This window comes from Trabulsiella guamensis ATCC 49490, assembly GCF_000734965.1.
Taxonomy (GTDB): domain Bacteria; phylum Pseudomonadota; class Gammaproteobacteria; order Enterobacterales; family Enterobacteriaceae; genus Trabulsiella; species Trabulsiella guamensis.
Genome location: NZ_JMTB01000103.1, coordinates 1 through 49,791 on the forward strand (window position 1 = coordinate 1; position 49,791 = coordinate 49,791).

The 49,791-nt window shown below is 55.5% G+C and carries 47 protein-coding genes, 2 pseudogenes and 1 riboswitch; of the genes and pseudogenes, 23 read left to right on the forward strand and 26 right to left on the reverse strand.

Annotated features, from left to right (window positions below; genetic code table 11):
* The 3 genes from hutU to GTGU_RS17135 form a co-directional block, all read left to right on the forward strand.
* The coding region (hutU, locus tag GTGU_RS17125; RefSeq protein WP_038159787.1) for a urocanate hydratase at positions 1-725 on the forward strand (725 nt) is incomplete at its 5' end.
* Positions 726-727: 2 nt separating this feature from the next.
* Positions 728-2,260, forward strand: coding sequence for a histidine ammonia-lyase (gene hutH, locus GTGU_RS17130; protein WP_038159789.1), 1,533 nt, complete (start codon positions 728-730; stop codon positions 2,258-2,260).
* 98 nt (positions 2,261-2,358) lie between these two features.
* Positions 2,359-3,741, forward strand: a complete 1,383-nt coding sequence (locus GTGU_RS17135; protein ID WP_038159791.1) for an amino acid permease — start codon at positions 2,359-2,361, stop codon at positions 3,739-3,741.
* A 29-nt stretch (positions 3,742-3,770) separates the two neighbouring features.
* Here the strand turns inward: GTGU_RS17135 and GTGU_RS17140 are convergent, their stop codons facing one another.
* Both GTGU_RS17140 and bioA read right to left on the reverse strand, forming a co-directional pair.
* Positions 3,771-4,247, reverse strand: a complete 477-nt coding sequence (locus GTGU_RS17140) for a kinase inhibitor (RefSeq protein ID WP_038159795.1) — start codon at positions 4,245-4,247, stop codon at positions 3,771-3,773.
* A 38-nt stretch (positions 4,248-4,285) separates the two neighbouring features.
* Positions 4,286-5,575 carry an adenosylmethionine--8-amino-7-oxononanoate transaminase gene (bioA, locus tag GTGU_RS17145; RefSeq protein ID WP_038159798.1) on the reverse strand — a complete coding sequence of 430 codons (1,290 nt, stop codon included), beginning with the start codon at positions 5,573-5,575 and terminating at the stop codon, positions 4,286-4,288.
* A gap of 86 nt (positions 5,576-5,661) precedes the next feature.
* Here bioA and bioB point away from each other — a divergent pair, with 86 nt between their 5' ends.
* The 5 genes from bioB to uvrB all read left to right on the forward strand — a co-directional run bounded on the left by bioB (position 5,662) and on the right by uvrB (position 11,853).
* Positions 5,662-6,702 (forward strand): biotin synthase BioB, encoded by a 1,041-nt coding sequence (gene bioB / locus GTGU_RS17150; RefSeq protein ID WP_038159801.1) that lies wholly within the window; start codon positions 5,662-5,664, stop codon positions 6,700-6,702.
* Positions 6,699-7,856 (forward strand): 8-amino-7-oxononanoate synthase, encoded by a 1,158-nt coding sequence (gene bioF, locus GTGU_RS17155; protein ID WP_038159804.1) that lies wholly within the window; start codon positions 6,699-6,701, stop codon positions 7,854-7,856. The genes bioB and bioF overlap by 4 nt, the downstream gene beginning before the upstream one ends.
* Positions 7,840-8,595 carry a malonyl-ACP O-methyltransferase BioC gene (bioC, locus tag GTGU_RS17160; protein ID WP_038159807.1) on the forward strand — a complete coding sequence of 252 codons (756 nt, stop codon included), beginning with the start codon at positions 7,840-7,842 and terminating at the stop codon, positions 8,593-8,595. Before bioF ends, bioC begins: the two co-directional genes overlap by 17 nt.
* Entirely contained in the window at positions 8,588-9,304 is a 717-nt protein-coding gene (bioD, locus tag GTGU_RS17165; protein WP_051857383.1) for a dethiobiotin synthase, read from the forward strand. The genes bioC and bioD overlap by 8 nt, the downstream gene beginning before the upstream one ends.
* Positions 9,305-9,840: 536 nt before the next feature.
* A complete protein-coding gene (uvrB, locus tag GTGU_RS17170; protein ID WP_038159810.1) occupies positions 9,841-11,853 on the forward strand; it encodes an excinuclease ABC subunit UvrB in 2,013 nt (670 codons plus the stop codon).
* A 176-nt stretch (positions 11,854-12,029) separates the two neighbouring features.
* Here the strand turns inward: uvrB and pmrB are convergent, their stop codons facing one another.
* From pmrB to yvcK, 4 genes are all read right to left on the reverse strand, one after another.
* A complete protein-coding gene (gene pmrB, locus GTGU_RS17175) occupies positions 12,030-13,109 on the reverse strand; it encodes a two-component system sensor histidine kinase PmrB (RefSeq protein ID WP_038159811.1) in 1,080 nt (359 codons plus the stop codon).
* Positions 13,109-13,780, reverse strand: a complete 672-nt coding sequence (gene pmrA / locus GTGU_RS17180) for a two-component system response regulator PmrA (RefSeq protein WP_038159813.1) — start codon at positions 13,778-13,780, stop codon at positions 13,109-13,111. Before pmrA ends, pmrB begins: the two co-directional genes overlap by 1 nt.
* Positions 13,777-15,417: a phosphoethanolamine transferase EptA gene (eptA, locus tag GTGU_RS17185; protein ID WP_038159816.1), complete on the reverse strand. Its 1,641-nt coding sequence runs from the start codon at positions 15,415-15,417 to the stop codon at positions 13,777-13,779. Before eptA ends, pmrA begins: the two co-directional genes overlap by 4 nt.
* A 101-nt stretch (positions 15,418-15,518) precedes the next feature.
* On the reverse strand, positions 15,519-16,427 hold the full coding sequence (gene yvcK / locus GTGU_RS17190; RefSeq protein WP_038159819.1) for a uridine diphosphate-N-acetylglucosamine-binding protein YvcK: 909 nt from the start codon (positions 16,425-16,427) through the stop codon (positions 15,519-15,521).
* Between the two features lie 225 nt (positions 16,428-16,652).
* Positions 16,653-16,786: riboswitch (molybdenum cofactor riboswitch) on the forward strand.
* Here yvcK and moaA point away from each other — a divergent pair.
* The 6 genes from moaA to GTGU_RS17220 all read left to right on the forward strand — a co-directional run bounded on the left by moaA (position 16,774) and on the right by GTGU_RS17220 (position 20,278).
* Entirely contained in the window at positions 16,774-17,763 is a 990-nt protein-coding gene (gene moaA / locus GTGU_RS17195; RefSeq protein ID WP_156964205.1) for a GTP 3',8-cyclase MoaA, read from the forward strand. (Overlaps the previous riboswitch by 13 nt.)
* A gap of 36 nt (positions 17,764-17,799) precedes the next feature.
* The gene (gene moaB / locus GTGU_RS17200) at positions 17,800-18,312 is read left to right on the forward strand and encodes a molybdenum cofactor biosynthesis protein B (protein WP_038159821.1); all 513 of its coding nucleotides are present in this window, start codon (positions 17,800-17,802) and stop codon (positions 18,310-18,312) included.
* Positions 18,313-18,315: 3 nt separating this feature from the next.
* On the forward strand, positions 18,316-18,801 hold the full coding sequence (gene moaC / locus GTGU_RS17205; protein WP_038159822.1) for a cyclic pyranopterin monophosphate synthase MoaC: 486 nt from the start codon (positions 18,316-18,318) through the stop codon (positions 18,799-18,801).
* Positions 18,794-19,039, forward strand: a complete 246-nt coding sequence (moaD, locus tag GTGU_RS17210) for a molybdopterin synthase sulfur carrier subunit (protein ID WP_038159823.1) — start codon at positions 18,794-18,796, stop codon at positions 19,037-19,039. The genes moaC and moaD overlap by 8 nt, the downstream gene beginning before the upstream one ends.
* A gap of 1 nt (position 19,040) precedes the next feature.
* On the forward strand, positions 19,041-19,493 hold the full coding sequence (gene moaE / locus GTGU_RS17215; protein WP_038159824.1) for a molybdopterin synthase catalytic subunit MoaE: 453 nt from the start codon (positions 19,041-19,043) through the stop codon (positions 19,491-19,493).
* 80 nt (positions 19,494-19,573) lie between these two features.
* Entirely contained in the window at positions 19,574-20,278 is a 705-nt protein-coding gene (locus GTGU_RS17220; RefSeq protein ID WP_038159825.1) for a Bax inhibitor-1/YccA family protein, read from the forward strand.
* Positions 20,279-20,312: 34 nt separating this feature from the next.
* On the opposite strand, the pseudogene GTGU_RS17225 reads toward GTGU_RS17220, so the two are convergent.
* From GTGU_RS17225 to GTGU_RS17235, 3 genes and pseudogenes are all read right to left on the reverse strand, one after another.
* A pseudogene (locus GTGU_RS17225) lies at positions 20,313-21,276 on the reverse strand (lysylphosphatidylglycerol synthase domain-containing protein).
* Positions 21,276-22,517 (reverse strand): cardiolipin synthase ClsB, encoded by a 1,242-nt coding sequence (gene clsB / locus GTGU_RS17230; protein ID WP_038159826.1) that lies wholly within the window; start codon positions 22,515-22,517, stop codon positions 21,276-21,278. Before clsB ends, GTGU_RS17225 begins: the two are co-directional and overlap by 1 nt.
* Positions 22,514-23,275, reverse strand: coding sequence for an endonuclease/exonuclease/phosphatase family protein (locus tag GTGU_RS17235; protein WP_038159827.1), 762 nt, complete (start codon positions 23,273-23,275; stop codon positions 22,514-22,516). Before GTGU_RS17235 ends, clsB begins: the two co-directional genes overlap by 4 nt.
* Positions 23,276-23,407: 132 nt before the next feature.
* Between GTGU_RS17235 and GTGU_RS17240 the strand changes: the two genes are divergently transcribed.
* Positions 23,408-23,821 (forward strand): YbhQ family protein, encoded by a 414-nt coding sequence (locus GTGU_RS17240; RefSeq protein ID WP_038159828.1) that lies wholly within the window; start codon positions 23,408-23,410, stop codon positions 23,819-23,821.
* Here GTGU_RS17240 and GTGU_RS17245 read toward each other — a convergent pair.
* Genes GTGU_RS17245 through cecR form a run of 5 tightly spaced genes read right to left on the reverse strand, consistent with a single transcriptional unit; the run spans position 23,783 to position 29,433 of the window.
* Positions 23,783-24,889, reverse strand: coding sequence for an ABC transporter permease (locus GTGU_RS17245; protein ID WP_038159829.1), 1,107 nt, complete (start codon positions 24,887-24,889; stop codon positions 23,783-23,785). The two genes, GTGU_RS17240 and GTGU_RS17245, sit on opposite strands and share 39 nt — an antisense overlap.
* A 13-nt stretch (positions 24,890-24,902) precedes the next feature.
* Positions 24,903-26,039: an ABC transporter permease gene (locus GTGU_RS17250; protein ID WP_038159830.1), complete on the reverse strand. Its 1,137-nt coding sequence runs from the start codon at positions 26,037-26,039 to the stop codon at positions 24,903-24,905.
* A complete protein-coding gene (locus tag GTGU_RS17255; RefSeq protein ID WP_038159831.1) occupies positions 26,029-27,771 on the reverse strand; it encodes an ATP-binding cassette domain-containing protein in 1,743 nt (580 codons plus the stop codon). The genes GTGU_RS17250 and GTGU_RS17255 overlap by 11 nt, the downstream gene beginning before the upstream one ends.
* Before the next feature lies 1 nt (position 27,772).
* The gene (hlyD, locus tag GTGU_RS17260) at positions 27,773-28,759 is read right to left on the reverse strand and encodes a secretion protein HlyD (RefSeq protein WP_038159832.1); all 987 of its coding nucleotides are present in this window, start codon (positions 28,757-28,759) and stop codon (positions 27,773-27,775) included.
* The gene (gene cecR, locus GTGU_RS17265; RefSeq protein ID WP_038159834.1) at positions 28,756-29,433 is read right to left on the reverse strand and encodes a transcriptional regulator CecR; all 678 of its coding nucleotides are present in this window, start codon (positions 29,431-29,433) and stop codon (positions 28,756-28,758) included. The genes hlyD and cecR overlap by 4 nt, the downstream gene beginning before the upstream one ends.
* Before the next feature lie 222 nt (positions 29,434-29,655).
* On the opposite strand from cecR, the gene rhlE reads away from it, so the two are divergent.
* The 3 genes and pseudogenes from rhlE to ybiB all read left to right on the forward strand — a co-directional run bounded on the left by rhlE (position 29,656) and on the right by ybiB (position 34,220).
* Positions 29,656-30,993 (forward strand): ATP-dependent RNA helicase RhlE, encoded by a 1,338-nt coding sequence (gene rhlE / locus GTGU_RS17270; RefSeq protein ID WP_038159835.1) that lies wholly within the window; start codon positions 29,656-29,658, stop codon positions 30,991-30,993.
* A 96-nt stretch (positions 30,994-31,089) separates the two neighbouring features.
* Positions 31,090-33,234 carry an ATP-dependent DNA helicase DinG gene (dinG, locus tag GTGU_RS17275; protein WP_038159839.1) on the forward strand — a complete coding sequence of 715 codons (2,145 nt, stop codon included), beginning with the start codon at positions 31,090-31,092 and terminating at the stop codon, positions 33,232-33,234.
* Between the two features lie 19 nt (positions 33,235-33,253).
* Positions 33,254-34,220: pseudogene (gene ybiB / locus GTGU_RS17280) on the forward strand (DNA-binding protein YbiB).
* A 114-nt stretch (positions 34,221-34,334) separates the two neighbouring features.
* On the opposite strand, the gene ybiJ reads toward ybiB, so the two are convergent.
* The 4 genes from ybiJ to GTGU_RS17300 all read right to left on the reverse strand — a co-directional run bounded on the left by ybiJ (position 34,335) and on the right by GTGU_RS17300 (position 36,310).
* Positions 34,335-34,595, reverse strand: a complete 261-nt coding sequence (gene ybiJ / locus GTGU_RS17285) for a DUF1471 family protein YbiJ (protein WP_038159842.1) — start codon at positions 34,593-34,595, stop codon at positions 34,335-34,337.
* Between the two features lie 281 nt (positions 34,596-34,876).
* Positions 34,877-35,143, reverse strand: coding sequence for a DksA/TraR family C4-type zinc finger protein (locus GTGU_RS24920; RefSeq protein ID WP_038159845.1), 267 nt, complete (start codon positions 35,141-35,143; stop codon positions 34,877-34,879).
* Between the two features lie 126 nt (positions 35,144-35,269).
* Positions 35,270-35,533, reverse strand: coding sequence for a YdgH/BhsA/McbA-like domain containing protein (locus GTGU_RS17295; RefSeq protein WP_038159848.1), 264 nt, complete (start codon positions 35,531-35,533; stop codon positions 35,270-35,272).
* Between the two features lie 162 nt (positions 35,534-35,695).
* Positions 35,696-36,310 (reverse strand): flavin reductase family protein, encoded by a 615-nt coding sequence (locus GTGU_RS17300; RefSeq protein ID WP_038159850.1) that lies wholly within the window; start codon positions 36,308-36,310, stop codon positions 35,696-35,698.
* 95 nt (positions 36,311-36,405) lie between these two features.
* Between GTGU_RS17300 and rlmF the strand changes: the two genes are divergently transcribed.
* Positions 36,406-37,332 (forward strand): 23S rRNA (adenine(1618)-N(6))-methyltransferase RlmF, encoded by a 927-nt coding sequence (rlmF, locus tag GTGU_RS17305; protein WP_038159851.1) that lies wholly within the window; start codon positions 36,406-36,408, stop codon positions 37,330-37,332.
* On the opposite strand, the gene ybiO is transcribed toward rlmF, so the two are convergent.
* The 6 genes from ybiO to rhtA all read right to left on the reverse strand — a co-directional run bounded on the left by ybiO (position 37,329) and on the right by rhtA (position 43,780).
* Positions 37,329-39,554 (reverse strand): mechanosensitive channel protein, encoded by a 2,226-nt coding sequence (gene ybiO / locus GTGU_RS17310; protein ID WP_038159852.1) that lies wholly within the window; start codon positions 39,552-39,554, stop codon positions 37,329-37,331. The two genes, rlmF and ybiO, sit on opposite strands and share 4 nt — an antisense overlap.
* Positions 39,555-39,681: 127 nt before the next feature.
* Complete coding sequence (glnQ, locus tag GTGU_RS17315) at positions 39,682-40,404, reverse strand: glutamine ABC transporter ATP-binding protein GlnQ (protein WP_038159853.1); 723 nt, start codon at positions 40,402-40,404, stop codon at positions 39,682-39,684.
* A complete protein-coding gene (gene glnP, locus GTGU_RS17320) occupies positions 40,401-41,060 on the reverse strand; it encodes a glutamine ABC transporter permease GlnP (protein ID WP_038159854.1) in 660 nt (219 codons plus the stop codon). The genes glnQ and glnP overlap by 4 nt, the downstream gene beginning before the upstream one ends.
* Positions 41,061-41,153: 93 nt before the next feature.
* On the reverse strand, positions 41,154-41,900 hold the full coding sequence (glnH, locus tag GTGU_RS17325) for a glutamine ABC transporter substrate-binding protein GlnH (RefSeq protein ID WP_038159855.1): 747 nt from the start codon (positions 41,898-41,900) through the stop codon (positions 41,154-41,156).
* Positions 41,901-42,258: 358 nt separating this feature from the next.
* On the reverse strand, positions 42,259-42,762 hold the full coding sequence (gene dps, locus GTGU_RS17330; RefSeq protein WP_038159856.1) for a DNA starvation/stationary phase protection protein Dps: 504 nt from the start codon (positions 42,760-42,762) through the stop codon (positions 42,259-42,261).
* A gap of 130 nt (positions 42,763-42,892) precedes the next feature.
* Complete coding sequence (gene rhtA, locus GTGU_RS17335; RefSeq protein ID WP_038159857.1) at positions 42,893-43,780, reverse strand: threonine/homoserine exporter RhtA; 888 nt, start codon at positions 43,778-43,780, stop codon at positions 42,893-42,895.
* Positions 43,781-44,134: 354 nt separating this feature from the next.
* Here rhtA and ompX point away from each other — a divergent pair, with 354 nt between their 5' ends.
* Positions 44,135-44,650, forward strand: a complete 516-nt coding sequence (ompX, locus tag GTGU_RS17340) for an outer membrane protein OmpX (protein ID WP_038159858.1) — start codon at positions 44,135-44,137, stop codon at positions 44,648-44,650.
* A gap of 65 nt (positions 44,651-44,715) precedes the next feature.
* On the opposite strand, the gene GTGU_RS17345 is transcribed toward ompX, so the two are convergent.
* Positions 44,716-46,299 (reverse strand): phosphoethanolamine transferase, encoded by a 1,584-nt coding sequence (locus tag GTGU_RS17345; protein ID WP_038159859.1) that lies wholly within the window; start codon positions 46,297-46,299, stop codon positions 44,716-44,718.
* 282 nt (positions 46,300-46,581) lie between these two features.
* On the reverse strand, positions 46,582-46,707 hold the full coding sequence (gene mntS, locus GTGU_RS24925; protein WP_072012009.1) for a manganase accumulation protein MntS: 126 nt from the start codon (positions 46,705-46,707) through the stop codon (positions 46,582-46,584).
* Between the two features lie 185 nt (positions 46,708-46,892).
* Between mntS and mntR the strand changes: the two genes are divergently transcribed.
* The 3 genes from mntR to GTGU_RS17360 all read left to right on the forward strand — a co-directional run bounded on the left by mntR (position 46,893) and on the right by GTGU_RS17360 (position 49,614).
* Positions 46,893-47,366, forward strand: coding sequence for a manganese-binding transcriptional regulator MntR (gene mntR, locus GTGU_RS17350; protein WP_038159860.1), 474 nt, complete (start codon positions 46,893-46,895; stop codon positions 47,364-47,366).
* Positions 47,363-48,472 carry an anion transporter gene (locus GTGU_RS17355; RefSeq protein WP_038159861.1) on the forward strand — a complete coding sequence of 370 codons (1,110 nt, stop codon included), beginning with the start codon at positions 47,363-47,365 and terminating at the stop codon, positions 48,470-48,472. The genes mntR and GTGU_RS17355 overlap by 4 nt, the downstream gene beginning before the upstream one ends.
* A gap of 101 nt (positions 48,473-48,573) precedes the next feature.
* Positions 48,574-49,614, forward strand: coding sequence for an aldo/keto reductase (locus GTGU_RS17360; protein WP_038159869.1), 1,041 nt, complete (start codon positions 48,574-48,576; stop codon positions 49,612-49,614).
* The last annotated feature ends 177 nt before the right edge of the window (positions 49,615-49,791 follow it).

The window sequence follows — 49,791 nt, forward strand, 5'->3', positions numbered from 1 at the left end:
ATTACGGCAACAACATCCGCCAGATGGCGAAAGAGATGGGCGTCGACAACGCGTTCGACTTCCCGGGCTTCGTTCCGGCCTATATTCGCCCGCTGTTCTGCCGTGGCATCGGTCCGTTCCGTTGGGTTGCGCTCTCCGGCGATCCGCAGGATATCTACAAAACCGATGCTAAAGTGAAAGAGATCATCAAAGATGACAAGCATCTGCATCACTGGCTGGATATGGCGCGCGAGCGCATCAGCTTCCAGGGTCTGCCAGCGCGTATCTGCTGGGTGGGGCTGGAGTGGCGTCAGAAGCTCGGTCTGGCGTTTAACGAAATGGTGCGCAGCGGTGAAGTCTCCGCGCCGATCGTTATCGGCCGTGACCATCTCGACTCTGGCTCTGTCGCCAGTCCAAACCGTGAAACTGAAGCAATGCGTGACGGCTCCGATGCGGTCTCTGACTGGCCGTTGCTGAACGCGCTGCTCAATACTGCCAGCGGTGCGACCTGGGTTTCACTGCACCATGGCGGCGGCGTGGGAATGGGCTTCTCCCAGCACTCCGGCATGGTCATCGTCTGTGACGGTACTGACGAAGCCGCCGCGCGCATCGCCCGTGTGCTGCACAACGATCCGGCGACTGGCGTTATGCGTCATGCCGATGCCGGGTACGATATCGCGATTGACTGCGCCGCAGAGCAGGGGCTCAATCTTCCTATGATCTCCGCAACGCAGGGGAATCGCTAATTATGAAAACATTAACGCTTATTCCCGGCCAGTTGACGCTGTCGCAACTGCGCGATATTTACAGCCAACCGCTGCAGCTGACGCTGGATGACGGCGCCTTCGCCGCTATCAACGAGAGTGTGGCTTGCGTCAACGCCATTATGGCGGAAGGACGCACGGCCTATGGCATTAATACGGGCTTTGGCCTGCTGGCGTCGACCCGTATCGCAAATGAAGACTTAGAAAATCTGCAACGCTCGCTGGTGCTGTCCCACGCGGCGGGCGTTGGCGAACCGCTGGATGACGCGATGGTGCGCCTTATCATGGTGCTGAAGATCAACAGCCTCGCGCGCGGTTTCTCCGGTATTCGCCTGCAGGTGATCCAGACGCTGGTGGCGATGGTGAACGCCGGCGTTTATCCGTGGATCCCGGCGAAGGGATCGGTCGGCGCGTCCGGCGACCTGGCCCCGCTGGCGCACATGTCGCTGACGTTGCTGGGTGAAGGCAAAGCGCGCTGGCAGGGCGAGTGGTTGCCCGCCGCGGAAGCGCTGAAGAAAGCCGGGCTGGCGCCGCTGACGCTGGCAGCCAAAGAGGGGCTGGCGCTACTCAACGGTACGCAAACGTCTACAGCGTTCGCCCTGCGCGGGTTGTTCGAAGCGGAAGATCTTTTCGCCTCGGCGGTGGTATGCGGCGCATTAACCACCGAAGCGGCGCTGGGCTCTCGTCGTCCGTTCGACGCCCGTATTCACGACGTGCGTGGGCAGCGCGGGCAAATTGATGCGGCGGCGCTGTATCGCCATGTACTGACTGACACCAGCGCGGTATCGCAGTCCCATGAAAATTGCAGCAAAGTGCAGGATCCGTACTCGCTGCGCTGTCAGCCGCAAGTGATGGGCGCGTGTCTGACCCAGTTGCGTTACGCCTCTGAGGTGTTACTGACCGAAGCCAACGCCGTTTCTGATAACCCGCTGGTGTTCGCGGCGGAAAACGATGTTATCTCCGGCGGTAACTTCCACGCCGAACCGGTGGCGATGGCGGCGGATAACATCGCGCTGGCGATTGCCGAAATCGGTTCGCTGTCGGAGCGCCGCATCGCGCTGTTGATGGACAGCCATATGTCGCAACTGCCGCCATTCCTGGTGAAAAACGGTGGGGTAAACTCCGGCTTTATGATTGCGCAGGTGACTGCCGCCGCGCTGGCGAGCGAGAACAAAGCGCTGGCGCATCCGCACAGCGTCGACAGTCTGCCAACTTCCGCCAACCAGGAAGACCACGTCTCCATGGCGCCTGCTGCCGGTCGTCGCTTATGGGAAATGGCTGCCAACACCCGCGGCGTGATCGCGGTGGAGTGGCTGTCAGCCTGCCAGGGGATGGATATGCGCGAAGGGCTGACCACCAGCCCGCTGCTGGAGCAGGCGCGCCATCTGCTGCGCGAACGCGTGTCGCACTATGACAAAGACCGCTATTTCGCACCAGACATCGATAGCGCCACAACGTTACTGGCAGAACGCCATCTGGCGAAACTGCTACCTCCAGTATTACCCAGTCAAATCTAATCTCTGTTGTTTCTGTACCCGTGTCAGGGGGCATTCCGCCTCCTGACCGCCCTACGCGCATTTTTGCTGTCACATAATAACGAGCAGGACAATCGCAAATGCAACAACAACATAAGCCTCATCTGCTGCGCGGGCTGAATGCCCGTCATATTCGCTTCATTGCTCTCGGTTCCGCCATCGGCACCGGGTTATTCTACGGATCTGCGGCGGCGATTCAGGCCGCCGGGCCTGCCGTGTTGCTGGCCTATCTTATCGGCGGCGCGGCAGTATTTATTGTCATGCGCGCCCTCGGTGAAATGGCGGTGCGCAATCCCATCTCCGGCTCATTCGGAAGCTATGCCCGGCATTATCTCGGGCCGCTGGCGGGGTTTATCACTGGCTGGACCTACACCTTTGAAATGGTCATCGTCTGTCTTGCCGACGTCACTGCTTTCGGCATTTACATGGGATTGTGGTACCCCGACGTGCCGCGCTGGATCTGGGTGATGAGTATCATCTGTTTTATTGGCGCTCTGAATCTCTGCCACGTAAGGATCTTCGGTGAAATGGAGTTCTGGTTGTCGCTGGTAAAAGTAGCGGCGATCATCGCCATGATTGCCGCAGGTGCCGGGATCATGTTTTTCGGCTTTGGTCATGCTTTCCCGGCGACCGGGTTGTCGAATCTCTGGTCGCATGGCGGTTTTGCGCCAAACGGCTGGGGCGGGGTGATCGCGTCGCTGGGGATCGTGATGTTTGCTTTCGGCGGAATTGAAATTATCGGTATTACCGCCGCCGAAGCGCAGGATCCACAAAAAGTGATCCCGCAGGCCATCAATACGATTCCTCTGCGTATTGTGCTGTTTTACATCTGTACGCTGATGATCCTGATGGCAATATTCCCGTGGAACAGCATCGGCCAGGCGGGGAGTCCCTTCGTCCTGATTTTCAGCGGGCTGGGCATTCCGGCGGCGGCGAATATTCTCAACGTTATCGTGATCAGCGCGGCTATCTCGGCGATTAACAGCAACATCTTCGGCGCAGGCCGCATGATGTACGGGATGGCGAAAGAAGGCCTGGCACCAAAAAGCTTTCTGCGTATCGCCAGCAATGGTGTGCCGTGGATGACTGTCGTGGTGATGGGGGGCGCGCTGCTGGTAGCTGTCGTGCTTAACTGGTTAATACCGGAGCAGATCTTCGTGCTGATCGCCTCGCTGGCGACCTTCGCCACTATCTGGGTGTGGCTGATGATCCTGCTGTCGCATTTCGCCATGCGTCGCAGCCTGACGCCGCAGGAGCGTGACGAAATCGCTTTCCCGCTGCCGTTCTGGCCGCTGGCGCCGCTACTGACGCTGCTGTTAATGGGACTGGTGATCGTGGTGCTCGGCTGGGTGGAAGAGACGCGGGTCGCGCTGATTGCCGGGCTGGTATGGCTTGCATTGCTGACGGTGATCTGGTTTACCCGTGCTAAAAAGCGAGCAGAAGCCGCGGTAACGGAATACTGAGAAAATCGCCCGGTCAACCGGGCGATTTTTTAACTGAACAGGGCGGTAATCGAGGCGCTGGCCAGACTGTGGAAGTGCACGTTAAAGCCGACCATCGCACCGCTGGCATCGGCATCGACGTCGATTTTATCCACATCGAGCGCATGAACAGTAAAAATGTAGCGGTGCGTTTCCCCTTTCGGTGGCGCGGCGCCGCCATAGCCGGCTTTACCGAAATCCGTCCGTGTCTGCAGCGCGCCTTCAGGTAAATCAGAAATACTGGAACCGGCGCCTTGCGGCAGAACGCGGGTATCGGCTGGCAGGTTTACGACTACCCAGTGCCACCAGCCGGAGCCGGTTGGCGCATCGGGATCATAACAGGTCACTACAAAGCTTTTGGTACCTGCCGGGACGTCGTCCCACGCCAGATGAGGGGAAATATTGTCACCGTTGTAGCCCATGCCGTTAAAGACCTGTCGGGCCGGCAACTTTTCACCGTCTTTGAGATCGTGACTGATAAGTTTCATTGATGCTCCTTATTAACCTACTAACGCCTCAGTGTAGATCACTGCGCAAACAGCGTGTTGTCGTTAATGGCGCTTCTGACGGCATCCGTCAGGCGAGTCAGCTGTTCCGGGCGAATAATGTACGGCGGCATCAGGTAGATCAGGCGGCCAAACGGACGGATCCACACACCCTGTTCGACAAAGAATTTTTGCAAACGCGCCATATTAACCGGCTGATGCGTTTCTACCACGCCGATGGCACCCAGCACGCGCACGTCAGCGACCCGTTCATTGCCCCGCACGGCCGCCAGCTCATGCTTAAGCTGTGTCTCAATGGCGGCCACCTGTGTTTGCCAGGTGCCATCGTCAAGAATTGCCAGGCTTTCGCTGGCGACGGCGCAGGCCAGTGGATTACCCATAAACGTCGGGCCGTGCATGAAACAACCGGCCTCGCCGTTGCTGATGGTATCCGCCACGTCACGGGTGGTCAGCGTTGCGGAAAGGGTCATCGTGCCGCCGGTCAGGGCTTTGCCGAGGCAGAGAATATCCGGGGCAATTTCAGCATGCTCACAGGCGAACAACTTACCGGTACGGCCAAATCCGGTGGCGATCTCATCGGCAATCAACAGGATCCCTTCACGATCACACATCTGACGGATACGCTTCAGCCATTGCGGATGGTACATGCGCATCCCGCCTGCGCCCTGCACGATGGGTTCGATAATGACCGCCGCGATTTCATGGCGGTGTGCCGCCATCTGACGGGCGAAGGCTACCATATCGCGCTCGTCCCACTCGCCGTCAAAACGGCTCTGCGGCGCGGGTGCGAACAGGTTTTCCGGCAGATATCCCTTCCACAGGCTGTGCATTGAGTTATCCGGGTCGCACACTGACATCGCGCCAAATGTATCGCCGTGATAACCATTGCGGAAGGTGAGAAAACGTTGACGCGGCTCGCCCTTCGCCTGCCAGTACTGCAGCGCCATTTTCATCGACACTTCAACTGCGACTGAGCCGGAATCGGCGAGGAATACGCATTCAAGTGCTTCCGGCGTCATCGCCACCAGACGTCGGCACAGCGCGACGGCGGAAGGGTGAGTAATGCCGCCGAACATCACATGCGACATCTGGTCGATCTGCGTTTTCATCGCCGCATTAAGGCGCGGATGGTTGTAACCATGAATCGCCGCCCACCACGACGACATACCATCCACCAGACGCTTGCCGTTAGCCAGCTCCAGCTCGCAGCCATAGGCGGAAACTACCGGGTACACCGGCAGCGGTTGGGTCATCGAAGTATAGGGGTGCCAGATGTGGCGCTGATCGAAGGCGAGATCGTCCATTGTCATAATCGACTTGTAAACCATTTTGAAAAGTTTTAGGTTTACAAGTTTACACCGAAGCAAAAATTAACAAAACCTTTTTGGAGACGCCTATGGCTCACCACGCACGCTGGACAATGTCGCAAGTCACTGAGTTATTTGAGAAGCCTTTTCTGGAGCTGCTGTTTGAAGCCCAACAGGTGCACCGTCAGCACTTCGACCCGCGCCAGGTTCAGGTCAGCACTCTGCTGTCAATTAAAACCGGGGCCTGCCCGGAAGACTGTAAATACTGCCCGCAGAGCGCCCGCTACAAAACCGGGCTGGAAGCCGAGCGTCTGATGGAAGTGGAACAGGTGCTGGAGTCGGCGCGAAAAGCGAAAAATGCCGGTTCGACCCGTTTCTGCATGGGTGCGGCATGGAAAAACCCGCATGAGCGCGATATGCCGTATCTCGAGCAAATGGTGCAGGGTGTGAAGGCGATGGGGCTGGAAGCCTGCATGACACTCGGTACGCTCACTGATGATCAGGCACAACGGCTGGCCTCCGCCGGACTGGATTACTACAACCACAATCTCGATACCTCGCCGGAATTTTACGGCAACATCATCACCACCCGCAGTTATCAGGAACGTCTCGACACGCTCGGCAAAGTGCGTGATGCCGGCATAAAAGTCTGTTCAGGCGGCATCGTCGGTCTGGGTGAAACCGAGAAAGACAGGGCGGGTCTGCTGCTGCAGCTGGCAAACCTGCCGGTGCCGCCGGAAAGTGTGCCGATCAACATGCTGGTGAAGGTGAAAGGTACCCCGCTGGCGGATAACGACGACGTTGACGCCTTTGATTTCATCCGCACCATCGCGGTGGCGCGCATCATGATGCCGACCTCACATGTGCGTCTGTCCGCGGGCCGCGAGCAGATGAACGAGCAGACCCAGGCGATGTGCTTTATGGCGGGTGCCAATTCCATTTTCTACGGTTGCAAACTATTGACCACGCCAAACCCGGAAGAGGATAAAGATCTGCAGTTGTTCCGTAAACTGGGGCTCAATCCGCAACAAACGGAAGTCACCGCTGGCGATAACGAACAGCAACAGCGACTGGAGCAGGCGCTGCGCTCGCCGGATACCGAACAGTACTATAACGCGGCAGCGGTATGAGCTGGCAGCAACGCATTAACGCCGCGCTGAACGAACGACGTGCGGCGGATGCCTTTCGCCGCCGTGTGGCCGTGGAACACGGCGCGGGACGCTGGTTGCAGCGCGACGGCGAGCGCTGGCTCAATTTTTCCAGCAATGACTATCTGGGGCTGAGCCAGCATCCGCAGGCGGTTGCCGCCTGGCAGGAGGGCGCGGCGCGCTATGGCGTCGGCAGCGGCGGCTCCGGGCATGTTAGCGGCTACACCGTCGCGCATCAACAACTGGAAGCGTCACTGGCTGAATGGCTTGGTTACCCACGCGCGTTGTTGTTTATTTCCGGATTCGCCGCCAATCAGGCGGTGATCGCCGCACTGGCCGGAAAAGACGATCGGCTGGTGGCTGACCGTCTCAGTCATGCCTCACTGCTGGAGGCTGCCAGCCTCAGCCCGGCGCAACTCCGGCGCTTTACTCACAACGATGTTTCCCACTTGCAACGGTTGCTGGCGACTGCGCCTGACGGGCAACAACTGGCGATTACTGAAGGCATTTTCAGCATGGATGGCGACGCCGCGCCGCTGGCGGCCATTCACGAGGCAACCCGGACGTCCGGCGCCTGGCTGATGGTCGACGACGCCCACGGCATCGGCGTGACTGGTGCGCAGGGGCGTGGCAGTTGCGATGCGCAAAACGTTCGTCCTGAACTGCTGGTGGTGACCTTTGGCAAAGCCTTTGGTCAGAGCGGCGCGGCGGTGTTGTGTAGCGACACAGTGGCGGATTATCTGCTGCAGTTTGCCCGCCATCTGATCTACAGCACCGCGATGCCCCCGGCGCAGGCAGTGGCGTTGCGTGCGGCGCTGGAGATCATCCGCAGCGACGACGGGCAGCAACGGCGGGAAACTCTCGCCAGTCATATCCGCGCGTTTCGGCGTGGTGCCCGGACACTGGGGCTGACGCTGACCGATTCACAGAGCGCGATACAGCCGCTCATTGTCGGCGAAAATGATCAGGCGCTGGCGTTAGCGCAGCGTCTGCGTGAGCAGGGCTGTTGGGTGACGGCGATCCGCCCGCCGACAGTGCCCGCCGGTACGGCGCGGTTGCGACTGACGTTAACCGCGGCGCATCAGGGGCAGGACATCGAACGGTTGCTGGAGGTGTTACATGGCGCCCGTCAATAAGCAGGCGGTTGCCGCCGCGTTTGGTCGCGCGGCATCGCACTATCAGCAGCATGATGAACTTCAGCGTCGGAGTGCACAGCGGCTACTGGCGGAACTCCCGGCGCGCACCTTTTCCCGTGTGCTGGATGCCGGCTGCGGGCCGGGTACGGTCAGTCGTTACTGGAAAAACAGCGGCAGCGAGGTCACCGCACTGGATCTGTCGTCGCAGATGCTCAGGCAGGCACGTCTGAATCAGGTGGCACATCATTACGTCGCAGCGGATATCGAAGCCCTGCCGCTGGCCGATGCGCAGTTTGATTTGGTCTGGAGCAATCTCGCTGTGCAGTGGTGCGATGATCTGAACGCCGCGCTGGATGAGTTGTACCGTGTGGTGCGCCCCGGCGGCGTGCTGGCGTTCACCACTCTGGCGGCAGGCTCGCTACCAGAGTTGAATCAGGCCTGGCAGGCAGTGGATGATCGACCGCATGCGAACCGTTTTCTCACCGGGGAGACGCTCTGTACGGCGCTATCCCGCTGGCAGAGTCACTCCCGGGTGGAATCCATTACGTTGTCCTTCCCCGACGCGCTGAGTGCGATGCGCTCGTTGAAGGGCATTGGCGCCACGCATCTGCATGAGGGGCGTTCGGCGCAATTATTAACCCGCGGTCGTCTCAGGGCGCTTCAACTGGCGTGGCCGCAGCAGGCGGGCGTCTGTCCGCTGACCTATCATCTTTTTTGGGGAGTTATTGAACGTGTCTGAACGTTATTTTGTCACCGGTACGGATACCGAAGTCGGGAAAACCGTCGCCAGTTGTGCACTGTTGCAGGCGGCGAATCGTTTGGGCCTGCGCACGGCAGGTTACAAGCCTGTGGCTTCCGGTAGTGATATTACTTCGGCAGGGCTGCGTAACAGCGACGCGCTGGCATTACAGCGCAACAGTGCTGTCTCCTTGCGCTATGAACAGGTGAATCCCTACACCTTTGAAGAGCCGACATCGCCACACATTGTTAGCGCGGATGAACAACGGCCGATATACGCGGAAACGCTCTCAGCGGGTCTGCGCGAGCTGGAAACGCTGGCTGACTGGGTACTGGTGGAAGGGGCGGGTGGCTGGTACACCCCCCTGTCGCCATCGCTCAGTTTTGCCGATTGGGTGGTCGCGGAGCGCCTGCCGGTGATCCTGGTGGTGGGCGTCAAACTGGGCTGTATCAACCACGCCTTACTGACCGCGCAGGCGGTGCAGCAGGCGGGATTGCGCCTGGCAGGCTGGGTGGCGAACGACGTGACGCCGCCGGGGCGACGTCATCAGGAATACATGGCGACGTTAACGCGAATGCTGCCAGCGCCGCTGCTGGGTGAAATTCCCTGGCTGGATAACGAGGTCGATTCTTACGAATTAGGAAAATATCTCGATCTCAGTCAATTCGATCAGGGAAAAGATCGGAATTGTGATAAGGATCGCGTCTGATATTGCCCCTCTCGTTAGCGAAAAAACATCAAAAAATAGCGATAAATAATTTTTCCCGCGGAGGTTTCGCGGGTGAGCGTTTTTCGCCATTAAGCCCTGGATATGGCCTGGGCGCAGTTATCCACTATTCCTGTGGATAACCTTGTGTATTAGAGTTAGAAAACCTGCGGCAAACGAGAAGCCACGCGGCTTACGCCTTAATTGCTGCGAAAGACGGCTTTTGAAGATTTGTCTTTTAAATTAGCAAGTTAGATAAAATCAATGGCTGTAAGAAAAGTGTCATGCCTTGCCATAAAAGTTTCATTACCTGACTTGACAAATGTTAAAAGAGAAAAAATTCTGGGGATAACCTCGGTTGTCTGGTGTTTTATATCGTTGCGGTGAAAATTAAGCGGCAACTCTCACACTTTAAGAGGGGAGTATCAGAGATACGATAATATGTTACTGTTTTTATATCCAGTATTTTTAGTTGGCAAAATGGGGCGTGGCGAGTAAAATTACTTTCCTGCCGTCCATTCCTTCACAGGTCGTCATTCATGAGTAAACCGTTCAAGCTGCATTCCGCTTTCCGTCCTTCAGGCGACCAGCCTGCGGCCATCGACAAACTGAAAGAGGGGCTGGAAGACGGCCTGGCTCATCAGACGCTGCTTGGCGTAACGGGCTCAGGTAAGACGTTTACCATTGCCAACGTGATTGCCGACCTCCAGCGCCCGACGATGGTGCTGGCGCCCAACAAAACACTGGCGGCGCAACTGTATGGCGAAATGAAGGAATTTTTCCCTGAGAACGCGGTGGAGTATTTCGTCTCTTACTACGATTACTATCAGCCGGAAGCCTACGTGCCCAGCTCGGACACCTTCATCGAGAAAGACGCGTCGGTGAACGAGCACATTGAACAGATGCGACTGTCGGCAACCAAAGCGCTGCTCGAGCGGCGTGACGTCATCGTGGTGGCGTCAGTGTCGGCGATTTACGGCCTCGGCGACCCTGATCTCTACCTGAAAATGATGCTGCACCTGACGGTCGGCATGATTGTTGATCAGCGTTCTATCCTCCGTCGCCTCGCCGAATTACAGTACACGCGTAATGACCAGGCTTTCCAGCGCGGCACCTTCCGCGTGCGTGGCGAGGTGATCGACGTGTTCCCGGCGGAATCCGACGACATTGCGCTGCGTATTGAATTGTTTGATGAAGAGGTCGAGCGCCTGTCGCTGTTCGACCCGTTAACCGGTCATATCGAATCGACCATTCAGCGTTACACCATCTATCCGAAAACGCACTACGTTACCCCTCGCGAGCGTATCGTGCAGGCGATGGAAGAGATCAAAGACGAACTGGCTGATCGCCGGAAAGTGCTGCTGGCGAACAATAAACTGCTTGAAGAGCAGCGTCTCACCCAGCGCACGCAGTTTGATCTGGAGATGATGAACGAGCTTGGCTACTGCTCCGGCATCGAAAACTACTCGCGCTTTCTCTCCGGGCGCGGGCCGGGTGAACCGCCGCCGACGCTGTTTGATTACCTGCCTGCCGACGGTCTGCTGGTGATTGACGAATCCCACGTTACCATCCCACAGATCGGTGGGATGTATCGCGGCGACCGCGCCCGTAAAGAGACACTGGTGGAATACGGGTTTCGCTTGCCGTCCGCGCTGGACAACCGACCGTTGAAGTTTGAAGAGTTCGAGGCGCTGGCACCGCAGTCGATCTACGTTTCCGCAACGCCGGGCAACTACGAGCTGGAGAAATCTGGCGGCGATGTGGTGGATCAAGTCGTGCGGCCGACAGGCCTGCTTGATCCGGTCATCGAAGTCCGGCCGGTGGCGACGCAGGTGGATGATCTGCTCTCTGAAATCCGCATCCGCGCCGCTATCAACGAGCGCGTACTGGTAACGACGCTGACCAAGCGCATGGCAGAAGATTTAACGGAATATCTGGAAGAGCACGGCGAACGCGTGCGCTATCTCCACTCAGACATCGACACGGTAGAGCGTATGGAGATCATCCGCGATTTGCGTCTAGGCGAGTTCGACGTGCTGGTGGGGATCAACCTGTTGCGAGAAGGGCTGGATATGCCGGAAGTGTCGCTGGTGGCTATTCTCGATGCCGACAAAGAAGGCTTCCTGCGTTCCGAACGCTCGCTGATCCAGACCATTGGTCGTGCGGCGCGTAACATCAATGGTAAAGCAATTCTGTACGGCGATAAGATCACGCCGTCTATGGCGAAAGCGATTGGCGAGACGGAACGACGTCGTGAGAAACAACAGCGTTACAACGACGAACATGGCATTGTGCCGCAAGGGCTCACCAAGAAAGTGGTGGATATTCTGGCGCTCGGTGCAGGCATCGCGAAAACCAAAGCCAAAGCTCGAGGTAAACTGCGCATCGTCGAGGAAGACAGCGTTGCCTTAACGCCGAAAGCGCTACAGCAGAAGATCCACGAGCTGGAAGCGCAGATGATGCAGCATGCGCAGAACCTCGAATTCGAAGAAGCGGCAGCCATCCGCGATCAGCTCCATCAACTGCGCGACCTGTTTATTGCGGCTTCATGATTTTTGGCAGATGAACGCCCGACCTTAATGTTTGCTTAATATTATCCGGCGACACTGTCCTCAGTTTAATGAGGATAGTGTCCATGCCAAAATTACAAATACGTGAATATCTCGCTGTGCTGGTCTCTTTGCTGCTGGTCACCGGTTTCGCTTACCATTGGGCCATCACTTACTGATCACCGCTGTAGCGCGTGGAATCTGACCCATGCGCGCGCGCCGGCTGCGGGTTTGCGGTTGTTGAGAAAGAATTTCGCATCGTGAAGTTGCGCGATGCGGGAGACAATACTCAACCCAAGCCCGATGCCGCCGTAACGGCTGTCCATTCGTACAAACGCTTTGCTGAGTTCACCGCTTTTTGCTTCATCAATCCCCGGGCCTTCATCTTCCACTGCCAGTACCGGGCCAGCATCGTATTCAACGCTGAGGGTGATGGTGGAGCCTTCCGGGCTGTAGCGATGGGCATTTTCCACCAGGTTACGCAGCAGGACGCGCAGCAGCGTGGCATCTCCCTGGACCGCCGCTTCCCGTGTTGAAGGGTTAATAACAAGCGTTTGCTGGCGCTGGGCGAGAATACGTTCCAGCTCAGGGCGTTCTGCCTCTACCACATCGTTATCCAGATCCACCTGCTGATAACTGCCTGCCGAAAAAGACTGGCCGACCCGCGCCAGTTGCAGGAGCTGGGCGATACTTTCTGTCATCTGATCAAGACGCTGTAATAACGGTGCCACCTGAATGGCATGAGATTTTGCCATCAGTTCCAGGTGCAGGCGCAACCCGGCGAGTGGCGTACGCAGCTCATGGGCGACGTCAGCGGTAAACAGCCGTTCGCGCTCCAGTGTCTGGGTCAGGCGCGAAACGAGATCGTTGATCGCTGACGTGACGGATTCCACTTCGCTGACATTATTGGCGATGCAAATCGGTTGCAGGTTATCCGGCGTGCGGGTTTCCAGCTCTTTTTGCAGATCAGCGAGTGGACGGGTGATGCGTTTTACCGCCTGCACGCAGATAAACAGCGCGAGTCCGATGATCAACAGACTGGGGATCAGCAGGCTGGCCACCGCCTCGCGCACTTCGTGCTGGATGTGTTTGCGATTGTTGTGGCCTTCAATGGCGCTTTGTACCAGTAACTGGATCTGCTCTTCGCTTTCATGCCAGAGCCAGAACACGCTGATGAGCTGGCACACCACCAGGATAATACCAATCGTCAGCAACAGTTTGCTGCGCATCGTCCATTTTTGCATTGTAAAAAGCGCCATTAATCCGCCCCGGGGCCGGTAACCAGCATATAGCCAAACCCTCTCACGGTGCGGATGCGGGATTTGCCCACTTTGTCGCGCAGATTGTGAATATGCACCTCCAGAGTGTTGGTGGCGGGTTCGTTGTCCCAGCTGTAGATGTCGTTGTAGAGAATTTCACGATGCACCGGGCTTCCGGCTTTCAGCATCAGGCGGGAAAGCAATGCGTACTCTTTTGGTGTCAACTCCAGCGCCACATCGCTTAACCAGACCTGGCGACGGGTAACGTTCAGACGCAGGTTATCCACCGTCACCTCGCTTTCACCCTGATTATGGTGACGGCGGAGCAGGGCGCGGATGCGCGCATTCAGTTCTTCAAGGGCGAAAGGTTTTACCAGATAGTCATCAGCACCGGTATCAAGACCGGTGATGCGATCACTGATCGTGTCACGCGCGGTGAGGATCAGCACCGGCTGGGTGAATTTTTCGCGTCTCAGCCGCGCCAGGAAATGCAGACCGTCTTCGTCCGGTAAGCCTAAATCGAGCACCACAAGGCTGTAATGACCATTGGCAATTGACAGCGCGGCGTCGTGGGCAGTAGACACACCATCGCAGGCGTAACCTTCGCTTTGTATTGCCAGAATCAGCCCCTGTAACAACAGCTCGTCGTCTTCAATGACTAATATTTTCATCGGCTTTCTCCTCTGCATGGCGCAAGAATATCGTCCGCTGCCTGATATTCCCGGGTGCTGACCCCAAGTATACCTAACATCGTCGGGAAGAGGTTATCCTGCGAATAGTGGCTGGTGGCAGCCCGCGTTTTCAGACACTGATAATTAATGCCGTAGCGCTGTTGATAATCATCCGACAGCCAGAGCAACATTGGCACATGTTTTTGTGTTTCCGGGGCGATGGAATACGGCAGACCGTGCAAATACACCCCATTTTCACCCAGTGATTCACCGTGGTCAGAGAGATAAACCAGGCTGGTAGTGAACCTGTCCTGTTTAGATTTCAGCAAAGTAATGGCTTTGTCGATAATATAATCGGCATACAGAATGGTATTGTCGTAGGTATTCACCAGCTGCTGCTGAGAGCAGGTCTGAATTTCGTTGGTATCACAGGTCGGCGTAAATTGACGGAACTGCGCCGGGTAACGGTTGTAATAGGTCGGGCCGTGGCTGCCAATGGTATGCAGAACAATAATGCCGTCGTGCTGCAGGTTATTTATGTAATTGTCGAGTTCATGAAACAGAACCTCGTCTTTACATTCACCCGCAATACATTGCCCCGGCAGATTCAGTTTTGTTATGTCCTGATGTGGTACGCGATCGCAGGCCCCTTTGCAGCCGCCGTCGTTTTCATTCCACAGCACCTGAATGCCCGCATGTTGCAGTACATCGAGCAACCCTTCCTGATGGTGTGCCAGCTCTTCGTCATATTTCGCCCGTGGCATATCCGAGAACATGCACGGCACTGAAACCGCTGTGGCGGTCCCGCAGGAGGCAGTTTGCGGGAAATAGATCACGTTATCGTTGGCTAAACGTGGATTGGTGTCGCGCGGATAACCACCGAGCGAGAAGTTTTCCGCGCGCGACGTTTCACCGACGATCAAAATGGTGAGATTTTTACGCGGCCCGTTTTGCATTACCGGGCGTTGTTTTGCATCTTCGCCAATGCGAACCAGCGGCAGGTTATCCAGCTTATTGTGTGCATACCAGGAATTCACCGCCGTAATACTGTTCGATGGATTTAAGGCTTTTACCAGTTCTTTATTATTGCGAAACAATGAGGCGTAATCTTTATAAAACAGTAGCGCCACGACGACTATCAACAGGGCAGAGACAGCGATGTTAATCAGACGGCGCAGAATACTGCTCCAGGCGGGTACGGCATTTTTGGTTTTTATCCACCAGGCGAGGAGTATCACCAGAACGCCGGAAAGCAGCAGCGTCACCACCATTTTCGTTGACAACAACGCGTAACTTTCAGCGGGGGTGGTATCAAAAATATTGGTGATCATCGAGCGGTCAATGATCACTCCAAACGTCAGAATGAAATATTGCGCAGCGGCGCTGACCAGCACAAACAACGTAATGAACAGACGCTCAAGAAATAAAAACGAGGCCAGCGTCAGAACAATATTGATTACGCAAAATGCCACCACCGGCATGGTTAAGAACACCAGCCCGTTATGCAGATTATCTACTGGCAGTTCCGTAAAGGCCTGCTGGTAAAACGCAATGTTAAGAAACAGCGCAATGTAGAGCGCGAACAACATAATAAAGGTAAGCCGCCCAAGCATCGGGCGCCGTGACAGTAAGCGCATGACGAGATCCTGCTGATAACGATACTCGTCATGGTGACAGCGGTTTTTTAAGACAACCTTAAGACCTTAATAAATCCTTCATTCATTTGTCACGCGGATGATTAACCCAGCGCCTGGACCGCTTTTTCCAGCGCCAGGTGCAACAGGTGGCGATCATGGCGATAAGGGATGTCGCTGGCTTCGAGGGTATCTTTGATAACAATGCGATCGGTGATGGCTGAAGCATCAACCTTCGGGCCGACCACCAGCGCGTCGATCACTTTACGGCCAACGTAGTGCTCCATCAGTTCAAGCTTGTCGGTCAGTGTCAGACTGGCAGCGGCAACGCTCAACTCGCGGCCGAGATTACCGATATACACCATCGGCGCAGGGGTACGGCGTAGCGCCTGCGCCAGCTCTCCCACTAATAAAATCGGCATCAGGCTGGTATAAAAACTGCCCGGGCCGATGAGGATCAGGTCAGCTTCTGCAATGGCCTGCACCGCTTCGCGGGTCGCGGGGACATTCGGGTAGAGCATCAGTTCTTTCGGCGGCGTTTTCAGTTGGTCAATATTCACTTCGCCGTAGATTTCATGGCCTTCGTCGTCGAGCGCCATCAGATCGACGGGGGTTTCCGACATCGGGATCAGCGACGCCTCTACCTTGAGGAGGTTTCTGATTAAATTGATCGCTTCCAAAGGCCGGACGCTCAGGTGATCCAGCGCCTTTAACATCAGATTTCCGAGGTTATGGCCGGAAAGTTCACCATTACCGCCAAAACGATACTCAAACATCGCTGAAGCGACGCTCGGTTCGGTGATCAACTGGTTCAGACAGTTGCGCATGTCGCCCCATGCAATGCCGCCTTCGGAACGACGGATACGTCCGGTCGAGCCGCCGTTGTCCGTGGTGGTGACAATTCCCGTTAAACGGGAGCCTAATGATGAGAGAGAGGACATTACGCGCCCGAGCCCATGGCCTCCGCCCAGTGCGACAACACGATCAAGATCCGCCAAAGTGCGAGTACGCATACCCATTCCTTCCGTCAGTGAGTGCCATAAAATACCTGATCTACCTCTAAAAGACGATATTTCGCCCGGGCTAAAATGATGCATGTCAATGCAAAAGGGGGTTTTTTACGTATTCTGTAGTAAAAATGCACGATCATGTCGCTATGTATATAGTTATATAGCGAAAGCGCATCTGGTGAATGTGGTTCTGACGCGCTACTATCGGCATACCAGTCTTAGCATAACGCTAAGAAAAAACACTCTAGCCTTTGTGCCTACGTCCCCCGGATATGGCGCTCTGGCCGTGGCGAAAGCCACCAGGGTACAGGAAGAAATGACTGTGCCTCCCGTATTTGGAAAGGTGTATATGGCCACACAACTGACTGATGCTTTTGCACGCAAGTTTTATTACTTGCGCCTGTCGATCACTGACGTGTGCAACTTCCGTTGTACCTACTGTCTGCCGGATGGCTACAAGCCCAGCGGTATCAACAATAATGGCTTTTTGACCGTCGATGAAGTGCGACGGGTGACCCGCGCGTTCTCTGCGCTCGGCACGGAAAAAGTGCGTCTTACGGGCGGTGAACCCTCGTTGCGTCGTGATTTTACTGACATTATAGCGGCCGTTCGCGAAAACCAGGATATCCGCCAGATTGCGGTGACCACCAACGGTTACCGTCTGGCGCGGGATGCCGCATCCTGGCGCGACGCCGGCCTGACGGCGGTGAATGTCAGCGTCGACAGCCTCGACGCGCGTCAGTTTCATGCCATCACCGGGCAGGATAAATTCCAGCAGGTAATGGACGGCATTGATGCCGCTTTTGCCGCAGGCTTTGAAAAAGTGAAGGTTAACACCGTACTGATGCGCGATGTGAACCATCATCAGCTCGATACTTTTCTGGCGTGGATCAAACCACGCCGCATCCAGCTACGCTTTATCGAGTTAATGGAAACCGGCGAGGGCAGCGACCTGTTCCGCAAGCACCATATTTCCGGCATGGTATTGCGTGATGAACTGCTCAGACGCGGCTGGATCCACCAGCTCAGACACCACAGCGACGGCCCGGCACAGGTCTTTTGCCACCCCGATTACGACGGTGAAATCGGCCTCATCATGCCGTACGAGAAAGATTTCTGCGCCAGCTGCAACCGGCTGCGCGTCTCGTCTGTCGGCAAGCTGCATTTATGCCTGTTTGGCGATGGCGGCGTTGATCTTCGCGATTTACTGGCGTCAGATGCTCAGCAGCAGGCGCTGGAAACCCGCATTGCCGCCGCGCTGGCACATAAAAAGCAAACCCATTTCCTGCATCAGGGCAACACCGGCATTACCCAGAATCTGTCTTACATTGGCGGATAAACGCGGGTAATCGTTATCAGACATAGGGAGACTATGATGAGCCAGGTCAGCGCAGAATTTATTCCGACGCGTATTGCCATTCTTACGGTATCTAATCGTCGTGGCGAAGAGGACGACACTTCCGGTCATTACCTGCGCGATGAGGCGCACGAGGCCGGGCACAAGATTGTCGACAAGGCGATCGTGAAAGAAAACCGCTATGCCATTCGCGCCCAGGTATCGCACTGGATCGCCAGCGATGACGTGCAGGTGGTGCTGATCACCGGCGGCACCGGGCTGACAGAAGGCGATCAGGTGCCGGAAGCGCTGCTGCCGCTGTTTGACCGCGAAATCGAAGGTTTTGGCGAAGTATTTCGCATGCTGTCATTTGAAGAGATCGGCACGGCCACGCTGCAGTCCCGGGCGGTTGCGGGTATCGCCAATAATACCCTGATTTTTGCGATGCCAGGTTCGACCAAAGCCTGCCGCACGGCCTGGGAAAACATTATTGCACCACAACTGGATGCGCGGACGCGTCCTTGTAATTTTCATCCTCATTTAAAGAAATAGAATATGTCGCAACTGACCCATATCAACGCCGCCGGTGAAGCGCACATGGTGGATGTCTCCGCCAAAGCGGAAACCGTGCGCGAAGCACGCGCGGAAGCGTTTGTCACCATGTTGCCGGAAACGCTGTCGATGATTATCGACGGCAGCCACCACAAGGGCGACGTGTTTGCGACCGCGCGTATTGCCGGTATTCAGGCGGCGAAGCGCACGTGGGATCTTATCCCGCTATGCCACCCGCTGATGCTCAGCAAAGTGGAAGTGAATTTGCTGGCGCAGCCCGAGCACAACCGCGTACGCATTGAGTCGCTGTGCCGTCTGACCGGTAAAACCGGCGTGGAGATGGAAGCGTTAACGGCAGCCTCTGTCGCGGCGCTGACTATCTACGACATGTGCAAAGCGGTGCAAAAAGATATGGTAATTGGTCCGGTTCGCCTGCTGGCGAAAAGCGGCGGCAAATCCGGTGATTTCAGGGTGGATACTGATGATTAAAGTCTTATTTTTTGCGCAGGTGCGTGAACTGGTAGGCACCGACAGCCTGTCAATTGACGCCGACTTTCCGGCGGTGGAAGCCGTCCGTCAGCATCTGGCATCGCGCGGCGATCGTTGGGCGTTGGCGCTGGAAGAGGGCAAACTGCTGGCGGCGGTGAATCAGACGCTGGTCGGGTTTGACCATCCGGTCGCGGCCGGTGATGAAGTGGCATTTTTCCCACCGGTCACCGGAGGCTGAGATGAGCGAAACGCGTATTCGCGTCGAGCCCGCGCGCTTTAACGTGGGCGATGAGTATTCCTGGCTGGCGGAACGTGATGAAGACGGCGCCGTGGTGACTTTTACCGGAAAGGTGCGCAATCACAATCTGGGGGACAGCGTGAAAGCGTTGACACTGGAGCACTATCCCGGCATGACCGAGAAATCCCTCGCGGAGATCGTCGATGAAGCACGTCACCGCTGGCCGCTGGGTCGTGTGACGGTGATCCACCGCATTGGTGAAATGTGGCCCGGTGAAGAAATCGTCTTTGTTGGCGTGACCAGCGCCCACCGTAGTAGCGCGTTCGCGGCTGGCGAGTTCATCATGGATTACCTGAAAACCCGCGCGCCGTTCTGGAAGCGGGAAGCCACGCCGGAAGGGGATCGCTGGGTGGAATCGCGTGACAGCGACAAACAGGCTGCGGAACGCTGGTAAGTCTGTTGCGGGACACTCGCGGCCTGTGCAGGATGTGTTAGTCTTACCATCACACACTATCAATTTCTGAGGTTAGTATCATGGATCGATTCCCACGTTCGGATTCCATCGTACAGGCGCGTTCCGGCCTGCAGACGTACATGGCGCAGGTGTATGGCTGGATGACCTGCGGCCTGTTGCTGACGGCGTTTATCGCCTGGTATGCCGCCAACACCCCGGCGGTCATGATGTTCGTCTTCTCCAGCAAAATTACCTTCTTTGGGCTGATTATCGTGCAGCTGGGGCTGGTGATTGCGCTTTCCGCCATGGTGCAGCGCCTGAGCGCAGGCATGGCGACGACGCTCTTTATGCTCTATTCGGCGCTCACCGGGCTGACGATGTCGAGTATTTTTGTGGTTTACACTTACTCCTCCATCGCCAGCACCTTTGTGGTCACCGGCGGCATGTTCGGCGTGATGAGCCTCTACGGCTACACCACCAGACGTGATCTCAGCGGTTTCGGCAATATGCTGTTTATGGCGCTGATTGGCATCATTCTGGCGTCACTGGTGAACTTCTGGCTGAAGAGTGAAGCGCTGATGTGGGCGGTAACCTACATCGGGGTGATCGTATTTGTTGGACTGACGGCGTATGACACCCAGAAGCTGAAAAACATCGGTGAGCAGATTGATATCCGCGACAGCAGCAACCTGCGCAAGTACGCCATTCTTGGTGCGCTGACGCTGTATCTTGACTTCATCAACCTGTTCCTGATGCTGCTGCGTATTTTCGGCAATCGCCGCTAATGTCTGTTTCCCTCTCCCGCACGGGAGGGGGAAATCACTTCGCCAGCGCCTTCTCATTTTTCGCCCGCAGTTTCTTCGCCCGACTCTCCAGCCACAAATAACAGATCAGCGCCAGCAACAACGGAATAAAGTAATACAGCACGCGGTAAGCGAGCAGGGCGGCAATAATCGTGCCCTGTGAGGTATGTTCGCCTGCCAGCAATGCCATAAACACGGCTTCCAGCACGCCGATCCCGGCCGGAATATGGACAATAACCCCTGCAATACTGCTGACCAGTAGCACGCCTAACACGAAAAAGTAATCGACTGACTGACCAAGAAGGATCCAGATAATCGCGCCCATTACCATCCAGTTGGCGCTGGAAATCGCCATTTGTAATAGCGCAAAGCGCCATTTCGGCAGCACCAGTTTTTGCTTTTTGATGGTCAGACTGCGGCGACGGGCGAAAGCGCAGGCCGAGAGATAAATGACGATAATGACCAGCAGCACAATGCCGAGGATGCGCAGAGTCTGCTCGTCGATATACCAGTGATCAGGAAGCTGTACTACCGCCGAAGGTGAAAATGATCCCGCCGAGCAGGATATAGCCGAGCCAGTTGGTGGTAATGCTGAGTGAGAAGATGCGGGTGATGGTCGCGCCCGGCAGGCCAAGCCGGGCATAAAGCCGGTAACGCATGCCAATGCCGCCAACCCAGGTGCTGAGCGTCAGGTTAAAGGCGTAGCAGATGAACGACACCAGCATCACCTGGCGTTTCGCGAGCTTATGTCCACAGTAGGCGCGCCCCAGTAAGTCGTAGCAGCCATAGAGCAGATAACTGACAATAACCAGGCCAATGGCGCTGAAAAACGCGGTGCGGTTGTAATTACGCACCACATTCCATACGTCTCCCCAGTCCACTTTTTGGGCATACACCACCAACAACACCGCCACCGCGATGAAAAACAGCCAGGTGAGGATTTTTTTCGCCTGTCGCCAGCGCGGATGTGAATGGCTCATCAGGATTTTACCTCCTGATTTTCGGCATCAATTCGATCCTGCGTTTCCATCTCAGGTTGTACTGGCGGCTCCACCTGCGCCAGATGTGGCGTATGCGCCGGTAACCAGCCGACCCAGGCCGGGAAATGGCGCAGGAAGTGGAAGGCGACGACGCTTTTCCCGAGGTTCCACCAGGTGCGTTTGGGTAGCATCGATTCATCAACCCGGCGACAGTCCTGGCGCAGAATGGTCATTAAGTTATCGCGCAGGGTCTGATTAAACTGCCGATCGTGGATGATCAGATTGGCTTCGAGGTTAAGCGACAGGCTGAGCGGATCAAGATTGCTTGAGCCGACCGTCGCCCAGTGATCGTCCATCAGTGCGACCTTACCGTGCAGCGGACGGCGGCGATACTCATAAACCTGCACACCGCCTTTTACCAGATAGTTATACAGCAACCGTGCACCAACCTTGACGATAGGCATATCCGGCTCGCCCTGCACAATGAGCTTTACGCTGACGCCGCGCCGTGCCGCATTGCGCATGGCGTGCAACAGGCGGTAACCAGGGAAGAAATAGGCGTTAGCAATAATCACTTCGCGGCGCGCGTTGGCCAGCATTTTCAGGTAGTGGCGTTCGATATCGTCACGATGCTCGCCGTTGTCGCGCCAGACGAACAGCGCCTGCGCCTCGCCAGGCGTGCGGTTTTCTTCCGCACGGGTGCGGCGTTTCCACCAGCGGCGCAGTGTTTCGTTGCCCGGCAGGTTTTCCAGTTCAAACTGTACAATGTCAAGCACCACTGGTCCTTCCACCCGCACGGCGTAATCCTGTTTCGCCTCCGGACCGTAGTCGGTCATGTGTTCTGCAGAGTAGTTGATGCCGCCAATAAACGCGACGGTGGTGTCGATGACCACAATCTTGCGGTGCATGCGGCGGAACAGGTTGGTGCGCATGCCGAACAATCGTGGACGCGGATCGTAATAACGGAAAATGACGCCTGCAGAAGTCAGCGTTTCAACGAAATCATCGCTGAGATCCGGCGAACCGTAGCCATCGAGTAGCACTTCGACCTGAATGCCGCGTTGTGCGGCGCGCAACAGAACGCTGTGCAGTTGTTTACCCACCTCGTCTTCAAACCAGATAAAGGTTTCGAGGATGACTTTGCTTTCCGCCTGATCGATAGCGTGAAACAGGGCGGGGTAATAGTTATCACCATTTTCCAGCAGCTCGATACGGTTGCCGTCGCGCCAACTACATTTCATAGATGGATCTCCGCACTGAGGGGGGCATGATCGGACAGATGTCGCCAGTTGCTGAGCGCCAGCGCCGTGGGGCTGGAGGCGCTGGCGTTTTTCACGTAAATACGGTCGAGGCGGAGCAGAGGAAAACGAACAGGGAAGGTTCGCGCCGGGCGCCCGGTGGCGCGGGTAAAAATCTCTTCCAGCCCCGCCTGGACTTTCAACGGATGATTCGCCCGCTGCCGCCAGTCGTTGAAATCACCCGCCACCACCACAGGATGGCCTTCCGGCAACTTATTGACGTAATCCGAAAGCAGAGAAAGCTGCTGCTGGCGATGGATCTCTTTCAGGCCAAGGTGCACGCACAAAATATGGATAGGGTGATCAAGGTCGGGTGGCGCTATCTGGCAATGCAAAACGCCGCGCTTTTCGCTTTCGCCGACTGAGATATCCAGATTTTCATACCGGGATATGGGGTAGCGTGACAGTACGGCGTTACCATGGTGACCTTCCGGGTAGACGGCGTTGCGACCGTAGGCAAAGTCGCTCCACATGGTGTCGGCGAGGAATTCATAGTGGCTGGTGTCAGGCCAGTTCTCCACATGCAGCGGGTGCACCTCATGCGCGCCGAGCACCTCCTGCAGGCAGACGATATCCGCGCTGACGGTGCGCACCGCGTCTCTTAGCTCAGGCAAAATGAAGCGGCGGTTTAACGCCGTAAAGCCTTTATGTGTGTTAATCGTGAGCACTTTTATTGAAAATTGTTGTGTTTGTTGCGTCATGATTCTCCCGTCAACGTCACTTTCCTGATTGAAATAGTGTAGTCGGCGTCACAAAAAGATGCGGTGTAACGGAATTTTCCGTAAAGTGCGGTACTCTGAATAATCCGTTGAAAATATTCCAGGAGAGAAGCCATGAAGTGGCAACAACGCGTTCGTGTCACAACTGGCCTCAGTTGCTGGCAGATAATGTTGCATTTGCTGGTTGTGGCGGTACTGGTCATGGGATGGACAAGCGGCGCGCTGGTTCGTGTCGGTTTAGGCCTGTGCGTGTTGTACGGCGTGACGGTGGTGATGATGCTCTTTTTGCAGCGTCACCAGGAAGAACGCTGGCGTAATGTGGGTGATGTGCTCGAAGAGCTCACCACCACCTGGTACTTTGGTGCGGCGATGATTGCGCTGTGGCTGCTGTCACGTGTGCTGCACAATAACCTGCTGTTAGCGATGGCAGGTGCCGTTATCCTTGCTGGCCCTGCCGTGGTGTCATTACTGGCGAAAGAGAAGACTTCGCTAGAGGATCTTCCGCCGAAACATCGCGTACGCCACTGAGCCCGTCGTGGCTGCTATCACCAGTAGCGGCCACAAACTTCCCCAGACAATTTCCAGACTCGCATCTTTCAGGTAGATCTGCTTGGTGATATCCGTAAAGTGGCGGATGGGGTTTATCCACGTCAGATCCTGCAGCCAGACCGGCATATTCTCCACCGGCGATACATATCCCGACAGCAAAATGGCCGGCATCATAAAGACGAACACACCGATAAACGCCTGTTGCTGGGTTGAGCAAAGTGATGAGATCAGCAGGCCAAACCCCACCAGCGACAACCCGTAAATCACCATTGTGAAATAAAACAGCAGCAGCGATCCGGCGAACGGGATCTGATAGGCCCAGATACCCACTGCCAGCACAATGCTTGCCTGAAACGTGGCGACAATCAGCGCCGGAACCGCTTTACCGACGAAGATCTGCCAGGTGGAGAGCGGCGACACCAGCAACTGATCCAGCGTTCCTTGCTCACGCTCGCGCGCCACCGACAGCGACGTCACTATCATCACCCCGATGGTGGTGATCATGGCGATCAATGACGGCACTACGAACCATTTATAGTCAAGATTCGGGTTATACCAGTTGCGCACCACCAGTTCGCTGTTGTTCGGTTTCGCTTTGCCCTCCATGAGCTCCTGCTGATATTCCTTCACAATTTGTTGCAGATAATTAGCGGCTATCTGCGCACTGTTGGAGTTACGCCCGTCGAGGATGAGCTGCATTGGTGCGGGCTGGAAGGTATCGAGATTGCGCGAAAAATCAGCCGGGAAACGCACCAGTAACAGGGCGCGCTGGGTGTCGATAGTCGGCTGGATCTCCTGCGGACTTTTCAACAACAGAACATGCGTAAAGGCTTTCGCGCGGGCGAAACGCTGGGTCAGTTCGATGGCGTGCTTGCCGTTGTCTTCGTTATAGATGGCAATGGTGGCGTTGGTCACTTCCAGCGTCGCCGCGAAGGGGAACAGCAATACCTGAATCAACACCGGAAAAATCAGAATCGCCCGGGTCTGCGGCTCGCGCAGCAGAGATTGCAGCTCTTTACGAATTAACGTCCATAAACGATGTAACATCTCGTCGCCCCTTTTAGTCCAGTCGCCGTTTGGTTTTCAGCCATGTCAGGCCGATAAACATCGTCGCCGAGGCAATCAAAAACAGCACGTTAACCAACAACACAATGGGGATATTCCCCGCCAGAAACAGGCTTTGCAGCGTGCTGACGAAGTAACGCGCCGGGATAATATAGGTCACCGCGCGGATCACCGCGGGCATGCTGTCTATCTGGAAAATAAAACCGGACAGCATAATCGACGGCAGAAACGCCGCGTTGAGCGCCACCTGGGCCGCGTTAAACTGGTTGCGGGTGATGGTGGAAATCAGCAGCCCCATGCCCAGCGTGCTGAGCAAAAACAGACTGGTGATCAAAAACAGCACCAGCAGCGAGCCACGATATGGCACGCCGAGAATAAATACCGACACCAGCATGCACAGCAGCATCGCCAGCATGCCGAGGAAATAGTAGGGAATGAGCTTACACAGCAGCAGTTCAACCCGCGTTACTTCGGTGGAGAGCAGTGCCTCCATGGTGCCGCGCTCCCATTCACGCGCCACCACCAGCGAGGTCAGAATGGCGCCGATGACCGTCATGATGATGGTCACCGCGCCAGGAATGATAAAATGCTGGCTGATGGCGGCCGGGTTAAACCAGTAGCGCGTCTGAACGTCAATCAGCGGTTCAAAACTTTCCCCTCTGTCTTCCGCGCGCTGATGCTGCCAGAGCTGCCAGATCCCCTCGGCATAGCCCTGCACAAAGTTTGCGGTATTCGGTTCGCTGCCATCGGTGATCACCTGAATGGGCGCCGTGTCGTTGTCCCGCGCCATCTTCGCGGCAAAATCCACCGGGATCACTATCAGACCACGGATCTGCCCGGCCTGCATTTTCTGAATCAACGCCTGGCGGTTATCGCTGATGGTAGCGTCGATATAAGGCGAACCCGTCATGGCGTGGGTAAAATCGAGCGCCTCGTTGCTTTGCTGTTCGAGCAAAATCCCGATGCGCAACTTGCTGGAATCAAGGTTAATGCCGTAGCCGAAGATGAACAGCAGCATCAGCGGGATCACCACCGCAATCAGCCAGCTGCTCGGGTCACGAACGATTTGCCGCGTCTCTTTCACACACAGTGCGCGTACGCGCCGCCAGGAAATCATGCTGCTATTGGGCATCGGCGTTTTCCTTATCCCAGTCGTGGATCAGGGTGATAAAAGCCTGCTCCATGGTCGGATCCGGTGTGCTGTCGTCGGCAGCCTTCGCTTTTAAGTCATCCGGCGTGCCGCTGGCGATAAGCTTGCCGCGATACACCAGCCCGATACGGTCACAGTATTCTGCCTCATCCATAAAGTGGGTGGTGACCATCACCGTCACGCCTTTCTCCACCATGCTGTTGATGTGCAGCCAGAACTCGCGGCGGGTGAGGGGATCGACGCCGGAGGTGGGCTCATCAAGGAACAGAATATCCGGCTCATGCATCAGCGAGCAGGCCAGCGCCAGCCGCTGCTTAAAGCCGAGGGGCAGGGAATCGGTGGTGTGACTGGCGATGTTTTTCAGGCCGAAGGCGTCGCTCATACGGGCGATTTTTTCATCCTGCGCTTTTCCGCGCAGACCATACACGCCGGAGAAGAACCGCAGATTCTGTTCGACGGTCAGATTGCCATAAAGCGAGAATTTTTGTGCCATATAGCCGAGGTGTTGACGGGCTTTGCCGGAGCTGACTTTGAGATCCATATCCAGCACCAGCGCTTTGCCGGAGGTTGGCACCAGCAGGCCGCACATCATCTTAAAGGTGGTGGATTTTCCAGCGCCGTTGGGGCCGAGCAGACCGAAAATTTCACCGCGCGTCACGGCAAAATCTACGTGATCGGTAGCGGCGAAATCGCCAAATTTTTTGGTCAGCGCCTTGGCTTCAATTACCGTTTCACCTGGCTCGCCGTCTACCGTATGCAGGATCGCCCCGAGTGGCGATTCCGAGGTTGCGGCACCGCCGAGCAAATCAATAAAAGCATCCTCAAAGCGTGGCGCGGTTTCGCTAAATTCAATGGATGACGGCATGCCAGGCGCAGAAAGCACGTCGTCGGTACTGGCCTCTTTTTTCAGGATAAGGCGTACCGATTTCCCCTGGATCACGCCATCACTGACCTGCGGCAGGGTGAGGGCGCGTTGCAGCAACTGGCGGTTATTAAGCTGCTGGCTGTGCATCAGAAAGCTGCGCCCGGCCATGGTTTGCGTCAGCGCCGTCGGCTCGCCCTGCCACAGCATTTCGCCTTCGTTCATCAGCAACACATCGCGACACTGTTCAGCTTCGTCGAGATAGGAGGTGCTCCAGAGGATCAGCATGCCGTCGCCTGCCAGCTCATGCACCATCTGCCACAATTCGCGGCGGGAGATAGGGTCAACGCCGACGCCCGGCTCATCGAGCAGCAGTACTTTCGGCTCGCCGACCAGCGTACAGGCCAGCCCCAGTTTCTGTTTCATGCCACCGGAGAGCTTTCCGGCCAGCCGTTCGGTAAACGGTCCCAGCGAGGTAAATTCCAGTAATCGGGCAAAGGTTTTCTCTCGGGTTTCCCCCACCACGCTGCGCAGATCGGCATACAGGGTGAGGTTTTCCATTACTGTCAAATCTTCATACAGGCCAAATTTCTGCGGCATGTAGCCGAGCACCGCATGCAACGCGCGGTCATCTTTCACCGGATCGAACCCCAGCACCGACGCGCTGCCTTCGTCGGGCTTCAGCAGACCGGCGAGCATGCGCATCAGGGTGGTTTTCCCGGCACCGTCAGGGCCGACCAGCCCGGTGACATAGCCGGCATGAAGGGTGCAGTCCAGTCGCGCCACGGCGGGTTTATCCATGCCCGCGAAACGCTTGACCAGCCCGTTGAGGGTAATCACCGCCTCCGTCATCTTACTCTCCGTCAGGGAAACGGACGGTAACGGGCATCCCCTGACGCAGCGCGTCGTCGGCGTCCGTCACGATGATGCGCAGGCGATACACCAGGTCGGTACGCAGATCCGGTGTTTCCACGGTTTTCGGGGTAAATTCAGCGGTCGGCGAGACGAAACCGATTTTGCCGTGATAGGGCTTGTCCGGACGACCATCGGTATAGAGCAGCAGTTCTCGGCCCGGTTGCGCCTGGTTTAGATTTTTCTCATCGATATACGCCCGCACCCACACCGGACGCGTCAGAGAGAGCGTCAGTACGGTACTGCCCGCGTTGAGCATGCTGCCCGGCTCGACGGCGCGGGTAAGCAACGTGCCGTCCGACGGCGCGACCAGCGTGGTGTCATGCAAATCCAGTTGTGATTGCGCCAGTTGCGCCTGCGCCTGTTCCAGATTCGCTTTCGCCTGGGCGATTTCCTGCGGACGGTTGCCGGCCCGGTACTGGCTGAGTTTGTCCTGCGCGGATTTCAGACTGGCCTGCGCCTGATCGCGCGATGAACGGGCATTTTCCAGATCGTTGGCGGAAATGGTGCGGCTTTTCCACAATCCCTGCTGACGCTGGTAGAAATTCTGCGCGTAATCATACGCTGCCTGTGCCTGACGCATGGCCGCCGCTGCCTGGGCTATCTCTTCGGCGCGATAGCCCGCCATCATCAGATCATATTGCGCCTGTGCGGTGGAGACGTTCGCTTTCGCCTGCATCAGCGCGTTTTCATAAGGCGCGCGGTCAAGCTCGCCGAGCGTCTGTCCGGCTTTGATCGCGTCGCCTTCATCAACCTGTAGCGCCTGCAGACGACCTCCGACACGGAAGCTCATATTGACGGTGCGAATATCCACATTGCCGTAGAGGGTCAGGGCTTGATCCTGACGACTCTGGTACCACGCAGTGCCCGCTCCGATGACAGCGACCACCACCGCGACAACCAGCGCGATGACCACAGGCTTCTTCATGACGTCAGACTCCTTTGCGTTAAACCTTGCAGGATAAAATCGAGATGGCTGGTGATGACCTGGTAGATCTGTTCTGTTTTTTGCTCATCAAACTGCGCCCAGCCGGTACGCAACAGAATAGTCTCCTTCCCGAGACGGAAAGCGAGCACTTCACCGAGCAATGCGTGGGTGTGCAAAATGGTCTCGGTCTGGCTGGCGTCGCAACCAGTGTACGCCGCGATAAGCCGTGTGAAATGACTGTGCAGCGGGGAAATTACCTGATCGTGAATCAACTGATACGCCTGCGTTGGTGACAACTGTTCGCGGGAGATAAATTTGCTCAGGTTCACCGTTTCGTCACGGGTCAGCAGCAGGATCATATTCCTGCAGGCACTGAGGATCAGTGCACGGATGGCGGTTTTATCCGGTGTGGGCTGCGCCAGCAATTTTTCGGCGGCTTCAGCGTGCGGGCGGAAATTCCCGCCGATAAAATCAGCGATCCACTGGGCGCAGGCGAGGTAAAGGTCTTCTTTCGAGCCAAAATAATAGGTGATAGCGGCAATATTATGCCCGGCCTGCGCGGCAATCTCACGGGTGGTCGCGTTCAGTCCATACTCGCCAAACTGGGCGATGGCGGCGGCAATCAGCTGGCTTCTGGCCTGTTCACCTTTGCTGGTGGTGGGAGTGGTATTCATCGCATACCAAAAAATTAATCAATCGATTGATTAAGATTATGTCTGTTTTTGCACCTTGTCCAGTCTGGCGGGGAGGCTTTCGACATGAAGGGATAATTTATGCGCTACGTCACAAAAGCTGCTACACTCCGCCTCTTTCTGACATTGTGGTTTTTGTCATCTGCTTGTTTACTATCACCCTGAAAACTACACCTGCAATGGTCGGGGCGGTGCGGAGTTGTTATGTCGTTTGATACCCTTGGCCTGAATCCGGAAATCCTGCGCGCTGTTGCAGAGCAGGGTTACCGCGAGCCTACCCCTATCCAGAAGCAGGCGATCCCTGCGGTGCTGGAAGGCCGTGACCTGATGGCCAGCGCCCAAACCGGCACCGGGAAAACCGCCGGTTTTACCTTACCGCTGTTGCAGCACTTAATTTCCAAAGAACCTCACGCCAAAGGGCGTCGCCCGATCCGTGCGCTGATCCTGACCCCAACCCGCGAGCTGGCCGCGCAGGTGGGCGAGAATGTGCGTGAGTACAGTAAATACCTTAATATCCGCTCGCTGGTGGTGTTCGGCGGCGTCAGCATTAACCCGCAGATGATGAAACTGCGCGGCGGCGTTGATGTGCTGGTGGCCACGCCCGGGCGTCTGCTTGATCTCGAGCATCAGAATGCGCTGAAACTCGACAGCATTGAAATACTTGTCCTCGACGAAGCCGATCGCATGCTGGATATGGGCTTCATCCATGATATCCGCCGCGTGCTGGCGAAACTGCCGCCGAAGCGTCAGAACCTGCTGTTCTCCGCGACGTTCTCTGACGATATCAAAGCCCTTGCTGAAAAACTGCTGCGCAATCCGCTGGAAATCGAAGTGGCGCGCCGCAACACCGCCTCTGAGCAGGTAACGCAGCACGTCCATTTTGTCGATAAGAAACGCAAGCGGGAACTGTTGTCGCTGATGATTGGTCAGGGCAACTGGCAACAGGTGCTGGTCTTCACCCGTACCAAACATGGCGCTAACCATCTGGCGGAGCAACTGAATAAAGATGGTATCCGCAGTGCGGCGATCCACGGCAACAAAAGCCAGGGGGCGCGTACCCGCGCGCTGGCGGATTTTAAATCCGGCGACCTCCGTGTGCTGGTGGCGACAGACATCGCCGCGCGTGGTCTCGACATTGAAGAACTGCCGCATGTGGTGAACTACGAACTGCCAAACGTCCCGGAAGATTATGTGCACCGTATTGGTCGTACTGGTCGCGCGGCGGCCACCGGCGAAGCGCTGTCGCTGGTGTGTGTTGATGAGCATAAACTGCTGCGCGATATCGAACGTCTGCTGAAAAAAGAGATCCCGCGCATTGCTCTGCCGGGCTTCGAACCGGATCCGTCCATCAAAGCGGAACCTATCCAGAATGGTCGTCAGGGGCGCGGTGGTCGCGGTCAGGGCCAGGCGTCCGGGCGCGAACAACAGCAACCGCGCCGCAACGATGGCGGCAGCGCGAAACCAAAAGCGCCGCGCCGTCAGGACGACAAACCGACCAGCGAAAAACCGCGTCGCCGCCGTCCGCGTAAGATTGCAGAGTAATTTGCGAGCCCGGCCGAAAAGCCGGGCTTTTACTTTGCCCACCGGCCTGGAAAGTGCCACAATAGTGGCTGTTTATACAGTATTCAGGTTGTCCCGATGTCACTTACCGCCGCGCTGAAGGCGCAGATTGCCACCTGGTATAAAGCGCTTCAGGAGCAGATCCCCGATTTTATCCCGCGCCCCCCGCAGCGGCAGATGATTGCCGATGTGGCGAAAACGCTCGCCGGAGAAGAAGGGCGGCATCTGGCGATTGAGGCTCCCACCGGTGTCGGGAAAACCCTTTCCTATTTAATTCCCGGCATTGCGATTGCCCGCGAAGAGCAGAAAACGCTGGTGGTCAGCACTGCTAACGTCGCCCTGCAGGATCAAATCTACAGTAAAGATTTGCCGCTGTTGAAAAAAATCATCCCCGACCTCCGCTTTACCGCCGCCTTTGGTCGCGGGCGTTACGTCTGCCCGCGCAATCTGACGGCGCTCGCCAGTACTGAACCAACGCAACAGGATCTGCTCGCTTTTCTTGACGACGCATTAACCCCCAACAATCAGGAAGAGCAGAAGCGCTGCGCGAAGCTGAAAGCGGATCTCGACGGCTACAAGTGGGATGGCCTGCGCGATCACACTGATATCGCCATTGATGACGATCTCTGGCGGCGGCTGAGTACTGATAAGGCCAGCTGTCTGAATCGCAACTGCCATTATTATCGCGAATGCCCGTTTTTCGTCGCCCGCAGGGAGATTCAGGAGGCCGAAGTGGTGGTCGCCAACCATGCGCTGGTGATGGCAGCAATGGAGAGCGAAGCGGTGCTGCCGGAGCCGAAAAACCTGTTGTTGGTCCTCGACGAAGGGCACCATCTGCCGGAGGTTGCGCGTGATGCGCTGGAGATGAGCGCAGAGATCAGCGCGCCCTGGTACCGGCTCCAGCTGGATTTGTTCACTAAACTGGTGGCAACCTGCCTCGAACAGTTTCGCCCGAAAACCACGCCGCCGCTGGCGCTACCGGAACGGTTGAATGCGCATTGCGAAGAGCTGTACGAACTGATTTCATCGCTGAATACTTTGCTCAATCACTACATGCCTGCCACTCAGGAGGCCGAGCATCGCTTCACGATGGGTGAATTGCCAGACGAGGTCATGGCGATTTGCCAGCGACTGGCGAAGCTCACCGAACAGTTGCGCGGGCTGTCAGAGCTGTTTCTCAATGATCTCAGCGAAAAAACCGGCAGCCACGATATCGTCCGTTTACACCGCATATTGTTGCAGATGAACCGCGCCCTTGGCATGTTTGAAAGCCAGAGCAAGCTGTGGCGTCTGGCGGCGATGGTGCAGGCATCCGGCGCGCCAGTGAGCAAATGGGCGACACGGGAAGTCCGTGACGGACAGGTGCACATGATGTTCCATTGCGTCGGCATCCGTGTCAGTGATCAACTGGAAAAACTGCTGTGGCGCAGCGTACCGCACATCGTCGTCACCTCCGCCACGCTGCGTTCGCTGAACAGTTTTTCGCGGCTACAGGAGATGAGCGGCCTGAAAGAAATCGCCGGTGACCGTTTTGTGGCGCTGGATTCCCCCTTTAATCACGTCGAACAGGGCAAAATCGTCATTCCACAGATGCGCTATGAGCCGCTGATGGAAAACGAAGAGCAGCATATCGCCGAAATGGCCGCGTTCTTTCGCCAGTCGCTGGAGAGCAAAAAGCATCTTGGCATGCTGGTACTGTTTGCCAGCGGACGGGCGATGCAGCGTTTTCTTGAGTACGTCACTGACCTGCGTCTGATGCTGCTGGTACAGGGCGATCAGCCACGTTACCGGCTGGTGGAACTGCATCGCAAGCGCGTGGCAAGTGGTGAACGCAGTGTGCTGGTGGGGCTGCAGTCTTTTGCAGAGGGGCTGGATCTGAAAGGCGAACTGTTAAGCCAGGTGCATATCCATAAAATTGCCTTTCCGCCCATCGACAGCCCGGTAGTGATCACCGAAGGTGAATGGCTGAAAAGTCTCAACCGTTATCCGTTCGAAGTGCAGAGCCTGCCGAGCGCCTCGTTTAACCTGATCCAGCAGGTCGGCCGGCTTATCCGTAGCCACAGTTGTTGGGGCGAGGTGGTGATTTATGATAAACGTCTGCTGAGCAAGAGTTATGGCAAGCGCTTACTTAACGCGCTGCCGGTATTTCCCATCGAGCAACCTGATGTGCCAAAGGTTATAGTAAAAAGCAAAGCAAAACAGAGTCGTCGTAAACGGCGATAGCGTCAGGCAAGGAGTACACATGGATTATCGCACTATCATCAAAGAAGTCGGGCGAGGAAAGCATCATGCCCGTGACCTCGATTTCGATACCGCACGCGCCCTGTATACGCGAATGCTGGAAGGTGACGTACCGGATCTTGAAATGGGCGGTATTCTCATTGCGCTGCGGATTAAGGGTGAGGGCGAGGCGGAAATGCATGGCTTTTATGAGGCGATGCAGCAACAGACCATTCGCCTGACACCACCGGTCGGAAAGCCGATGCCGATAGTGATCCCCAGCTATAACGGCGCGCGCAAACAGGCCAACCTGACGCCGCTGCTTGCCATGTTGCTGCACAAGCTCGGGTTTCCGGTGGTGGTGCATGGCGTGAGCGAAGACCCCACCCGTATCCTGACAGAAACCATTTTTGAGATGATCGGCATTGAGGCTACGCGCCACGCCGGGCAGGCGCAGGCTAAACTGGAAGGTCATCAGCCGGTCTATATGCCGGTCAGCGCCCTGTGCCCGCCAATGGAAAAACAGCTGGCGATACGCTGGCGGATGGGCGTGCGTAACAGCGCACACACGCTGGCGAAGCTGGCAACCCCATTTGCGGAAGGCGCCGCGCTGCGCCTGTCGAGCGTCTCTCACCCGGAATATGTCACCCGTGTCGCCCGTTTTTTTACCGATATTGGTGGACGCGGCATTCTTCTGCATGGCACAGAAGGCGAAGTGTACGCCAGCCCGCAGCGTTGCCCGCAGATTAATCTAATCGATAAAAAACGGTGTGCAGGTACTGGTTGAGCGTCAGAGCGAAGATAACCGGGACGTCATCCTGCCTGGGTCGAAAGATCCGATGGTGACCGCACGCTGGATTGAGCGCTGTGTGGCGGGCAGCGAGCCGGTGCCGCAGTCGCTGAAAATCCAGCTTGCATGCTGTTTGCTGGCGACCGGTGAAGTTGAAAATCTGGAAGCGGGGCTGGCCCGTGTAGCGGAATGCTGGTAACCCGCTGATTGCCGCGAGAGAAGATCAAAAAAAAGCCCGTCCAGTGGCGAGGACGGGCAAGCAAGGGTAACAAACAGGGTTAATGAGGGTTAATCAACACAGAGGGAAAGTGTCTTACTTGTAAATAACGGCAGTACCGCTCACTTTGTTGTTGGTGTTAGCGGAAGTGATGCTGTAGCTCGTTGCGCCTGCAGCCGCCGCTTTCTCAGCCAGTTTTGCTTCCAGACCGTCCAGCGTGCTGGCGCCTTCAGCGGAAACCACACCAATTTTGTTCATGCCCTGAGCCTGTGCCGGAGAAACGGCGTCAGCAGCGAAAGCACCAAAAGAAAGGGTAGAAAGAGCGATGGCAGCAACAGCATATTTAACGTTTTTCATGTTCATATTCTCGCAGGTTGTTTGTAGGGACGATGTTCTGTCGATGTGATGAGTATCACGGTTTTTGTCGATGGAGAAAATCGAACATAATTGATAGTGTTCATCAAATAATTTGAACCAATATTAATTTATTGATTATTAATAAATTATTTTCAGAAAGCAAACCGAAAAGAAGTGTGATGGCGATCACCTGGCGAAAAAGGCACGGAATGCGACTTATTTCGCCAGAAATCGTGGTCGTAAAGACGTTGGGTTGTTCTGTGGAAACTGGTAAGGATTTGTCAGCGAAGCTGGCTATCCTTTGAACCACGGCGATTATATCCCGAAAATGTAGAGTTATGTAAATCTTTCTGCTGCTGGCAGTTGACGCAGTATCGGACGCCAGGCACCGCCTTTCTGCGTGCCTCCGGAATCGCCTCTCCACATTCGTCACAAAATTTGAGGCTTTCACCGCCTGAAATGGCGTTTCTCACGCGCGCAACGGCATCATTGACGGTGCTGTCGATCTGTTGCTGGACGGCATCGTCACTTGCCCATCCTGAAGCCATGTCTCACCTCCGACATTGTCACATCATCGTAATGTATTATATGTGGTCAAAAATTAAACAAACAAGAGTCGAATAAAAATAATGCACCCACGATGTGAGTGCATTCAGACAGGAAAGAAAAGCGCGTTACTTATAGATGGTGGCGGTACCGAACATTTTGTTCTCACCGCTGGCACCGTTAATCACGTAGCCGGATGCCCCTTTCTCATGGGCTTTTTCTGCCAGTTTAGCCTGCAAATCGTCCAGGTTGCTGGCGCCACTTACGGACACCGTACCAGCCGGACGTAACTGGCCGGTTTCACCTGGATTTAGTTGCTGTGGTTCAGCCTGCGATGCGAAAGAGAAGGCGACGAGCGCGCCAGCAGCAATCCACACAAGACTTCTTTTCATGGTGACGACCTCTCTGTTTCGACGGAATACCTTAAAAGTGTAGGTGGTCACGAAACGAGAAAGCGCGCAAAAAATTGATGGTGAAAAGCGTATTTTTTGAACAACAAAAAATGACATTCCGTTGACAAAACAGCCACATGGAAGTGGCTGTTTTATGGAGAATTACCGCGCATCCGGCCGCACTAAATCAAACCGGTGACTGTCGCTGATAGTGTAATACGCCGTAGGGCCGCCCGCGCGCAGCACCGGGTTGGCTTTGGCGGTCTGATAAATACCGTTCTCCAGCAGCGTTTCATCAATATGAATACCGACCACTTCTCCGAGCACCAACCAGGTGTCAACCGGGGTGCCGTCGGCGGCGGTGAGCTGGATGCCCTGCGACAGTTTGCACTCGAAGTTGACCGGGCTTTCCGCCACGCGAGGCGCCTTCACAAAGCGGCTTGCTGCCGGGGTCAGTCCGGCCACAGCGAACTCGTCCTCACCGTGGGGCAGGCTGGCGGAGGTTTCATTCATGGCGCTGGCAAGCTCCCGCGTGGTCAAATTCCAGACGAACTCCTTCGTTTCAACGATGTTCTGCACACTGTCTTTCCAGCCGCTACTGGCAAAACCGATAATCGGCGGGCGATAGTTAAAACAGTTGAAAAAGCTGTAGGGCGCCAGGTTGCGTCGTCCCTGCGCGTCAAGGGAAGCGATCCAGCCGATAGGGCGCGGGCCGATAATGGCGTTCAGCGGGTCGTGTGGCAGTCCGTGTCCCTGCGAAGGTTGATAGAAATACATAGCGCACCTTGTTGTCATCATGATTTTCTCCAGCCTCACTTATTTACCCCGCCGCCGTCAACGGGTATCTTACGCGCGGAAAACAGGAGAAAGCCATGAAAGCCCAGAAGCCGGGACTGCACCCGCGTAACCGTCACAACACCCGCTACGATCTCACCGCGCTGAGCCAAACCAGTCCGCAACTGACGCCTTTTCTAATCCTCAACCCGGCAGGGGAGCAGACGGTCAATTTTGCTGATCCGCTGGCGGTGAAAGCGCTGAACAAAGCGTTGCTGGCGCATTTTTATGGTGTGGAGCACTGGGACATTCCTGATGGTTTTCTCTGCCCGCCGGTGCCGGGGCGCGCTGATTATATCCACCATCTGGCAGATCTGCTGGGCGAAACGACTGGCGAGATCCCGCGTAATGCCACGATTATTGATGTCGGCATCGGCGCCAACTGCATTTATCCGCTAATCGGCGCTCATGAGTATGGCTGGCGGTTTACTGGCAGCGAGGTGGATGCGGATGCCTTCGCCAGCGCGCAGGCGATTGTCAGCGGCAATGCCGGGCTGAGCCGCCAGATCCGTCTGCGCAGGCAGAAAAACCCGGCGCAGATTTTCAGCGGCATTATCCATAAAAATGAAGAATACGACGCCACGCTGTGCAACCCGCCATTTCATGATTCTGCCGCCGCCGCGCGCCGGGGAAGCGAGCATAAGCGTCGTAATCTGGGGCAGGACAAAAACGACGCACTCAACTTTGGCGGCCAGCAACAGGAGCTGTGGTGTGAGGGGGGCGAGGTGGCGTTCATCAGTAAAATGATTGCCGAAAGCCAGTCGTTCGCGCGTCAGGTGATGTGGTTCACCTCGCTGGTTTCTCGAGGCGATAATCTGCCGGAGCTGTACCGTGCGCTGACGCAGGCAGGTGCCGTGAAAGTGGTTAAAAAAGAGATGGCCCAGGGGCAAAAGCAGAGCCGCTTTATCGCCTGGACCTTTATGAACGACGAGCAACGCCGTCGCTTCGCCTCACGCCCGCGTTAAATCGTGGGCTCCTGTGGCGGCGGCTGGCCTTCGGGTGTGGCGCCGCTGACAGGCAGCATCTGGTAGGTCTGCACCGGCGCGCGAATCCCTGCGCGGTCAAAATGTTTTTTCACCTGTGTATCCAGCGCAAAACGTACGGTCCACTGCTTCAGCGGCAGGGTGGTGAAGGAGACACGCAGGGTAAATGCGGTATTGGTCAGCCCTACCAGCCCGGCAAACGACGGTTCGCCGATGATAAGCCCACGGATTGCCTCCTGTTCCATCAATTCGGCAACCGCATCTTTCAGCGCCTGATTGGCTTTATCCGTATCTTCCTGGCGGTCGACGTCATAGTTCGCCACCACTGAGCCAATCCCTCGCACAAAGTTAGCGAAGGTGGTTATCGACGACCAGGGAATGATGTGATACGCGCCGGTATCCTGACGCACGCCGACAGATCGGATCGACATCCGTTCCACCGTCCCGGTCAGCGGCCCGATGGTCACCAGATCGCCGGTGTTCATGCCGTTCTCAAACTGAATAAAGATCCCGGTAATAATATCTTTCACCAGCGTCTGCGCGCCGAATGAAATCGCCAGGCCCAGCGCCCCGGCGCCGGCCAGCAGCGGGGCGATATTCACGCCAATTTCCGACAGCACAATCATCACTGTAATCGTACTGATGACCACGGCCAGCGCATTGCGAAACAGCGTCAGCAGCGTTCGGGTGCGCGCGCTGGGTAGCGGGCGGCCATGTATATCTGACGCGAGACGGTTTTCGATAAGGCTTGCGAGCACTGTCCAGCCCACCGCGGAGAAAAACAGGATCAGCGCGATGCGAATCAGGATATCGACGGTTTTCTCTCCCGCGCCGTAGTGCAGCCATTGCCAGAAATCGAACAGCCCCCAGGCGCTGAGCAACATCATGATGGCAACGCAGACTACCAGGAAGCGGGCGAATTTTAATGATGCGGAGATCCAGCCGTTAAGCCGTTTTTGCAACTCCGGATAGTTGCGCTGCGTTTCCGGCGACAGGGTAATGGTTTTCGCAATCCAGCGGGAGAGAATCCCGGACGCGAAAGCCGCAATGCTGATGATCGCCAGGCTGCGCACCGTCGCACCCATCATAAATTTCAGGCTATTGCCGGGATCGAACAGTGAGAAAAAGAACAGCACGATAAAATAGGCGCTCGCCACCCAGTGCCACACCAGCGCAAAGGCGCGGATAAACAGGCTGAAAAAGGGCAGTGAATGGTCAGCCAGTTGCTGCAGACTGCGGGTGATATCTTGTTTATTTCTGAAAATCAGACGCAGCGCCCAGAGCGTAATCACCAGCATAATCGCCACGTTCGCCAGTGCACCCACCTGTACGTTAATCTGGTTGGAGATAATCGGCACCGCCACGATCAGTCCGTAGCCGATAAGACTGCTTAGCGCGCTCAGCCGCAGATTCCAGTAACGCGCGACGTCATCCTGCGTATTAAATGGTCGTAGCTCGGCAACCCGGGGGCAAAATACCAGCCGCAGAATGGCTTTGAAGAACTCGATCAGTGCAAAAGCATTCAGAAACAGGCTTTGCTGAAAGGCGATGGTGCGGCTGCCGGCGTTCAGGTTATCGCTCAGCATCTGGCCGATAAACAATGTGAATGCCAGCAACAGCAGGTCAATGATAAACGCACCCACGATCATCGATGGCAGTTGCAGCCAGTTATTACGCTCGCGGTTTTTTCTTCGCCCCCATTGCCCCATTTTGCGATATAACGGCAGCGCACAGAGGCGCAATACGCCGTAGACAGCAAATACCAGCGCCGCCAGTAGCAGGAAATGGATCAGAGCAGTGGTAAAGGTCTGTGGGTTAAACGGCTTGTGGGGTGAGCCGGTGATGTTGCGCCAGAGCTGGGCGAACCGTGATGAAAACTGTTCGCCATAGTGACGGCTGACATCGGTGACATTCTCAAGCACCGTTTTTTGCTCGATGACCTCTGGCGGGGTGATTTTCGGTACCTGTTCGGCAGGCGGCGTGGCCGCAGCCTGGCGAAGCTGGTCGATCAGTTCCTTGCGCGATGTGTCGTTTTCCAGCACGTCAGCCAGCGCGGCATAAGCCGCTTTTTTTTGTGCCAGATCGGGCTCCTGCGCCGTCGCTGCGTTTTTATCAGACGAGGCGCCGGAGGTGATGCCCGGGATCGTCACCGCCTGAAGCGGCGCACAGAACAGTGCGAACAGGAAGAGGAAAACCCACGGCACGATAGCCTCCGTCAAAAATGTCCAACAAAATGATAAGTATAGAAGGCGGACGCAAGCGCGCGGGTTTTGAGAACAATCTGGTAAGGAGATGCCACTCCCCCGACGGGGGAGTGTGCAGAGAGAACAATCAGGAAACGTGCTGCAGAAACTCCTGCAGGCGCTGGCTCGGTGGATTTTTGACTAACACTTGCGGGTCGCCATCTTCCGCGATGCGGCCTTTATCGATGAAAATCAGACGGGAAGCCACTTTCTCAGCAAAGCCGATTTCGTGGGTAACGATCACCATCGTCATGCCTTCTTCCGCCAGATCCTGCATCACTTTCAGCACTTCATGACGCAGTTCCGGATCCAGTGCTGAAGTCGGCTCATCAAACAGCATCATTTTCGGTTTCACTGCCAGCGCGCGGGCAATGGCGACGCGCTGCTGCTGACCACCGGAAAGCTCCGACGGATAGTGATGCGCGCGCTCGGCAAGCCCTACTTTCGCCAGCAGCGCTTTCGCCTGTGTTTCCGCAGTGGCTTTGTCCGCGCCACGCACGCGCAGCGGGCCAAACATGACGTTTTCCAGCGCAGTCAGGTGCGGGAAGAGGTAAAACTGCTGGAATACCATACCGGCTTCCTGGCGAATCAGGCGCTCATCCACTTTCGGATCGTTTACCTTCAGACCGTCAACGATAAGCTCGCCGCTGGTGATCTCTTCCAGCTTGTTGATGCAGCGCAGCAGCGTGGATTTGCCGGAGCCAGACGGGCCGATAATCACGACCACTTCGCCCTGTTTAATGCTCAGATCGATATTATGCAGCACCTGGGTCGGGCCGAAGTGCTTGGAGACGTTTTTAAATTCAATCACAGGATTTTCATCCTTCTTTCAAGACGACGCAGAATAAAGCTCAGCACCAGGGTGATGATCAGATAGAACACGGCGACCGCACTCCAGATTTCCAGGGCACGGAAGTTACCCGCGATGATCTCCTGGCCCTGACGGGTCAGCTCGGCGACGCCGATAACAATAAAAAGTGAGGTATCTTTAATGCTGATGATCCACTGGTTGCCGAGCGGCGGCAGCATACGGCGTAGCGCCAGCGGCAGGATCACATGGCGAATGGTTTCGCGGCGGGACAGGCCCAGCGCCAGACCGGCTTCACGAAAACCTTTATGAATAGACAACACCGCGCCGCGGGTGATTTCCGCGATGTAAGCGCCGGAGTTAATCATGATGGTCACGACAGCCGCGCTGAACGGGTCAATACGCAGGTCGGTGAACGCCATCGGCAGGGCGAAGTAGATAAACATCACCTGCACGACGATCGGGGTGCCGCGGATCACTTCGATGAAGACCAGCGCGATATGGTTGGATATCCAGCCGCCGAAGCAGCGCGCAAAACCCGCTGCCAGACCGATGATCACGCCGCCAATCAGGCCGACAACGGAGATCAGCAGCGTCATTTTGGCGCCTTCCATCAAAAGCGGAATGGCAGGCCAGATGGCACTCCAGTCAAACTGCATGATAAATTCCTGTAAACCGTGGTGAAAAATGAAAAACGTAGGCCCGGTAAGCGTAAGCGCCACCGGGCGCTACAAACCTGAATTCAGGCAGAATTATTTAGGTTCAGAACCGAACCATTTTTTATAAATTTCGTTGTACGTACCGTTTTCGCGCAGGGTTTTCAGCGCGCCATTCACTTTCTCACGCAGCTCATCGCTGCCTTTGGGGAATGCGACGCCATACTGCTGCGCTTCCAGTGATTCACCTACCGCTTTGAACTGACCGTTACCGGCGGTTTTGATGAAGTACAGGATATTCGGCGTGTCGTGCAACACAGCGTCCGCACGGTTGGTTCCCAGCTCCATATAGGCGTTATCAATGTTCGGGAACTGACGCAGATCTTTGGATTTGATATTGGCTTTCGCGTAGTCAACCGAACCGGTACCGCTCTTCACAGCAACGACTTTACCGTCCAAATCTTTCACGCTTTTGATGTCGTTATTGTTGGCTTTGACCATCACCAGCAGACCGCTCTTGTAGTAGCCGTCAGAGAAATCGACCGCTTTTTTACGCTCTTCAGTAATGGTGATGCCAGCCAGCGCCAGATCGACGTTTTTCGTTTGCAGCGCCGGAATGATACCGCTGAAATCCATGGGTTTCAGGGTGTAGTCGAGTTTCAGCTCTTTGGCGATAGCTGCCCACAGGTCGACGTCAAAGCCGACATACTTATCGCCTTGCTTAAATTCAAACGGGACAAATGCGGTGTCAGTCGCGACAACCAGTTGTTTTTCCGCGGCCTGAGAGGACATCGCAAAAGCCAGGGTCAGTGCAGCCAGTGAAACTTTGAGTACAGACTTCATAGAATTTCCTTTTTTATCCACGGGGCGATCCCCTGCAAGAACACAGGGCAATATGAAAAAATCATGCCATGTTTGCAACCTATTGTTTTATAACAACAGAAGCAACCAGCGATGCACGATAACGGGCAGGATTCAGCCTTTATGCACCATTATGGGGCGTTGTTTTGGTGCAATTTTTCCACACCGAAACGGAAGGTGTTTTTTAACGCAAGAGCCGGTGATAAAACAATCTTTTGTTAACGATTGTGTGAGGAGATTATTACAATTAATTTACTTGGGCGGGTTATGGTGCATAAATGTGCACCATAAATGTGCAAGCCCCCCACGGCAGTGGAGGGCTTCATTCAGGCATGCTGAATTATGCGATGTTGGATTCGATAAACCACAGGAATTTATCGAGGTCACGGGACGCTGCGGTGAAGATATCCGCCGTATCTTCGTCTTTTGCTTCGCTGATGGCTTTACGCACATCGTTCGCCACAACAGCGTAACGGTCAGCCAGCTCTTTCAGATGATCCTGAACGTCGTGAATATCCAGCGGGTAGGTTTTCAGCGGTGTTTTATTGTTGATGACCTGAGTGGTACCCAGCGCCACGCCACCAAGCTGAACGGCACGTTCTGCCATGGTATCCAGATGGTCGGTCAGCGCAGTACGGAAACCGTCCAGCATTTCGTGAACTGCAATGAAGTTCGCGCCGCGCATATTCCAGTGAGCTTGTTTAGTGATCAGCGACAGGTCAATGAACTGAACGACCTGGCGGTTGAGCAGCTCAACCGTGGCTTTCTTTTCACTATCCGATACATCGTTGCGAGTATAAAGCAGATTAGATGTTTTAGTTTTTACCAGTTTAGCGGTAGCCATAATCTCATATCCTCTTGAAATGTATTATCCCCGATAATTAACGGAACTAAGTATAGCACCGGATCCAGACAGTATGATTCACGCTATACCTATCGGTTTGATAGTGGAAAATGTAGGTTGCTGTCGGAAATTAGCTGATATCCACCTCTTTTATCGTACTGCCACCGCGTACTGTTAACGCAGAGCCCATCGACGCTGTCACAATCGCCAGCAGCGCCAGCCACTGAGTCAACGTGAGCGTTTCGTTGAGGAATATCATGCCGGAGATTGCCGCCAGCGCGGGTTCCATACTCATCAGAGTGCCAAAGGTGCGCGTTGGCAGACGGGTGAGGGCGATCATCTCCAGCGAGTAGGGCAGTGCCGTGGAAAGAATGGCAATAGCCAGCCCGAGCGGCAGCAGCGACCAGTGCCAGAGCGCATCGCCGGTCTGCATCACGCCGATGGGGACAAACACAATCGCGGCGATCAGCGAGCCTGCGGAAACTGTTGCCGCGCCATGCTCTTCACCTACGCGCTGGCCGGTCAGAATGTACACTGCCCAGCCCGCCCCGGCACCCAGCGCCAGCGCGGCGCCAGGGAGATCAACATGCGCGACCTGCTGGCCCAGTGGCAGCAGAAACCACAGCCCCACCACCGCCAGCACCACCCAGACAAAATCGACAGCTCGGCGGGAGGCGAACAGGGCGACGGCCAGCGGCCCGGTAAATTCCAGCGCGACAGCGATGCCCAGCGGAATACGCTGGATGGAGAGATAAAACAGGTAGTTCATCGCGCCAAGAGACAGCCCGTAAAAGAGCAACGGCAGACGCTTTGCTTTTTCAAAACGCAACCGCCATGGCTTGAAAACCACCACCAGAATCAGTGTACCCAGCGCCAGTCGCAGCGCGGTGACTCCTGGAGCCCCTACCAGTGGAAACAATGACTTAGCCAGTGATGCGCCGCTCTGAATGGAGCACATCGCAATGATTATTACCAGAACTGGCAACCAGGCTGGCGTGGTGCGGGACGACCCAGGCATCCTTTCTCCTGTCAGTTTTTGTCAAAGGAAGTAAAACCGTCAGTGTAAATGAATTACCCCGCTGCGGTTTAGCGATTGTTGAAAAAAAAGGGGCCGGAAAGTCGTAAAATACCACCACGCTGTCGGATTTTTGCGCTACCAAATTAGGATTAATCTGTATGAGGTGCGGGTGTAATGCACGTAATAATGGCGTAATATTCGGTAAATTCGCTGATTTTTGAAAGGTATAGTCAGTCGTGGAAACGTTTGGTTACATGAAATGACGCCTTAGACAGCGTAAAGTGGAAAGAGTTTCTTAACAATTTTTGATATATTTAAAACTTAGGATTTACTTGAAGCACATTTGAGGTGGTTATGAAAAAAATTGCATGTCTTTCAGCACTGGCCGCAGTTCTGGCTGTTTCCGCAGGTTCTGCTGTTGCAGGTACTTCTACCGTTACTGGTGGTTACGCTCAGAGCGATATGCAGGGCGTTGCTAACAAAACGAACGGTTTCAACCTGAAATATCGTTACGAGTTCGACGACAGCAACCCGCTCGGTGTTATCGGTTCCTTTACTTACACTGAAAAAGATCGTACCGAAAACGGCATCTACAACAAAGGCCAGTACTACGGTATCACTGCGGGTCCGGCTTACCGCATCAACGACTGGGCAAGCATCTACGGTGTAGTGGGTGTTGGCTACGGTAAATTCCAGGCGAACGACTTCCCAGCTAGCAAGTCTGACACCAGCGATTACGGCTTCTCCTACGGTGCGGGTCTGCAGTTTAACCCGATCGAGAACGTGGCTCTGGACTTCTCCTACGAGCAGTCTCGTATTCGTAACGTTGACGTTGGCACCTGGATCGCAGGCGTTGGTTACCGTTTCTAATCACTTCGGTGATAATAAAAAATCCGCCTCATGGGGCGGATTTTTTTATGCCTGCGAATCACCGGTTAACGGCTGTTGGTGGTGAAAATGTCGGTGCCAAGATGGTTGTAATCCACCTTCTGCAATTTGAAGTTGGTGATATACACCGGACCGGCTTTCTGCTCCGAAATAAAGCGATAGCGGGAAGCAATCTCTTTGGCTTTAATGCCTGTCCACTGTGAAAAGAAGCTCAGGAAATCATTCGCGGAACGGCGTGCTTTAATGATGCGGTGTGATTTATCGTCGCTGGAAAGCACCATAAACGGTACCTGGAAGTTCTGCTGGAACTTGTCGTCATGGGCCAGGTACTGCACTTCTTTACCACGCTCTTTAAACGCCAGCCCGTGGTCCGAAAAATAAACCATGGAAAAGCTGTCGCCGGTATTCCGTAGCTGTTCGTACAGTTTACTCAGCAGGTCGTCGGTTTGCGTCATGGTGTAGAGATAGCACGACGTCTCTCTGGACTGCACAAATTCCGCATATTTCCCCTGCGTCCGATCGCAGGCCTGCGGGTGCGACCCCATCAGATGCAGCACAATCAATTGTGGCTGTGTGTGCTCGCTGGAAAAAACCTGAGCCGTCATTTTCAACAGCGCGTCATCGCGGGTGTTTTTATCCGCCTCGAAATCGCCACTTTTCAGAAACTGGACTTCGTCGGCACGTTTCGCGATGCTGGCGATGGCGGTATCGTACTCGCCAATCTGCCCCTGATTCGAGAACCACCAGGTCTGGAAACCCGCTCGGTTGGCAAGGGTGACGAAGTTATCCTGATACTGCGGTTTGCCGTCAACGACCCGGTTGAGCGTCAGACCGAGCGATTTCTGCGTCGAGCCGCTGGCCGCCACATAATCAGTAAACAGATAACCGTTCACATGACTGGCGAACGGCGTGTTATCCCAGTGACCGCCAAACGCGCCGAGCGCGTCGCGGCGCGCGCTTTCGCCAATCACCACTACATAGGTATGATATTTCGGCTTCACCGCCACGATATTCCACGTGTCTTTCATGCCGGACAGCTCCGCCATCCGCGCTTTTTCGTCAAGCACCTCATGGTTACTGACGATCACGTCTTTCACAAAGCGAAACGCCGGGTACCCGGTATCGATCACTTTAAACACGCCTCCCCATGCCAGGTTTTGCACGGGCTGGACGAAAAACGTCCCGGCGCAGAAGAGCAGCGCCAGCTTTTCCAGTTTCCCCCACGGCTTGCTGTCAGTGATTTTGCGGCGCACAGCAATCACGCCAAGGGCGAAAATGAAGACAGCGATAAAATAGCTGTACCACGGGAAGATGGTGAGGATTTCGGTCGACTCTTCCATATTGGTGGAGTGCAGCGCCAGCAGGGTATTAAAATTCGGCGCGCCATACGCCTGGGCGAACGGAAAATAGAAGGCGGCGACCAGAGAGCATGCTCCGATAAACACTTTTTGTACGCGCGGAAATGCACGCCACAACAGATGCAGGACACAGGCAAACGCTACGGTATAGAGCGCACTAAAGGCGTAACCCAGCGCGAGGTTAATCAGCAGAGATTGCAGAACATAAAAACCTGTCCACGGGCTTAAAGCCACACCGCGGGCAGCGAGTGAATCTTTCAGGGTTAAATTCATAGGTCACTATCAAAAAAACGCCATGTGCTTCCCCTGGCGTCAAGGGTTAAAACCTGCCGGGATAGTGCGAGAAAAACGAGAAAGGTTCTCAGCTGAATGCCATAAGCCATGCAGGGCTGCACGAAGATAGAGCGGTGCTGTGAGAAGGTCAACTACCGGTAAGCAAATGTTTTGCGAGGAAGTCTGCAAATCCGTAAAAAACAGGCGGATTTTTTGATGCTAAGGCCAGTCTGACAGGGGATTGTGACAAAAAAATGAAGCGGCGTACCGCGACGCCGCTTTTTAGTGAGAAGGTTTATCCTGTTGCGGTTTGTTGTTGATGTAGTCACACAACATGTTCAGCAGCATCAACCGGACTTTAAAAGGAGAGTGGGTAAACACGCGTAAGCACCTCTTGAATTCATTCATGGCAGCCTCCCGGGACCTGTGGCTTCTTCAGTCCATGAAGAATGTCTGTCTTATATACAGATATAGCACAGGCTATATTGTATAGCTATGGCTAACACGTTAAATTTTTGTGCTATGGGCGCGATCCTATACAATGGGGCTTCTTTATCTAATGCTTTGACGCGTTGCATGAATGAGGAAGCACAATGAGTCGTCGCGAGGGGCCGCCAGTGAAGAAAAAAGTTAAGCATCTGGTGAATGTGGAAGAGCACGTCGAAGCTTTTCGCCAGGTGCGCGAGGCGCATCGTCGCGAGCTGATTGATGACTATGTCGAACTGATCTCCGATTTGATCCGTGAAGTGGGGGAAGCCCGGCAGGTCGACATGGCCGCCCGGCTTGGCGTGTCGCAGCCGACTGTCGCAAAAATGCTCAAGCGGCTGGCGAGCGTCGGGCTGATTGAACAGATCCCATGGCGCGGCGTGTTTCTGACCGCCGAAGGGGAACGGCTGGCGGAAGAGAGCCGCATCCGTCACCATATCGTTGAAAACTTCCTGCTGGTGCTTGGCGTCAGCCCGGAAATTGCCCGTCGCGATGCGGAAGGCATCGAACACCATGTCAGTCAGGAAACCCTCGACGTGTTTCACCAGTTTACCCTCAGTCAGGGGCAACGCTCTGAATGAATCTGCCGTTCTTGCACGCGCTGGCGCGTGATCGATTCCTGCACCTGCTGATCATTATCGGCCTCCTGTTAAGTTTTCTGGTTCCTTTCGCCCCGCAAAAATGGCCTGCCGCCATTGACTGGCACACCATTATTACCCTCAGCGGTCTGATGCTGCTCACCAAAGGGGTGGAGCAGAGCGGTTATTTTGATGTGCTCGGGCGAAAAATGGCGCGCCGGTTTGTCACCGAACGGCAAATCGCCTTCTTTATGGTGCTCGCCGCAGCACTGTTGTCGACCTTTTTAACCAACGATGTCGCGCTGTTTATCATCGTGCCGCTTACCCTGACGCTGAAAAAGTGGTGCGCAATTCCGGTTAATCGGCTGATTATCTTTGAAGCGCTGGCAGTCAATGCCGGTTCGCTGCTGACGCCCATTGGAAATCCGCAAAACATCCTGTTATGGGGGCGCTCCGGTCTTTCTTTCACCGCGTTTATCGGCCAGATGTTTCCGCTGGCGCTGGCGATGATGCTGACGCTGCTGGTGCTGTGCTGGTTCTGTTTCCCGGCAAAAACGCTGGTCTTTCAGAGCAGCGATCGCACGCCGCAGTGGTCGCCGGTTTTAGTCTGGGGCTGCCTGGCGTTTTACCTGGTCTTTCTGGTGGCGCTGGAGCTGAAGCTGGAACTGTGGGGACTGGCGCTAATTGCGGCAGGGTTCCTGGTACTGGCAAAGCGCGTGGTGCTGAGCGTTGACTGGTCGCTGCTGCTGGTGTTTATGGCGATGTTCATTGATGTCCATCTCCTGACGCAGCTTCCCGCGCTGCATCATCTTCTCACCGGCGTCGGTAAATTCTCTGATGGCGGTCTGTGGCTGACCGCCATCGGCCTGTCGCAATTTATCAGCAACGTACCGTCTACCATTCTGTTGCTGAATTACGTCCCTCCGTCGATGCTGCTCGCCTGGGCGGTAAACGTTGGCGGGTTTGGATTATTACCCGGATCGCTCGCCAATCTCATTGCATTACGAATGGCCAATGATCGCCGCATCTGGTGGCGTTTTCACCTCTATTCACTGCCGGTTTTACTCTGGGCGGGCGTCGTCGGTTATTTGTTGCTGCGTCTCAGATAAAGAGAATCAGGCAAGAAACGGGCAGAATTGCCCCATTCGCAAACAGCTGTCGCTGGCTATAACTATAGGGCACTCGCATCATTCAATTCGAGGAGACTCCTGTGAGATACCAGAAACTAGGCAATACCGGGTTGTTTGTGTCTGAACTGTGCCTTGGCACCATGACATTCGGTGGTGAAGGCGGCATGTGGGGCAAGATTGGCCAGTTGCGTCAGGCAGAAGCCGAACAACTGGTGGGCAGCGCGCTGGATGCGGGCATTAACTTCATCGATACCGCCAACGTCTATTCCGAAGGACGTTCGGAGGAGATCACCGGTCAGGCGCTGAAAAATCTGAAAGTGCCACGCGAAAACGTGGTGGTGGCGACTAAAGTGTTTGGCGAAACCGGCACGGCGGGCGTTAACTCGCGCGGCAGCTCGCGTTATCACATCATCAACAGCGTCAAAGAGAGTCTGCGTCGTTTGCAGCTCGATCACCTCGATCTCTACCAGTTACACGGGTTTGATCCGGCAACGCCGATGGAAGAGACGCTCCGCGCGCTGGACAGCCTTGTACAGCAGGGCCACGTACGCTACGTCGGCGTTTCGAACTGGGCGGCATGGCAAATCATGAAAGCACTGGGCATTTCCGACAAACTTGGACTGGCACGCTTTGTGTCGTTGCAGGCGTATTACACCATCGCCGGGCGCGACTTAGAACGTGAGCTGGTGCCGATGATGCAAAGCGAAGGCGTCGGTCTGATGGTCTGGAGCCCGCTGGCGGGCGGTCTGCTGAGCGGTAAATATGACCGCAACGGGCAGAGCGAAAGCGGCGGTCGTCGGCAGGAATTTGACTTCCCGCCGGTGAATAAAGACCGTGCATTTGACTGCGTGGACGTGATGCGCACCATCGCGCAAAACAAAGGTGTTTCCGTCGCGCAGATTGCCCTTGCCTGGCTGTTGCATCAGCCAGTGGTCAGCAGCGTGATTATCGGCGCTAAACGCGCGGATCAGTTACAGGATAACCTGGCGGCGACTGACATTCGCTTCACGGCCGAAGAGTTGCAACGACTGAATGACGTCAGCGAACTGCCGCGTGAATACCCTGGCTGGATGCTTGAACGTCAGGGGGAATATCGCCGAAATCAACTGGCATCAAAATAATTGTTATATTCACCGAAATTATGGGTGAAATAAAAACAACGAATTTACTGATGAATTAAGTATTTCTAAAAAAGGTTTGTAAATAATATAATCTTTTATAACCCACTGTAACATAGTGGGTTATTTTATTTCTAAGAACGTGATGAATTTCGACCCATATCTTTTTCTGACCTTTCC

Bases quoted from the DNA above. Each gene is read 5' to 3' on its own strand.
- hutH (WP_038159789.1), top strand. From the start codon at position 728: ATGAAAACATTAACGCTTATTCCCGGCCAGTTGACGCTGTCGCAACTG.
- GTGU_RS17135 (WP_038159791.1), top strand. From the start codon at position 2,359: ATGCAACAACAACATAAGCCTCATCTGCTGCGCGGGCTGAATGCCCGT.
- GTGU_RS17140 (WP_038159795.1), bottom strand. From the start codon at position 4,247: ATGAAACTTATCAGTCACGATCTCAAAGACGGTGAAAAGTTGCCGGCC.
- bioA (WP_038159798.1), bottom strand. From the start codon at position 5,575: ATGACAATGGACGATCTCGCCTTCGATCAGCGCCACATCTGGCACCCC.
- bioB (WP_038159801.1), top strand. From the start codon at position 5,662: ATGGCTCACCACGCACGCTGGACAATGTCGCAAGTCACTGAGTTATTT.
- bioF (WP_038159804.1), top strand. From the start codon at position 6,699: ATGAGCTGGCAGCAACGCATTAACGCCGCGCTGAACGAACGACGTGCG.
- bioC (WP_038159807.1), top strand. From the start codon at position 7,840: ATGGCGCCCGTCAATAAGCAGGCGGTTGCCGCCGCGTTTGGTCGCGCG.
- uvrB (WP_038159810.1), top strand. From the start codon at position 9,841: ATGAGTAAACCGTTCAAGCTGCATTCCGCTTTCCGTCCTTCAGGCGAC.
- pmrB (WP_038159811.1), bottom strand. From the start codon at position 13,109: ATGGCGCTTTTTACAATGCAAAAATGGACGATGCGCAGCAAACTGTTG.
- pmrA (WP_038159813.1), bottom strand. From the start codon at position 13,780: ATGAAAATATTAGTCATTGAAGACGACGAGCTGTTGTTACAGGGGCTG.
- eptA (WP_038159816.1), bottom strand. From the start codon at position 15,417: ATGCGCTTACTGTCACGGCGCCCGATGCTTGGGCGGCTTACCTTTATT.
- yvcK (WP_038159819.1), bottom strand. From the start codon at position 16,427: ATGCGTACTCGCACTTTGGCGGATCTTGATCGTGTTGTCGCACTGGGC.
- moaA (WP_156964205.1), top strand. From the start codon at position 16,774: ATGGCCACACAACTGACTGATGCTTTTGCACGCAAGTTTTATTACTTG.
- moaB (WP_038159821.1), top strand. From the start codon at position 17,800: ATGAGCCAGGTCAGCGCAGAATTTATTCCGACGCGTATTGCCATTCTT.
- moaC (WP_038159822.1), top strand. From the start codon at position 18,316: ATGTCGCAACTGACCCATATCAACGCCGCCGGTGAAGCGCACATGGTG.
- moaD (WP_038159823.1), top strand. From the start codon at position 18,794: ATGATTAAAGTCTTATTTTTTGCGCAGGTGCGTGAACTGGTAGGCACC.
- moaE (WP_038159824.1), top strand. From the start codon at position 19,041: ATGAGCGAAACGCGTATTCGCGTCGAGCCCGCGCGCTTTAACGTGGGC.
- GTGU_RS17220 (WP_038159825.1), top strand. From the start codon at position 19,574: ATGGATCGATTCCCACGTTCGGATTCCATCGTACAGGCGCGTTCCGGC.
- clsB (WP_038159826.1), bottom strand. From the start codon at position 22,517: ATGAAATGTAGTTGGCGCGACGGCAACCGTATCGAGCTGCTGGAAAAT.
- GTGU_RS17235 (WP_038159827.1), bottom strand. From the start codon at position 23,275: ATGACGCAACAAACACAACAATTTTCAATAAAAGTGCTCACGATTAAC.
- GTGU_RS17240 (WP_038159828.1), top strand. From the start codon at position 23,408: ATGAAGTGGCAACAACGCGTTCGTGTCACAACTGGCCTCAGTTGCTGG.
- GTGU_RS17245 (WP_038159829.1), bottom strand. From the start codon at position 24,889: ATGTTACATCGTTTATGGACGTTAATTCGTAAAGAGCTGCAATCTCTG.
- GTGU_RS17250 (WP_038159830.1), bottom strand. From the start codon at position 26,039: ATGCCCAATAGCAGCATGATTTCCTGGCGGCGCGTACGCGCACTGTGT.
- GTGU_RS17255 (WP_038159831.1), bottom strand. From the start codon at position 27,771: ATGACGGAGGCGGTGATTACCCTCAACGGGCTGGTCAAGCGTTTCGCG.
- hlyD (WP_038159832.1), bottom strand. From the start codon at position 28,759: ATGAAGAAGCCTGTGGTCATCGCGCTGGTTGTCGCGGTGGTGGTCGCT.
- cecR (WP_038159834.1), bottom strand. From the start codon at position 29,433: ATGAATACCACTCCCACCACCAGCAAAGGTGAACAGGCCAGAAGCCAG.
- rhlE (WP_038159835.1), top strand. From the start codon at position 29,656: ATGTCGTTTGATACCCTTGGCCTGAATCCGGAAATCCTGCGCGCTGTT.
- dinG (WP_038159839.1), top strand. From the start codon at position 31,090: ATGTCACTTACCGCCGCGCTGAAGGCGCAGATTGCCACCTGGTATAAA.
- ybiJ (WP_038159842.1), bottom strand. From the start codon at position 34,595: ATGAAAAACGTTAAATATGCTGTTGCTGCCATCGCTCTTTCTACCCTT.
- GTGU_RS24920 (WP_038159845.1), bottom strand. From the start codon at position 35,143: ATGGCTTCAGGATGGGCAAGTGACGATGCCGTCCAGCAACAGATCGAC.
- GTGU_RS17295 (WP_038159848.1), bottom strand. From the start codon at position 35,533: ATGAAAAGAAGTCTTGTGTGGATTGCTGCTGGCGCGCTCGTCGCCTTC.
- GTGU_RS17300 (WP_038159850.1), bottom strand. From the start codon at position 36,310: ATGTATTTCTATCAACCTTCGCAGGGACACGGACTGCCACACGACCCG.
- rlmF (WP_038159851.1), top strand. From the start codon at position 36,406: ATGAAAGCCCAGAAGCCGGGACTGCACCCGCGTAACCGTCACAACACC.
- glnP (WP_038159854.1), bottom strand. From the start codon at position 41,060: ATGCAGTTTGACTGGAGTGCCATCTGGCCTGCCATTCCGCTTTTGATG.
- glnH (WP_038159855.1), bottom strand. From the start codon at position 41,900: ATGAAGTCTGTACTCAAAGTTTCACTGGCTGCACTGACCCTGGCTTTT.
- dps (WP_038159856.1), bottom strand. From the start codon at position 42,762: ATGGCTACCGCTAAACTGGTAAAAACTAAAACATCTAATCTGCTTTAT.
- rhtA (WP_038159857.1), bottom strand. From the start codon at position 43,780: ATGCCTGGGTCGTCCCGCACCACGCCAGCCTGGTTGCCAGTTCTGGTA.
- ompX (WP_038159858.1), top strand. From the start codon at position 44,135: ATGAAAAAAATTGCATGTCTTTCAGCACTGGCCGCAGTTCTGGCTGTT.
- GTGU_RS17345 (WP_038159859.1), bottom strand. From the start codon at position 46,299: ATGAATTTAACCCTGAAAGATTCACTCGCTGCCCGCGGTGTGGCTTTA.
- mntS (WP_072012009.1), bottom strand. From the start codon at position 46,707: ATGAATGAATTCAAGAGGTGCTTACGCGTGTTTACCCACTCTCCTTTT.
- mntR (WP_038159860.1), top strand. From the start codon at position 46,893: ATGAGTCGTCGCGAGGGGCCGCCAGTGAAGAAAAAAGTTAAGCATCTG.
- GTGU_RS17355 (WP_038159861.1), top strand. From the start codon at position 47,363: ATGAATCTGCCGTTCTTGCACGCGCTGGCGCGTGATCGATTCCTGCAC.